Below are 47,973 nucleotides of genomic sequence, written 5' to 3' on the forward strand. Positions count from 1 at the left end.
ATCCGGGGTGATCCCGAATCCCAGCCAGTATCCATTCTGCCCACTCGCCCCCAGCCCGAGGAACAGCGTGAGAAGCGCCCATCCGTACGAGGCTGCAATGCCGAGCGAGACGAGGGTGTCCATGCTGACTGCGCCGTGACGGAGGTTGCGGATCGTGGCGCGGTGGAACGGCCATGCGGCCCAGGTGACGATGGGCAGGGCGAGAAGAGCACAGACCCACTCCCAGCCGGGGAAGCGCCACTCGGGAACAAGCGCGAGAACGATCGTGATGTCCATGAGCGGCACCGTCAGCAGTGCGGACGTCACCAGCCGGCGACGCAGCGAGGAGATGCGCACCTCAGTGGAGCGCGTCGACCACGGGTCATCGTCTCCGGCCCGGAGGTGCGCACCATAGCCGGCCCTCTCCACCTGTGCGATCGCGCGTGGGACGTCTTCGACGCTGATGCCGGAGATCGCAGCGCGTTCAGTGCCGTAGTTGACTGTCGCCGTCGCACCGTCGATCTTGTTTAGGGCTCGTTCGACCCGCCCCGCGCAGGCTGCGCAGGTCATTCCTGAGACATCCAGCTGGATGATCTCGTCAGCAGCCGAGGCGGATTTGTGCTGCATGGTCATTGGGAGGGTTCCTTTGTCGGCACTGTATCTGAGAGAGGCGTGACCTGACGCGCCTCTCGTTCCGCGAGGCGTTGCAGCATCTCGTTGTACACCTCAAACTCATCATCGCGTCTGATATCGAGGTGTCGATCCGTGCGTCGCGCTTCCCTCGCGTCCTGTCGTCCCCACTGGACGGACAGCGCGATGACGACAAGCAGCAGCGGGATCTCTCCGCCTGCCCATGCCACCCCGCCACCGAGATATTGCTGCGCCGGCAGATCGGCCCATGGCATGTCGAAGTATAGGTAGAAGTTCTCCGCGACGATCACCGAGCTCGTCATCAGAACGATGCCAAAGAACGCATGGAAGGGCATCGCGGCGAGCACGTAGCCGAGCTTTCCGATGTGCGGCAGCGGCCGCGGTGGACGGTCGATACCGACGACGAGGCTGTAGTACAGATACCCGATGATGAGGAAATGCAGGTTCATCAACTGATGCGCCCAGTGAAAGCGCATGTACTCACCGAACAGCGGTGTGAGGTACAACGCATAGTACGAACCAACGAAGCCGATGAACACCAGCAGCGGATTATAGAGAAACCGCAGAAGCGGCCAGTTCAGCACCCATCTCAACCAATCGTGAAGACCAGCAGGCTCATCGCGTCGAGATCGACTAACGCGCAGAGCAAGGGTGACCACCCCGCCCAGCACCAATAGTCCAGGAGCAAGCATGTTCAAACTCATGTGAACGATCATGTGCACCCCGAAGTCCGGTGCCGAATACTTCCCGAGACCGGAACTGGTCACGATGACGACGACACTCCACCCGCCGAGCCATGCCACAGTGCGCCCGACAGGCCACAGATCTCCCCTCCGGCGGAGAACGTGCACACCGATCAGATAGGTGATAACCGCAGCTGCTGAGATGCTGACGAACAGCAGGTTCGGTCGCCACTGCGTGATCAGGTTCAACGGCGTGGGGGGTCCAGAGACTTCAAAGCCCATGAATACTTGCTGAATGCTGGTCGGGACGAAATATTGCGGCGGCGGCTGACGGGTCATCGCCACTGTCACACTCATCCAGAGCGCGATTGCCAACATGGAGACGGCGAATGCTGCGGCGATGTGGTTCGCGCGCACTCGCGCCTGCTTCCATAGCCGTCGCAGACAGAAAAGGGTGAGCGCGATGAGAGTGAGTGCGACCCACCGGGCGATGATCAGCCAGCCGGTCAATGAATCGGTGATTCCTGTTCCAGCGAGCTTGAACCATGCTTGTACGAGGTCGGTGACCACGACGACCGGCACCATGAACAACAACAGCGAAAGAAGCCGACGCAAGCTCGCAGGAGGGATCCGCTGACCAGAGGCGACTCCGATCGTCGCGATGAGCAGCGGGCCGAAACCTCCATAGACCGCGAGGGTCTGAAACACCGCGGCGTCGCCGCCGAAATCGTGGTTCGGCCCCACGAGGACCTGTCCCGTGACGACCGGCGCCAACACGCCAACCGCTGATGCCACCAAAGGGACTAGCATGCCGGTCCATGTATCGACGAAAAACGAGGCGAAGAACACCACTCCTGCGGCAACAGCATTGATCAGCCATGCCTTGGTCGTGTCGCTCGCGTCGAGCAGGATCGGGAAGGCTCCAGGCTCCGTTAGCCGAGACAGAATGATGCCGTTCGCGTCGAGCGCTTCGGCGGCGACGAGAAGGATCGCGCTAGCAGCCCACACACCGGACGCGACGCGAAGCATCCGCACTTCCAAGGATTCTCCGATGAAGGATGCTCTGGCAGCACGCTCGGCTCGGAGGAACAGCAGATGAACCAATGCGCCGATGCTGGTGAGCGCTCCGAGGTCGGCAGCCATGGTGAGCACTGTCGTGGCGACAGCGACATCGAAGCCCGGGAAGCTGACGTGAATCTTCTCGTAGGGCACCGCGCCCAGCAGCACCGTTGTGCCGACGGGGATGATGACGCTGACGAGGATGCTTGCAACGACGATGGTAGCCACAGCTGCGCGGCTCCGTGGAGCGCCCTGCCGGTCGGATTGCGCTCCAGCTACCATGACCCTGCTCCTGACCTCACTGCTCACCCGCTGCGTATGAAACGGCGCCTCCTTCGAGACGAACCGGATCTACTATGCTTGATAGATTACTATCTCGCATAGTCGAGCGTTGAATGCGCGCTGAATGCGCCCGGTACACCCCCAGGGCTTTCGGAAGGAACGGAAACATGACGCAGCACACGAACAGTAGGTTGGTAATCCACGTTTCGGAGGCGGTCGAAGACGTCTCACGAGCGATCGCGACTGCGGGGGCACTCCGGGATTCCTTCCCCGGCATCCGCATCCGTATCGTCGTCAATGGTCCAGCCCTGACGGCAGTCCCCGCGATCGACACCGCGGAGATCTCTACCGATGTCGACGTCTCCGTCTGCGCAATAGGCCTACAGCGCCGCGACATCGCCCAAGCGGAGATTCCGGAGGGCGTCGAGGTTGTTCCTGCCGCTTCCGTCGTGATCGTCGAAGAGCAGCTGAACGGCGCAATGTACCTGCGCCTGTGATGTGCTGTCTCGCGATCTGGTTGTGCACATCCGGGTCTGGGCCTTAATCAGGCAGGAGGACTATTCTCGGAGAATACTCATGCGAGTTCTCCGCACGAGATCCTTGCTGTTCACCAGACTTACTCGCTGGTGCCGGCCCGGGTCGCATGGCGCAAAAGCTTGTGTCTGTCCGGAAACTGAACTCGGATTGATACATGCTGGTGTGCGCGTCACCCTCTGGCCTGTCGAGGATTCTATTCACCAGGACGATCTCGTCATCGTGAACCGTGCACTATCGCCTCAGTGGCCCTCCCGCTCGCCGGGAGCAGTTGTCATGAACTCGGCCGCCTCCGGGTGATTGAGGTCGAACGCGGGCCGCTCGCTGCGGATGCGCGGGATCGACGTGAAGTTGTGACGCGGCGGCGGGCAGGACGTCGCCCACTCGAGCGAAGCGCCGTAACCCCACGGGTCGTTCACCGTGACCTTCGGAGCCCTGCGGGCCGTGATCCAGACGTTCAGGAAGAACGGGATCATCGACGCACCGAGGATCATCGCGCCGATGGTCGACACCTGGTTGCCCCAGGTCCAGCCATCAGCCGCCGAGTAGTCCGCGTAGCGACGCACCATGCCGTCGACGCCCAGCCAGTGCTGGATGAGGAACGTCATGTGGAAGCCGATGAACAACATCCAAAAGTGCACGTAACCGAGGCGCTCGTTCAGCATGCGCCCCGTCCACTTCGGCCACCAGAAGTAGAAGCCGGCGAACATCGCGAACACCACGGTGCCGAACACGACGTAGTGGAAGTGCGCGACCACGAAGTAGGTGTCGGAAACGTGGAAGTCGAGTGGCGGTGAGGCAAGGATGACACCGGTCAGGCCTCCGAACACAAACGATACGAGGAAGCCGAGGGCGAACACCATCGGGGTCTCGAAGGTCACCGATCCTCGCCACATCGTTCCGATCCAATTGAAGATCTTCACACCCGTCGGCACCGCAATGAGCATCGACATGAGCGCGAAGAACGGCAGCAGCACAGAACCCGTCACGTACATGTGGTGAGCCCACACGGCCACGGAGAGCGCAGCGATCGCGATCGTCGCGTAGACGAGGGTCTTGTAGCCGAAGATCGGCTTCCGGCTGAACACCGGGAAGATCTCGGACACGACACCGAAGAACGGCAATGCGATGATGTACACCTCAGGGTGGCCGAAGAACCAGAACAGGTGCTGCCAGAGCAGAACACCGCCGGTCGCCGGGTCGAAGATGTGCGCACCGAGCACTCGATCGGCCGCTGCAGCGGAGAGTGCGGCAGCGATCACCGGGAACGCGACCAAGATGAGGAGGCTCGTGATGAGCGTGTTCCAGCTGAAGATAGGCATGCGCCACATCGTCATACCCGGGGCGCGCATCGTGATGATCGTCGTGATGAAGTTCACTGCGCCGAGGATCGTGCCAAAGCCACTTAGCACGAGCCCCAGCATCCAGAGGTTACCTCCCACGCCCGGCGAGAAACTGGCGCCAGCGAGTGGCTGATAGGCGAACCAGCCGAATGAGGCCGCACCCTGCGGGGTGAGAAATCCTGCGACGACCATCGTCCCGCCGAAGATGAACATCCACAACGCGAATGCATTGAGCCGAGGGAAAGCCACATCCGGGGCGCCGATCTGCAGAGGAAGGAGCGCGTTGGCGAAGCCGGCGAACAGAGGTGTCGCGAACAACAGCAACATCACGGTGCCGTGCACGGTGAACAGCTGGTTGTACTGCTCCTTCGTCGGAATGATCTGCATCCCAGGAGCGAATAGCTCAGCGCGGATGACGAGGGCCATCACGCCACCGAGGAGGAAGAACATCATCGACGCGATCAGATACATGTACCCGATCGTCTTGTGATCAGTGGAGGTGATCCACCTCACGAAGACGTTGCCCTTCTGCTCGACACGGGAATGGCTCATCAGAGCCGCCTGGCGAGCGGGAAGCTCATTCGGACGTACGCCCACCGGTGGGATATTCGTCGTGGTCATCTGCCCTGCTCCGAATCCTCATAGGGGCCCACGCCCACTCGACGCTCACCCGAGTCGGCAACATCGACGAACAAGTACATGATGGCCAGCACCACGAAGCTGCCGAAGAACACCACCACACCGGAGACCGCAGAGAGCCCCCACGCCCGCGTGGTCATCAAGGTGACTGCCGCGAAGAACATGCCAGCCAGAGGCGGCAATATCACCAGCGGGCGTAGTAGGCCGTCAGCCGAATGATGGGACATATCCAGAAGAATACCCCTACCCGTATCGATGAATCGAGGGGCTGACATTCCCCGCCCATCCTCGACCGTCGCCGTCGCCGTCGCCGTCGCCGTCGCCGAGCAGTCGATCAGGCCGAGGTGGCGAGCGGTGCAGCGCCTTGGCGACCGCGGAGCTTCCGGCCGGATCGCTGGTACCACTGGGCGCAGAGGATGGTAATGATCGCTATGTCTACGACGTCGCCGGCGTAATACATCAACATCGCGCCTGCCTGCGCGTCCAGCGCGTCCACCCCGACGGGCGGGTGAGCGTAGAGCGTCTTGGCGAGGATCCCGTGGGCGGCGAGGGCGAGGACGACGACGGCGGTTCGGAGTGGGAATCCGGCACGGTGCGGGGCGGGATCGATCGGGATGATCGCTGCAGTGAACAGGTATCCGGCCAGCAGGAAGTGGGTCATCACGACCAAGTGGACGAGAAGACTGTCTTGCATCGCGTCGTAGAGGGGTGTGGAGTACAGCACCCACATCCCGCCGACGTTGAGGATAGCGGCCACGACCGGAGCGGTGAGAAACCGGGCTGGCCAACTGTTCAAGAGGCGAGATAGCCTGCGCGCGGAGCCAACATCAATCGAACCCAGTGCCAGCGTGACGGGAGCGCCGAGAACAAGAAACAGTGGCGCCGCCATGCCGACAAGCAGATGCGCCCACATGTGTGCGACGAAGTCCTGGTGGGCGGCTACCGCAAGTGGCCCCACGAATCCTGCAGCGGCTGTGACAATGCCGACAGTCCACGAGGCACTGCGGTACCAGGGCCACGGACGGCCCCGCCGCCACTGGATGACCGCGCAGCCACCATAGAACGCGAGTACGAACGCGAACGGGAGGGCGATGATGATGTCGGGGCTGATGCCCGGTCCGGAAGCGTGATCGTGCACCGGCTCACCCGGCAGGAATGCCACTGCGCCGGGTGCGGACCGTCAAGATAACCCCGGCGACGATGAGTAGGACGGCAATGATGTTCCATGTCAGGTCATACGGGAGCACATCCTCCACATAACGGATCTGGTGAATACCCCACCACTTGTGCTGGACCGTGCCGTCGTACAGCTGGAAGGCCCCCGCGCCAAGGAGAACTCCGCCCCACCACCTCATCTGCCAGAAGGCGCCGCGCCTCCGCAGATCCGCAAGCAGAAAGAGGCCGCCGATTGTGGCTGCCCAGCTCAGGGCGTGGAAGAACCCATCCGACACCAATCCGATATCCGGAGTTCCCAGATCGTAGAAGTGATGCCAGTGCAGCAACTGGTGAAAGACGGTCTCATCGATGAAGGCCACCAGGCCCACACCGAAGAGGATGCCCGACCATAAGTTGCGCTTCGAAAACGTGGCCCGCGCTCGATAGTCAATTCGCGTCGATGTTGAATCCGTGATGGCAGTCATCGCGTCACTCCCTCGTCCCCGCAGCCGTTCGGTTGACACCACACGATAGAGAGAGAGAGCATCGTCAGCGTGACGGGCTTGACATGTGCGCTCGTCCGTGGAGCAGGGCCGCGACATCGGTAAGGGACGCGCGTCCTCTACCGAAAACGCGCACCGAAACCCAGTTACGGTGCACGGTTCTGGACCCCGACACAGCTCGACTTGGATCGCCGCGCCGGAAACGATCGTTTTCGGCAGGGTCGTGGCTTGGCCGTCGATCAGCGAGCGACAGGTTTCGTGAGAATCCGACAAGTTTCGTGAGGACGGCCAGCTGGTACACCAGCCGGACACAGAGAAGGGGCCTACTGATCCGGGGGGGGGGGGGGGGGGGGGAGAGAGGGGGGGGAAGGGGGTGGGGGGGGGGGGGGGGGAGGGAGAGGGGGGGGGGGGGGGGGGGAGAGAGGGGGGGGAAGGGGGTGGGGGGGGGGGGGGGGGAGGGAGAGGGGGGGGGGGGGGGGGGGGGATCCACTCATGGCACCTCGGGTGCACGGCCACGAGGTCCTCGTGACGCTCGCCCGCGATTGTGCTAGCCCAGCAGATAGGCCGAGAGCGAGCCTAGGTCCTGCGCGAGCGTTGAGCGATCCACGGAGAAGGTGACGTGGCGACCGCGGCGCTTGCCGCGCTCCACGGTCCCTGACACATAGGTCTCCTCAAGCTCTTCCAGAGCCGCCCGGACCGTCTCTTTCGCAAGTTCGCTACCCACCACGATCTCGTTGATGGTGGAGCCCGGATGGTTCAAGAGGTAGTGCAGCACCTCGATGCGAGTCGTGGCCGCTATTGCCCGTTGTGCGCGCGCGGCATTCAGCGGCATGTCTGACGACGCGGCGACGAGTCTGGGCATCTCACCATTGTGCCGTTCGACCCCTTCTGCACGTCGCACTTCCAGTCCCACAGCGCCCCCTCCGGCGATTGCATACGTACCTAAAGTACCGCTTGCGGAGGGGCTCGCACCTGTCCGACGAGCGCGGATCTGGCTCAGGGTGACGGCACCGCGCCTCGCTCAAGAGGCCACTTAGAGGCCTCTGGACTCAGAGAAAATTCCCGCCGCGTGTCGTGGGACCCACGCGGATTTGTCGGTTTCGAAGCCCCCTCGGCACCCCTTGTCAGTGAGGGGGTGTTGCAAAGCCCTCCACCAGTAGTTATATTCGGGAAGACTAAGTTATATTCGGGAAGCTCATTTGTAGGAGGGGCCATGCGGACCAACACTTGCCCGGCCGACCACAAGCACGGCGAGACGCCGACCTGCTACCGGAGCCACAAGTGCGCGTGCTTCGACTGCAAGGACGCCAACCGGATCCGTTGCTACGAGTACAAGAAGCTCGTCGCCTACGGTCGCCCGACGGGAACGCTGATCGACGCCCGCCCCGTGCAGATCCACCTCGGCGACCTAGTCATGGCCGGCATGACGCCTGCCGCGATCGCGGCAGGCGCCGGCATCGACCTGAGCACCGTCCGCAACATCATGAACCGACGGATCCCGCGCAAGCGCAGCACACCCTTCCGCATCTACCAGGCGACCGCCGAAAAGCTGCTCTCCGTCACACCCGACCTGACCACGGTTCCCGACGGACACCGGGTGGATTCACGCGGAGCACGCCGACGCCTGCAGGCGCTCGGGCTGAAAGGCTGGGCAATCCAGTACCTCGCCGATCGCTGCGACCTGGACCGACACAAACTCGACCGAGTCCTGATCTCCCCTCGTGTCTTCAGCTCCACCAATCGTGCGATCACCGCCCTCTTCGAAGAGCTCTGGGACAAAGAGCCCCCGACCGACACCCCGATCCAGCGCGCCGTCAAAACCATCACCATGCGGCGAGCGCAGGCGGAGGGGTGGTTGCCGGCGCTCGCGTGGGACGACATGGATCTTGATGACGCTCCGGCGGATGCGAGTTCTGAGCCGGTTCTTGTCGATGAGGTCGCGGTGGAACTCGCGCTACGTGGCGAGCCCGTGCGTCTCACCCTGTTTGAGCGGCAGATCGTCATCGATCGTGCGTCCGAAGCGGGGATCTACACCAGTGCGATCGCACCCGTGCTCGGCATCACCCCTCGTCACGTTGAGCGGCTGCGTGCACATGCGGAGGCTGCGTGATGAGCAAGATTCTCGACTCTCTGGAGGCTGCCACGCACGGCACGGCCTCGGGGTACAAGAGCGGTTGCAAAAGCAGAGGTGCGTGCCCGAATCGGGGCAGCCGGGTGGATCTCACCTGCGAGCGCGCTTACCGGGCCTACGTGCATTACCGGGCACTGTTCCGGCTCGGCCCGGATGTGCGGATTACTCGAGCGATGCTCCGCGAGGCGAAGGGGTTGAAGCCATGGTCGTAACCACTGCGGATCTCAGTGTGCGGATGAGCGCCGAGTGTGGGACAACCGTCGACGTCTCTTGGAGTTTCCGTCTCTTCCAGCTCGTCTGCCGTCGGGTGGATGGCAAGCCGCTCACGCCATCGATGGAGGCCGCTTTCGATCGCCTCCTGCAGCTCGTCGAGCAGCTCGCCCTTCACGTACACGATTCGAGGATCTGATGCCCTACGTACTTTCCGTCTCTGGCGTTGTCCCCTCGCGGATGCTCGACAACATCTTCCCGATCCTGCAGGTATCCGGGGTGGCACTGGGGGCGTCCGATGATCCCCCCAGGCCGCGCGGTCGCCAGCGAGCAGCCCTCCGCAGTCCCGACCACGCGCCCACACCGACGAAGGGCCCGTGATGACCACCACCGACGTAGAAAGCCAGCTGAGGCCCATCGACACCGTCGCGGCATCCGGGAACCACCACGCCCTCGTGATGCGCAACAACGGCGACGGCACCTCCGGCTGGCAGTCCATCCCCGCAGCCGACCCGTTGCAGACGCTCACCACCGCCGGGCACCAGTCGCTCATCGATCCCGGCGACCTCTCCGACCTCGAGCACGAGCCCACCGACGACGAGATCTGGGCCATGGTCTACGACTCCGAATACCGGATGCTCGAGCCCTTCGAGGTCAAACGCGGCATGGCCTTCCCCGGCGAGTACGTCCTCCTCGGCAACAAGCGCGAACAGGTACGCATAGCCGGCAACGCCGTCACCCCGAACGCTGCCCGCGACCTCATCGCCGCCTGCGTCGAATCCCTCGGCTACACCGTCCGCCGCCACTACAACCTGGTCGCCTGACCACCGACCCCGAACAAGGATCCCCGATGCGCACCACCACCAAGATCAAGAGCATCACCGGCGCCGCCGTCGCCCTGGTCGCACTCACCATCACCGCCTTCACCGCCCTCCCCGAACCCCAGGCCCTTCCCGCAGCCTCCACGCCCGCAGACGCCCCGGCATCACCACCCGCTGCCGTCGAGGGCAGCGCGTTGCCCTACTCCGACACCGCGGCGCTCGCGGCGGCACTCCCGCTCGCCGTCGACGAGTCCGAGATCCCCGCCTACAGCCGAGACACGTTCGGCCCCGCCTGGGCCGACATCGACGGGAACGGGTGCCGACAGCGAGATGACGTGCTGGCGCGAGACCTCATCGACGTCGAGCTGGCGAGGAACCGATGCACGGTCCTGCGCGGAGTACTCGAGGTCGACCCGTACACCGGCAAGCGCATCACCTTCCAGCACGACCGAGTCGCCGAACCCGGCAACCCCGGCAGCCAGGGCGTGCAGGGCGAGCACATCATCAGCCTCAAGGCAGCACACCTCGGAGGAGCGTGGGCCTGGAGCGATCAGCAGCGATTGCAGTTCGCCAACGACCTCGACAACGTCATCGCCGTCGACGGCATCGCCAATCAGTCCAAGCAGGACTCCGGCCCCGCCGACTGGCTCCCCTTAACCACCTACCGGTGCACCTACGTGACGAAGTACACCCAGATCGCCACCGAATGGGGGCTGGCCGTCAGCGTGGCCGATCGCGACGCCCTCGTGACCACCCTCAACGAATGCGCGGTGTCAGAATGACCAATCCCACCACCCTCACCATCACTGACGAGCAGCACGCGATCGCGCGAGCGTACGTCATCGCCAACATCGAAGAGCTGCTGTGCTGGAACGACCTCGCCGAGCTCCTCCAGGAGCCCTTCCTTCGCCCCGAGCACGACCAGCCCACAGAGCGCGAGGTTCACCAGCTCGCGAAGATCGAAGGCATCCCGCTGCAGCACACCCTCCGTCTCGACGACGCCGCCCTGCAGTCTCTGAACCTGGCCACGCTCGCACCCGGCGACGGCACCGCACAGATCCTCGCTCTCCTCAGCCGGTAGCGGGCGTCTAGGGTGAGCCGAGAACTCACTGCACACCCCGAGGAGCGCCATGCCTGTTTGGCACCCGCGATCGTTCGACAACCTGGAAATAGGGAACGAGGTCGAGTTCTTCGAGCTCGGGGAAGACCCGAAATGAAGACCCGACGCTCATCCCACGCTTTCAAGGCCCCGTTGAGGTCAAGTGCTCCCCGCGAAAGCCAACGAAGAACGAGGGCGGGCCGGGCGGGAAAGTCGTCACCGTTGGCACTGAGCATTATCCGGTTCGCTCTGATCAGTACCAGGCATGGTTGCGACAGGGCCAATACGCGTGGGATGAGATTCAGCTGAGACGCAAGTAACCCGCTCTCTCGAGCCGGTTGTCGCCCGCGGTCACCGGTAGTCGGTCACACCTGTGTCGGGCAGCTTCCGCATGAAACCGAAGGGATTTGTCGGTTCGTGGGCGTGAGGGGCACCCCTTATGGATGTGACAGAGAACATCCGCACAGGTGCAATCCACGTGGGGCTAGCGTGCCGCCCGAGCCGCGTTGACGACGTCGTTCGCGTCGGAGACGTCGACGGCCAAGTGCTTGCTGATGAGTTCCAGCTCGGAGTCCTTCCAGCTGGTGCGCCCGCGCATGCGCTGCCCGAAGGTGACGACGTTCAGGCCGAGCATGTCGATCAGCTGCGCCTGAGTCGTGATCTCGGGGGCGCCGGCACCACCGGCGATGCTCTGGCGGAGACGCTCAGCGAAGACGCTGGTATCGACGACGCCGGCCGGAAGCAGCCGCGGCCGGCGTCCACTCGTGGACGGGCCACGGTTCGATCGACGAGTCATGAACTCATCGATGGCCGCGGGGGAGTACAGCGGAGAGCGTCCGCTGTACCGCTCAGGGCGGGGGAACAGATCGTTCTGCGTGCGGAGCTTGTAGACGGCGCCGACGGAGATCCCCAGCCGCGCCGCCACCTGCACGCTGTCGAGGAGGTCGGGTTCGCTCATGTTCACGAATATAACCTCCACGCGGACACGGGGCGACACGCGGCCAGCTGCAGCGGATCAGGAACTCAGTTCCGTAACCTCGTTCCCATGACCCCCACCAATGTCAACGAGATCCGCCAGGAACTCCAGGCAGTCGCCGTGGAGCTCGCAAAGCAGAAGCAGGTGATCGATCGCCGCGATGAACTCATCGAGTTAGCCCGATCGCAGGAACCACCGATGACCCTGCGCGAGGTCGCGCAGCTACTCAAGATGACCGAGCGCGGCGTGACGAAAGCCCTCAACTCCTACCGCGAACGTCACCAGTCGTTGGCCTCCTGATTCCCCGGATGCCACCCGCTCGCGTGAAAAATGCTTGCAATTTTCAATATTTCTTGCCTAATATAACGTCTATGACGAATCGAGAGGAGGCCCAGCTGTGAACGAAATCGACTACCGCCCCAAGCCGTGGACTCCGAAGGAGATCCTCACGATCTGGGTCGACCAGGCCTCTGGCCGTGGCGTCACGCAGGGCGGGGCGCCCGTGCGCCCGGTCATCGGCGATCGCCGCAAGAACCCGAACCTCACGGACCTCCTTGATACCGCGGCGTCCTACGGCGCGAACCGCATCATGCTCACCGGCAAGCGCCCGGAGCCTCAGCCCGGTATCCGGCACTGGCTCTACGTGCAGACGCCCCGATGGAAGCCCGGTTCCCACTGGATCAGCGACCCGCCCACGGGCCGGTTCCAGCACGAGAGCACCGGCTTCAAGATCGAAGTCCGCACCGCCGAGGAATGGTTCGACGACGCCCCCCTGAGCCCCGCACAGGCGCGAGAGGCCTGGGACACGGTCGCCGCCATCATCCGCTCCGCAGACGAGCGCGCACGGCTCTTCAACAGCCCTGCAGCCACCGGTACGAACCTGTGGGCGCTGTCCCTGCCGAAGACCATCAACCCGGTTCCCGTCGACCCGGACATCGCGTCAGAGATCCACGCGACCAGCGGCCAGCACCACTACGACCATCTCGTCGCCGGTGCCAACTTCAGCCGCCACGAGGACTGCATCCCGCTGATCGACCCCAAGCAGCAGAAGAAGATCAACGCCTTCGCCTACGTCGACGGTCGGTTCATGTACGCCGGCGTCGGCCGCGAACTCGGCATCGGCCCCGCCAAGAGGCTCAACCGGGCCGCCGCCTACGAGCTGCTCGAGCAGGATCCCTACGCTCGTGCCCGCTTCCACGTGCGCTTCACCGTCCCCGAGAACTGGAACCACGTCGGCCTGCTCGCCGTGAAGCATCAGAGCGTCGCCGAGGGCTGGTACTACCCGAACCGACCCGACGCCACCGCCGACACCTGGGCGGATGGGTCCGAGATCCACGTCGCTCGCGCGTTCGGCTGGCAGATCGACCCGCTCGAAGCGATCGTCTTCACCAAGGCCCGCCCCCTGGACACCTTCACCGACCGCATGACCCGCGCCCGCGCGAAGGTCGCCGAGAACCGCGAGCTGCACCCCCTGATCCGCCAGGCGGTCATGGCAGCGCTCCGCTCGATCGTGCTGCACTCGATCGGAGCGTTCGCCGCTGGGGGACGGGACGAAACCCGCGTCGCGGAGAACCTCTTCGACATCCCCGCCGAGTTCCAGAGCGCAGCCGTCCGACAGGGCAAGCTCTGGATCTTCAACGTCCCCTCCAACCCCAACTCCCGCACATCGAGCTTCTACCACCCCGAACTCGCTGCACAGGTCTGGGGCCGCGCCCGCGCTCGAGTACTCCACGGCCCCAGCGCCCTCGGCAACGGCACCTCCGGGGCGCTCCGCCTCGACCCCTCCACTCTCATCGGCATCCAGGGTGACGCCGTCTTCACCACCGCGCTGCCCGCCTGGTCTCTCCCGGTGAACAGCGGCGGTGGCGACGATGGCAAGACCGGCCGCCTCCGCCTGCAGGGCTATGCCCGAGGCACCTTCCAGACCCCCGAAACCCTCAAGCAGCGCGCCGCGCTCAAGACCCGCGCCGAACGCGCCGGGCTCTCCGAGGCACTCGCCGACGGTGAGGTGGCCTGATGGCTGACGAGAAGCGCAGCGCACAAGACCTGGTGCGGATCCTCCGCGGCCGCGGCATCACGATGACCGAGCTGGCGGGGGAGCTTCACCGCTCGCCCCGAATGGTGCGCAAGATCCTCAACGGCGAAACCTCCGGTGCCCTGTACCGCGAGACGCTCGAGGAGATCGCCAACACCGGCCGCGCCACCAAGGTGCCGCCGCGTCGACGCCAGAAAGACGGCACGCTGATGCGGATCCGCGGCAAGGCAGCGGACGGCGAAAAGACGATGGTCACCCCGGAAGACCCGGGCGGGAAGTACACCACGGAACGCCAGGGAGGCCGGGCACAGATCTCCACCGCCTTCATGTCCGAGGGCGGCCGGATCATCGAAGCCCGCATCCCGAAGGGGAAGACGGCGAAGGGCCGCACGGTCGCGAACGAGCAGCTGGTGCAGCTGGTCCGCAACGCCGCGAAGGGCCAGGCCGGGAACAAGCAGAAGCAGATCACCGCCCGCGTGACCTTCGCCAACGGTCGACGCATGGAAGTGAACACCTACAACGCTTCCACGATGCTCAAGCGCATCAAGGAAGACGGCGGCGACACCCTCGGCTGGCTCGCGCGAGAAGCCGGAAACCGCTACGTGAACCTCGACACCACCGACGTGCCGATCACCGGCGTCACACTCAACGTCGTCACCGTCCCGAAGACGGAGGCCTACCAGCGCGAGTCCGCTGCCGGTCGCACCCGCCGCACACGAACTCTCACCGAGGCCGAGAAGCAACGCGCCAAGCAGAAAGCACAGCTCGAAGCCTCCAAGCAGCGCCGCCGCGGCGGACGACGAGGGGCCGAATGATGACCATCGCGAGAGGAGGGGATGCACGTGGCTAGCACTGGAGCTGCAGGAGCAGACAAGCCCAAGCGTCGAGCACCCCTCAAGCCCGTCCCTCGTCCCGTAGAAGACGAGGCCGTCGAACCAGTCGACGAGACGACCGAGGACGCCTCCACATCGCCCCGCGTCGGCAAGAAGCGCGGCCCCTACAACGTCCAGCGCATCGAGAAGAAGCCCGTGACCTACCGGCTACCCCCAGACGTCATCGAGTACATCGACCAGGCACGCGACGAAGCAGCAGCCCGCGGCGATCGCCTCACCAAGGACGAAGCGATCACCATGGCAGTGCGCGCGTTCTGGGGCGGAAAACGTCAGCGTCGACGCTGAAAGGATCATGATGACCAGTGAGAGAGACGCGGAGGGCTTGAACGCTTTCGAACGACTAGTAGAGCAGCGGCGAGCCGCGGCACCGCTCCTACCCCGACAAGAGGTGCAGGAGTGGATGAACAGCGACCTCGATCTGCATTCGATGAAGACCCTTGGCCAAAGTGCTCCGCGTGAGAACAGAACGAGATTCGGACAGTTCCTCGATCAGGCCGAGGAGCCCAACGAGATCTCCGCGCACGAGCATGCAGCAGGCCTCGAGCCCCAGTAAGACGATGAGTCAGAATCGGACTCACGTTCCGAAGATCGTCACACCGACCATGTCGTTGAGACCAGGGAAGACGTTCTGATCCACCCGGATCGCAGCCTCGACGAGCGCGTCCAGACCAGCGTCCGCTGCCGCGATCGCGAACTCGTGATCGGGGGCCACGTTCGTCGGCCTCGTGCCGACGGTGATCATGTCGCGGCCGGCGGCGTCCTGCTTCACCATCGAGTGCTTCGGCGTGCCCCCGTCTACGGTCTGCGGCCGCCACTGATGGAAGTTCACGCCACGGATCTGCATCAGCCCATCCCACCGAGGATCCTGCACAAGATCATCGAGCGCAGCCACGATCTCATCCACAGCTGACGGCCCCGCAGCGCTCGCCGCCTTCTTCGCGTTCGTGATGAGTCGGGATCCGAGCGCTTCCCAGGCGTTGCGATCGTCCGAGAACGGAGGGAAGGACTTCGCCTTCGAGTAGGCGTCTTCGATGATCGGTCGCGAGTCGACATGCAGCCACAGCATCCGCAGCAGTACGTTCCCCAGTCCGTGAGCTGCGCCAAGCGCCCAATACGTCACCATCTCGGCATGAGCTCGGACGGCCATCACCTCTTCGGGCGGTGCCGGTACTCCAGATTCCCGCTCCGTCGGCCACCGCCGTGCATCGCGGCTCGCGGCGAGCGCGAGGGCGATCTGTTCGCCGCTGGCGCCCATGCGGCCCATGATCTCGGTGACGCGATCGGTGGCCCAGCGTGCGCCGTTCCATTGGGTGCTGATCGCTGCAGAGGGGGCGTGTACCGCGGTCATCTGCACTTCTCTCGCGACGTCGGCGATATGGGTGTCGCGGGGTGTCTTTGTCACCTTGGAGGGGTCGGGAGTGAGGGAGAAGATCGCCATGGCGGCGAGGGAGCCCTTTTCCTGCTGCGGTTCGCTCATGTCGGAACGGTACTCCCAGGCGTTTGTCGCCGCTGTGATGGGGCGAGGGTGCGCCGATAGGGTGTGCGCATGGCTCGAAGGATCATTCACCAGCTCGTCGACGACCTCGATGGGATGCAGCTCGAAGACGGTCAGGGCGAGACGGTTAGGTTCGGTCTCGATGGCAAGGCTTACGAGATCGACCTGAGTGCAGAGAACGCGGCCGCGCTGCAGGAGGCACTCGCCCCGTTCGTCAAGGCCGGTCGTCGGCAGGGTGGATCTGGGGCTCCTCGTCGACGCAGCTCGAGCAGAGATCTCGATGCGATCCGTGCCTGGGCTCGGGAGAACGGATACGAGGTCGCAGATCGTGGCCGGATCTCCGGCGACGTCGAGAAGGCGTACAACGCCCGCTAGGCCCTCCAGCGAGCCTCTGACGCTCTACCGCGCCTCTTCGCGCACGATGAGCCGTCCAGGGCGCTGATCGCGCCGTGCGGGGCGTCTGTGGCCTGTACTAGCGTGCGAGGCATGTGCGGCCGCTTCGCTCTTTCAGATTAACCGGGAAGTGTCGTCATCGGATGCAACCCGTCAAAAACTGTTGTTCATCAGGTTTTCTCTCTAGTTGAGCTGTCCGAACTGCGACTTTGTGTGAGAACTCTGGGGGGAGGTCGTTCGCCGAATCAGTCAGCGTGGATCGCAGGATGCGTGGCGTCGGCCTCTCTGACGCGATTTGCGTCGCCGTAATGGGAACACCATTACGGACAGATTCTCCATGAGGCCATTCATCTTTAGTTGCATCAATGATGCAACTAGTGCAACATGGATCGCGTGGATTTGGGTTATGGAGGCGGCGTGGAATCGCCGTTGCGGCTGGCTGGCAACGTCGTCGTCCTCGATGAGGAGAAGTTTGTCTTCGAAGCGATGCTGGATGGATGGGCTGATCAACAGGCCAGCCGGGGGCTACAGGCGATTACGATCGAGCGGCGGCGCCAGTTCATCCAACGCTTCACTGACTACTGCTCGGCATATCCGTGGCGGTGGGAGCCGAGAGATCTCGAGGACTATACGAGTCGAGCTCGGTCAGGCTCCGCTCCGCTGAGCAGGTCCACGCTTCGGAGCTATCAGCTCACCGTTCGGTGGTTCTGTGACTTCATCACAGACCCGCGCTACGGCTGGCAGGCGGAGTGCGTCACTCGATTTGGTTTGGCACCTCAGCAGATCTGCCACGAATGGAACACCTTCTCGCATCTGCTGGACTATGAAGGCACGCCTGCCCGAAGGGCTCTCACCTTCGATGAACTGGAGCGGTTCTTCGAAGCCGCTGACGCGCGGGTGGAGACCATTGTCCGGGCAGGTAAGAAGGGGGCGCTCAGTGCGCTCCGTGATGCGCAGATGTTCAAGACCATTTATGCCTTCGGGCTGCGTCGAGCCGAGTGTATCTGGCTCGACGTCCCTGACCTGCGCTCGAACCCGTCCGCCACTCGGTTCGGTTCCTTTGGGGCACTTTACGTTAGGCACGGGAAGGGCACGCGGGGTACAGGCCCCAAGAGGCGGACCGTTTTGACGCTGCCCGAGTTTGACTGGGTCATCGAGGGTCTCACACAGTGGGTGGACCTGGGGCGGCCGCGCCTGCTCGACGACTGGGAGACGAGTGTTCTTTGGCCGACGGAGCGCCGCACGCGGGTCAGCCCTCGCTACTTGAACGTGCGGTTCGCCGAACTTCGCGATGAGGCAGGGCTGCCCGTCGAAATCACCCCGCACGCCCTTCGGCACTCGTATGTGACGAACCTCATCGAGTGGGGGTACAGCGAGAAGTTCGTCCAGGACCAGGTCGGGCATGCGTATGCGTCGACGACAGCCATCTACACATCGGTCGGCGACGACTTCAAGAACCGGGTGCTCGCCGAAGCACTGCAACGGAACACAGGGGGACAGTGATGATGAGCTCAATCGATTGGCACCTGCGTGCACGGATGGCGGAAGCCGGGATGTTCCAGACTACCGAGCTGATCCAGCCTCTACGAGAACAGGGAGTCGACCTGTCGCGTGAGCAGGTTTACCGGTTGGTTACGCGATCTCCGGAGCGGCTAAACGTTGAGGTGCTGGCCGCGCTGTGCCGCATCTTCGGCTGTCAGCCGAATGACCTGATCACGGTGACGGCGCAGCCGGTTATCGGTAGAAAGACAGGATCCGCCCGCGGTCAGACTGACACCGGGATCGGAGACCTGCGGCCGGTTCGCGCGCGACTGCACCGTCCCTCTGAATCCGGTCGATGACCGAGAGAGCCTCAACGAGGCGGTGTGACCGCTGTGGGCGCGCGACGAAGGCGCTCTACTCGCTCCTCGGTGGACGAATTTGCAACGTCTGCTACAGCGCACTCCGTCGGAACCCGTCGGAGTGCCCGTCCTGCGGCGAAATCCGTGTACTTGCATTCGTTGCCAGCAACGGGGTGATCACGTGTGCGACCTGCGCCGGGGAACCGTCGAGATTCGCTTGCAGCACTTGCGGGAGCGAGCAGTTTCTGACTGGCTCGCATTGCGGCCGGTGCCGGCTGCAGCATCGTTTGGATGAGATAGTCGGGCCCGACGCTTCGGCTCCCGAGGAGCTGCAGCGACTACGGCACTATCTCGTTGCTGCCGCTATCGATCCGCGGTCAGTTGTGAAGTGGCTGAGACGCCCCCACGTCGCCAGAACACTGACGGGAATGGCGAACGGCAGCCTCTCCGTCGGGCATGAGGTCATCGACCTGCTTCCTCAGAAGGCATCGACCCGCTACTTTCGTCGGCTGCTCATCACCGCGGGCGTCCTACCCCCGATCCATGTCCTGCAGCATGAACTCACCACGTACGTCTCGAGCGTTGCAGCCACGCTCGAGCAGAACTCCGCTAACACGCTGCGCCGCTTCTACCGCTGGGAACTCTTGCCGAGGCTGCACCGGCGATATCGGGACCGAGGGCGGGATCTGTCCGTCGGGACTTTCACGGTCAACCGGGGCCAGATCCGGGTGATCGCACGATTCCTCATGTGGCTTTACGAGCGAGGTTTGGCAGTCCTAGAACTCGATCAGGCGACACTCAACCACTACACCGCACGCAACTCGGGCCGCGAGACCGTGTACCACTTCGTCCGTTGGGCGATGAGTTCCGGGCTGGCTGGCGGTTTGATCACCTTCGAACGCACACCGACAACACCCTTGGCCGTCGTCACCGAAGACGAGCTCTGGAGTGCCATCGACCTCCTCGTCGAAGGCGACGACATCGAGCGAGAAGTTCGCATTGTCGGGCTCTTCACGCTCCTCTATGCCCAGCCACTCGAACGCTCGGTCAGCCTGACGCGAGATCGCGTGAGCGTCTCCGACCAGCACGTGTCCGTGCGATTCGGCAGCACTCCGATAGAGCTCGAAAGCGGTGTTGGTGAGCTCGTGCGACTGCATCTCACCGCGCCGCCACGTCGAGGCTATGCGGTCGGCGACTCGGAATGGGTGTTCGAGGGGATGTCTCCCGGTGCGCACCTCACCGCGGCGTACATTCGCTTTCGTCTCCGAGAACTGGGGATCAACGCTCGGGTGTCACGCGAGACTCGAATGAACCTACTTGCGATGCGGATGCCGGCCGCTGTGATGGCGGATGTCGTCGGCGTCGTGGGTGCGACCGCCGATCGGCGAAAGGAGCGTGCCGGCGGTGTCTGGTCGCAGTATCCGGACCTGCGGGCATAGGGCAAGGAGGCTTGGAATCTCAAATCTCGTCGTCGTCGAGGATCTCGTCGACGAGGTGGATGCCGCCAGAGGAATTGGCGGAGTTCATGAGCTGGTGGATCCACTCCATGTTGAGTGTGACGGGTTCGGGCTCGTCGAATACGAATCTGAGGGGGATGGAAGGGTGGATCCAGATGGCGGAATATCCATGGTCCCGTCCTTCGGGGTGCTTCCAGGTGAGGGTGAAGCTCTCCTGCCGCCGTAGTTTGGTGGCTATCACGACCTTGAGGTGTGTCAGCGCGCGATCATCGATCAGTATTGGTTCGACCGCGCCGCCGTAGTGGAGGCTTCCCATGCTTTGACAGTACCGCTGTGAGCGAGGAACCGCGGTCGCGTCTCGGTCAGCGCTGTGTCTTCATACTGTTGCGGTGTGTAGTTGGGCGAGGGTGTGTTCAAGTGCTTCTACGAGGAGGGCGCGGGATACCTGGAGCAGTTCGGTGACGTGGGAGGTGGTCGCCCGGTAGAAGACCTGGCTTCCTCGGCGTTCGGAGATGACGAGGTTGTGTCGTCGGAGCACGGCGAGGTGCTGGGACAGGTGCGAGGGTTCGATGTCGACGTCGTTGATGAGGGCGCTGACGGACACCTCGTCGGTCGCGCTGACGATCTCGAGGATACGGACGCGAACAGGGTGGGCGAGCGCTTTGAAGAGGTTGGCCTTGACCTCATAGAGAGGTCTCTCAGCGCCGAGGGGGTTAGGCATGGTGATCCTCATTTGTGTGTGCGGTCGCCGGGGCAGGGGCTGCTGGTCGTCCGTGTTCGGTCGGTGCGGGTGATGTCATCGTCTCATTCTCTCGGGGGTCTCATTCTCTCGGTGTGTCTGACGTTGTGTGGCTGCGTCGGACGTGGCTGCGGGCGTGTTCGACGGCCTCGGAGAGGTGAGTGAAGAGGTGGTTCTGGTGGCGGAGTGCGGCGATGACGCCGACGCGGGTTGCGACGCGCAGATGCCGGTCTTGGACGCCTTTGATGAGGACGGTGATGCCGCGGCGCTCGAGGGAGTGCACGAGTTCGGTGATGACGCGGGCACCGGTGGCGTCGAGGACTTGGAGTTGGGAGAGGCGGAGGATGACGACGGAGACGTTGCTGATCTTGTTGATCTCCTCCGTCATCCGGTCGGCGGCGCCGAAGAAGAGCGCCCCGTCGAGGCGGAACAAGGCGATCTCGTCGTCTTCGGGGGCGGACGGGGCGGGAAGTTCTTCGCGGTGAACGCCTCCGGAGGCGGCGAGTCCTCGGAGGGCGAAGAAGGCGGCGGCGATGATGCCGATTCCGACGGCGATGATGAGATCGAACGACACCGTGACCACGGCGGTGGCGATGAACACCGTGGCGTCGGATTTGCTGGCGGTGATGACGCTGCGGACGGTGGCGAGGGAGATCATCCGGGTCGCGGTGACCATGAGCACCCCGGACAGCGCGGCGAGCGGGATCTGCGCGACTGCCGTCGTGGCCAGGTAGACGACCGTCAACAGGACGAGACCGTGGATGATGGAGGCCGCACGGGTGCGGGCGCCGGATCGGACGTTGACGGCGGTTCGCGCGATCGCACCGGTGGCAGGCATCCCGCCGAAGAATCCGGAAGCGACGGAAGCGAGGCCCTGGCCGACGAGTTCCCGGTCAGCGTCGTAGGGGCCGGTGTCTGAGATCGAGGCTGCTACCCGGGCGGACAGGAGCGATTCGATTGCGGCGAGGGCTGCGATCGTGAACGCGGGTCCGACGAAACTCGTCAGGCTAGCCGCATCGATCTGCGGTAATGCCGGCGCGGGCAGGGAAGACGGCAATGCCCCGATGCGGTCCAGCGGCAGATCGGCGATCACCGCGATCACGGTGACGATGATGATCGCGAGGATGGAGGCGGGAAGTTGCCGGTGAAGCTTGGGGAGGTAGATCATCACGGCAGCGACAGCGATGACGACGCCGAGCGCCCACGCCGCTTCGGTCCAGGTCGTCGTTCCGACTGCTTGGACAGCGGAGACGAAGGCGTTGCTGCTGGGACCGGGCTGTGAACCGATCGCGGCGGGCACTTGTTGGAGGAAGATGATGATCGCGATACCGAAGGTGAACCCCTCGATGACGGGCCAGGGTATGTATGACACCATCCGCCCGAGCCGGAACACCCCCGCGATGAGCACAATGATCCCGCCCAGGACGCTCACGACGGCCACCGCCTCTGGACCATGAACAGCGATGATCGGCCCGAGGACGACGACCATTGCGCCCGTGGGGCCGGAGACCTGCACGTTCGACCCGCCGAAGACGGCGGCGACGATGCCGGCGACGATCGCGGTGATCAGCCCCGCCTCGGCTCCTGCGCCGGAGCTGACTCCGAACGCGAGCGCGAGGGGAAGGGCGACGATGCCGACGGTGATTCCGGCGACGAGATCGCCGCGCCAGGATCTGCGCAGCGATCGATAATCCGATGCGTGCGGAAGCAGCAGCCCGATCGAGCGAGAGAGATTCATCTACGCCCCTTCGGCGTCATCGTGTGCGAACGTACGAGACCGCAAGGGCCTCCTGTCGATTTTCATGAGTTTCTCATGCCATCATTCCACAGGGTTGCGCCGCTCCATTGGTGTTCGGTCTCGGGAGCGGGTGCGGCACTGACTTGGCGCAGGGTGGACAGGACGGCGGAGGGAATGCTCTGGGCGACGCGCGCAGCGATGGGTGTGTGCCGGAGGGCGAGGTACCAGAGGCTGGCGAGATGGAGGTGGCTTTCTCGGGTGTCGATGACGGAGTGTCCGCTGGCGGGGGTGAGGCCCATGTCCAGCAGTTGTTCGGTGGCTTCGGAGAGAGTCTCGCTCAGGATGGCCGCGTTGGCGTTTCCGGTGCGATCGGCGACGAACTGCAGGCTTTCGGCGAGGGCGAGGAGTTCTCCGGTGCTGTCCCAGCCGAAGTGTCCGGTTTCTTCGAATGCGCGCGTAAGTGTGGGGGCGGTGCCGCCGGCGCCGGTTTCGAAGACGCGGCCGCCGCTGAGGAGCGGGACGACGGAGAGCATCCGTGAGGAGGTTCCGAGTTCCATGATCGGGAACAGGTCGGTGAGGTAGTCGCGGAGGAGATTGCCGGTGACGGAGATCGTGTCTTCGCCGCGGCGGATCCGCGCTAGCGAGTAGTCCATTGCTTCCTCCGGCGGCAGGACCTGGATATCCAGTCCGTCCGTGTCCTCGCGTTTCAGGTACGCATGAACGATTTCGCTGAGTGCGGTGTCGTGTGCGCGTGTGGGGTCGAGCCAGAACACGGCGGGTGTACCGCTGGCCCGGGCACGTGTGACGGCCAGGGTCACCCAGTCGCGGATGGCGACATCTGTGGTCTGGCAGGCTCGCCAGATGTCTCCGGTCGCAACGTGATGTTCGAGGAGGATCTCTCCCGCCGCGTTCGTCACCTGAACGGTGCCGGTGCTGGTCATCTCGAAGGTCTTGTTGTGGGAGCCGTACTCTTCGGCCTTCTGTGCCATGAGTCCGACGTTCGCCACGGATCCGAGGGTGGCTGGGTTGAAGGCGCCGTGGGTGCGGCAGTCGTCGATGACCTTCTGGTAGATGCCGGCGTAGCTCGAGTCGGGGATGACGGCGAGGGTGTCGCGCTCGAGGCCATCGGGGCCCCACATGTGCCCGGAGGTGCGGATCATGGCCGGCATCGATGCGTCGATGATCACATCGTTTGGGGCGTGCAGGTTCGTGATTCCTTTGCCCACGTCGACCATTGCCAGGGCGGGTCCGTCATCGATCCCTTCCTGGAAGGCTCGGGGTATCTCGGCACCATTCGGCAGCGCGTCGAGGCCGCTTAGGAGCGAGGCGAGCCCGTGATTGGGTGTGTACCCCGCTGCGGCGAGCTCGGCGCCGTGGCGGTCGAACACTGCCGGGAAGAATGCTCGGATCACGTGCCCGAAGATGATCGGGTCTGAGACCTTCATCATGGTCGCCTTCAGGTGCACAGAGAACAGCAGGTCCTCAGCCTTCGCACGCTGGATCTGATCGTCGAGGAACGCACGTAGTGGACCGGCACGCAGCACGCTCGCGTCGACGACCTCTCCGGTGAGGACAGGAACCGAGCCTCGCAAAACGCGGGCGCGGCCCGTGTCATCGATGAACGTGATGGTGAGCAGATCGTCTGCCGGCGCCACCCAGGTCTTCTCGTTCGCACGGAAGTCGTCACCATTCATGGTGGCGACGCGAGTGCGGGAGTCTGGGCTCCACCTGCCCATGTGATGCGGATGTTTGCGGGCGTAGGACTTCACCGACTGCGGGGCCCGACGATCCGAGTTTCCCTCTCGCAGCACCGGATTCACGGCGCTGCCTTTCGTCTTCCCGTACCGCCGCCGCACGTCGCGGTCCTCGCCCGTGACGATCGAGTCGGGGTAGTCGGGCAGGTTGAAGCCCTGCGCCTGCAGGTCGGCGATCGCAGCCTTGATCTGCGGGACTGACGCCGACATGTTCGGCAGCTTGATGACGTTCGCGCGCGGGGACGACGTGAGCTGTGCGAGTTCGACCATCGCATCAGGGCGATGCTGGGCCGGGCTGAGCCGCTCGGGGAACTGGGCCAGGATCCGTGCCGGGAGCGAGATGTCTCGGGCTTCGACTTTCACGTCCGCGAGGGCTGCGAAGGCCTGTACCAAGGGGAGCAGTGTGAGGGAGGCGAGACGGGGAGACTCGTCCGTCAGCGTCCAGATGATCTTCATGAATTCCCATCACGACCCGACCACGCGCTGCACCAGGCATGTCCAGGTCGCCGTCGTTGGTTTATGATTTGACAAACTCATCATTTCACACTGCGGCCGCCTCATACTCCACGTGGGGCCCGCACACGAGACCCAGGAGCGCAGATGGCCGTCATCATGCAGTTTCTTCTCACCATGATCTTCCTCGTCGGGGGGATCTTCCTCGTCGGGATCGCCCAGGAGGCGCCGGCGTTCAACGCCCTGATCTTCATCGGGGGCATCCTGTCGATCTGCCTGGCGTTCTTCATCCCGTTCACCGTCGCGCGGCGCGGCATGAGGTGAGCGTGACCCGTCGGCGGCGAAAGGACAGCACATGATTCCCCAAGAGACCGCCAACCTCTATGTGTGGCGGATCGTCGTTTTCACGGTGAACGGGCGAACGGAATGGGTACCGACTTTCGTGTTGGAACCACAGGAGTGGCTGACGCTGCAGACACGCGACGGCGAAGCACGCAATACTTGGGTTGCGTCGCTGCTGGGTGCGGGGTTCGGTCTTGTTGTCGACCCGAATCTGGGACGTATCGCCCAGGACGCGCCCCGCGTGGCGTCGACGGCAGCGACCATGGATGTCGCACGCGACGGCACCGCGCGGATCGGTGGCACCCTTCCCGATGCAGTGTGGAAAGTCACCGTGGATGCACCGATCGACTCCCATGACCCGGAAACCGCCGCCATTCGCCGTCTCCTCGCCACCCGCCGGGACATCCTGATGATCACCGGCACCGGACTGCAGATCAACGAATCCACCTGGGCCCTGGAGGGCCTCAACGATGCCGTTGATGCGGGGACAGTGGTCGCTGGCTGGGTACCCCTTTCCGCGCGGCCCCTGCACTGAGGCACGCGTCATTGACGCGAGCCACACCATCGAACATCCCGCCTGTGCCCTGCAGGACTGAGCAAGAGAGGGCCTGCCTATGCGCCGAGCACGCGTGCAGCACGACCACCATGCCCCGGCCCACCCGCCGTTCCGCACCCGGGCGGGCGATCGCGTCCGCGTTGACGGTGACACCGACGACGTGTCGTTTGTGCATGTGAGTACCACCAACGGCAAGGGGCGGATTCCGGTCCGTTACCTGAGCGCCGCGCGACCTGACGCGACGGTTCTGTTCAGCTACGACACGACGGAACTTCCTGTGGTGGCTGGTGAGGTCGTCACCGTGATCATCGACGACCCCGCCAGCAGGCAAAGCTGGTGTCAGGATCGGAGCGGCGCTGCCGGCTGGGTGCCGTATGACGCCTTCGGCGTGACCTGACACGGAACCGCGCGGCCCAGATCGTCACAGCCACGCCTCCGGGTTTACGAAATGATCAATTCATCAAAATAGCTAGTTCTTTCGACCCGATCTGGCCACGCCCCCTACGTGCAGCCGGTAAGTCTGGAAGAAAGCGAAAGGAAGCCCGATGCGTTCTGCCCTTCCCTCCATCCCCACCGGTGCCCACGATTGCGACCTCTGGGTTGCCGAGGTCGCCGCGCTGACACGGCCGGACCGGGTCGTCTGGTACTACGACACCCCGGATGAGCGTGCGGCTCTGCTCGCGCAGAGCGTCGCGGACGGGAAGCTGATCAAGCTCGACCCGAATCGCCGGCCCGGCAGTTACCTGGCCCGCTCCGACGCGGGCGATGTCGCCCGTGTGGAGGCGCGCACGTTCATCTGCTCCGAGTCGGAAGCTGATGCCGGGCCGACGAACAACTGGCGTGACCCCCAAAGCATGCGCACGGAGCTCGCGGCACGATTCGCGGGAGCGATGCGGGGGCGAACCATGTTCGTCGTCCCATTCTCGATGGGCGTCGCTGACAGCTCCTTGGCCCGGTACGGACTCCAGGTCACCGACTCCGCCTACGCGGCACTGTCAATGGGGATGATGACGCGGGTGAGCCGTGACGTGCGCACCCGCATCGACGAGGGCGCGCACTGGGTGCCGACCGTGCACAGCGTGGGCGCACCGCTCGCCGACGACGACACCGACACGACCTGGCCCAGCAACACGGACAAGTACATCGCCCATTTCCCGGAGACCCGCGAAGTGTGGTCCTACGGTTCCGGATACGGCGGCAACGCACTGCTGGCGAAGAAGTGCTTCGCGCTGCGGATCGCGAGCGTCCTCGGCCGGGACGAAGGATGGCTCGCTGAACACATGCTCCTCGTCCGCCTCACCTCACCCGAAGGACGCCCCTTCCACATCGCCGCGGCCTTCCCATCCGCGTGTGGGAAGACGAACTTGTCCATGCTGCAGCCAACACTGCCGGGGTGGAAAGTCGAGACGCTCGGCGATGACATCGTCTGGATGAGGCCCGGCGGAGACGGACGAATGTGGGCGATCAACCCGGAAGCAGGATTCTTCGGCGTCGCCCCAGGAACCGGCCCCGGTACCAACCCCGTCGCGACGCAGATGATCGAACGCGACACCATCTTCACCAACGTCGCCCTCACCCCAGAGCGGGACGTGTGGTGGGAAGGACTCTCCCCGGCCCCCGCCGAGCTCACCGACTGGCAGGGGCAACCGTGGCAGCCCGGTGCAGGCACCCCGGCCGCGCACCCGAACTCCCGTTTCACTGTCTCCGCCAGCGCGTGCCCACTCATCGCAGACGAGTACTTCTCCGGCCGGGCTGTGCCGCTCGACGCGATCCTCTTCGGCGGACGCCGCGCCACAACCACACCTCTCGTGGTCGAGGCATACAACTGGGATCACGGCGTATTCATGGGCGCCACGATGGCGTCAGAGCAGACCGCGGCCGCGGAAGGCACCGTGGGCCGGGTGCGGCGCGACCCGTTCGCGATGCTCCCCTTCTGCGGATACAACATGGCCGACTACTGGGAGCACTGGCTGACGATCAGTGAACAGCTTGACCCGGCACAGGCTCCGCGGATCTTCCAGGTCAACTGGTTCCGCCGCGGCGAGAGCGGGGACTTCCTCTGGCCCGGTTTCGGGGACAACGCCCGCGTGCTGGCGTGGATCTGCCGTCGCGTGGCCGGGCAGGTTTCCGCGAGCTCGTCACCGGTCGGGATGCTGCCGACCCTGGACGACCTCGACGTCGAGGGCCTCGATCTGACCGACGAAGCGCGAGACCAGCTCCTCGCCGTCAACGGCGCGGACTGGGCGGCAGAGACCTCGTCGATCGACAAATGGTTCAACGGATTCGACGGACACGTCCCGACCCGGATCCTCGAGCAGCTCGAGCAACTCGCACAGCGCCTCACCGCGGTTCATGAGTCCGGTGCGAAGACGGTGGCCGGCCGGTGACAAGCTCGCGGCGGGGCGTCAGGTGAGCCTTTTGCGCATCTTCGCGGACACTGTCTCGTAGCCCAACGATTCGTAGAGGATGCGTGCACGGAGATTACTGCCGAACACGTTGAGCCCGAGCGTGTGCGCGCCGTGGGACCGTGCATATTCCTCGCCCAGGAGCATCGCGTTGCGCCCGAAACCGCGACCATACTTATCTGCATCGATCTCGATATCCCACACCCACCATGCGCCCGGATCGTCGCTCGTGTCCGGACCGATCCACAGGTAGCCCACGGCGGCATCGTCCGTGTCCACGACGTCGAAGACCACATGCCCAGGAGCAGGAACGTCAGCGGGGAACGCGCGGTCCATGCTCGCCGCAGCCAGCCGATTGGCCTCTTCTTGCGTGTTTCCCGCCGTGACGAGATCTTCCGCGTAGGCGTTGCGGCTGCGCGCCAACCATGCGGGGAGGAGAGCGCGATCCAGTGGGCGAAGAGTGACAGGCATGGGGTGAACTCCTAGGCGCGGGTGAGGACGAGTGCGGTGTTGTGTCCGCCGAAACCGAACGAGTTCACGACAGCCGTTTCCGCCTGTGTGGGTCGCTTCTCGTTCTGCACGACATCGAGATGAATGTCGGGATCGACCTGCTCCACGTTCGTCGTCGGAGGGATGACCCCGTTGCGCAGCGCGAGTACCGTGACGATCGCGCTCAGGGCGCCCGAGGCGCCGAGCAAGTGACCGGTCATCGACTTCGTGGACGTCACGGGTGCCTCGATCCCCGACGCGATGATTGCTTCGCTCTCGTGCACGTCGCCGGCGGGAGTGGAGGTGGCGTGAGCGTGGACGAATCCCACATCTGCCGGCTTCATGCCTGCCGCCCGTAGCGCGAGGCGGATTGTGCGCGCCTGGTTCGCCGGGTCAGCGCCGACGATGTCGTCGGCATCCGAGGTGGTGGCCGCACCGTCCAGATAGCCGTGGATCATTGCGCCTCGTGCCCGGGCAAAGTCCTCGCGTTCCAGAACGAGCATCGCCGCCCCTTCGCCAAGCACGAACCCGTCACGTGAGGCATCGAACGGACGGGACGCCCGTGTCGGATCCTCGTTGCGTTTGGATAGCGCCCGCATCTGCGAGAACGACGCCATGGTGAGCCCGGTGACGGCAGCCTCGGCACCGCCCACCAGCACGACATCCGCCGTCCCGGAGAGGATCATCTCGCGTCCGGTTCCGATGGCTTCCGACCCGGACGCGCAGGCGCTGACCACAGTGCGGGCCCCCGCCTTCGCCCCGATGTCGATGGACAGCCAGGCCGCGGGGCCGTTGGACATCAGCATCGTGATCGTGTGCGGAGATACCCGACGAGACCCGGACGCCGACAGCACCTGCTCCTGCTCCAAGGTCGCGGTGATCCCGCCCACCCCGGTTCCCACCGCAACGCCCAGGCGATCTCCATCGACGTCGGGACGGCCTGCGTGTTCCCACGCTTCACGTCCCGCAACGAGCGCGAGCTGCTCGACACGGCTCATCCTTCGCGATTCACGGACGGAGAGTCGCTCGGCGAACCGGTCGTCGACGAGGCCTGCGATGCGCACGGGAAGCTCCTGCGCCCACCGCGCCTCCAGGGCTCTCACCCCGGAGGTACCAGCGAGCAGCGCCGACCAGCTCGAGGCGGTCTCGAGCCCGACGGGCGTTACGGCTCCAAAGCCGGTGATTGCGATGCGCATCAGCGTTGTGCTCCTTCGTGGGGTAAGCGGATTCAATTCGCCAGCAGGGGCGGAGTTCTAGGGTCGAATGATGCGCTGAGCGACCGGGCGACGCACCAATCGAGGACGCCCCGGCTCACTCGGACGGCTTGCGCTGGTGCGGACGGGCTACTCACGACCTAGGGCGGTTGCCGTCCGCGGCGTCAGGCGTCGGATGGGGGTGCGGATGAGTTGGCCGGCATACGCGAAGCCGCCGCCGAAGCCGAACAGGAGCGTGAGTGCATCCTCGGGGATCCGTCCGGCATGCCACCATTTCGACAGGCCCAGCGGGATGCTCGCGGCCGAGGTGTTCCCGGACTCCGTGACGTCCGTGAGGACGATCTTGTGTTCCAATCCCAGCTTCTTCGCGAGAGGTTCGATGATGCGCAGATTCGCCTGGTGGGCGGCGAGGACGTCGATGTCGTCGGGTGTGTACCCCGCACGTTCGATGACAGCCCTGGCATGGGTGGCAGCCTCGGAGATCGCCCACCGGAACACGCTCTGACCGTCTTGCTCGAACCGATCGGTGGGTGCTTGGATGCGAACAGTGTCGACCATGCGCGCCGCGGATCCCCAGGAGACCGCGCTGATCCGTGGCGAGTCGCTTGCGGTGACGACCATCGCCCCGGCACCGTCAGCGGTGAGAATGCAGGTGCTGCGGTCCGTCCAATCCGTCACCGCGGACAGCTTCTCCGAGGCGATGACGAGCGCAGCGGTCGCCGTGCCCGTGCGGATGGCGCTGTCCGCAATCGCCAGCGCATGACAAAACCCCGAGCAGGCCGTGTTGATGTCGATGATTGCCGGGGCGCTCGCACCGAGGGCGTGAGCGACTCTCCCGGCCGTATTGGGTGTGCGGTCAGTGGCCGTCGTTGTCGCGACGATGACGAGATCGACCAGGTCGATCTCGACCGTGGCATCAGCGAGCGCGAGCCGGCCGGCCTCAACCGCCATGTCGGCCACCGTTTCCGTCTCGGCGGCGAGGTGTCGAGTGACGATCCCGGTGCGAGCACGAATCCACTCATCGTTGGTGTCCACTAACCGGGCGATGTCATCGTTCGTAACCACGTCCCTAGGCTCGAAATGGCCGAGCCCCACCACTTGTGATCCTGCGGAACCAATCGGCAGCTGCATCGCGACTCCAAGCAAAGATTATGTGTTCGCGCCCGGCATCCGCGGCCGAGCAGCGTGAAGGTCAAGCCTTCTTTACCAAGCTGGACTTCAACAGCATCGCACCGAAGCCATCGACCTTGCAGTCGATGTCATGACCGTTGACCGGATCGATCAGGCGGATACCGCGCACTTTCGTCCCCGCTTTGATCCCCGACGGTGAGCCTTTCACCTTGACCGACGTAGTCACGACGACCGAATCGCCGTCCGCGAGCACGTTGCCCACCGCGTCCTTCACAACACGCGAGGAATCCTCCGGCTCCGCGGCGACGTCCTCAGGGGCCCATTCGTGGCCGCACATCGGGCAGACCATCAGAGCGCCCATCTCGTAGGCGTGCTCACTGGAACACTCGGGACAGACAGGGACGACATCGGACATGCGTCGACTCTACCCTCGATGTGATGATTCCATCACATCGAGATATGAAACGTTCAGGCGCGATAGACTCCAGGTGAGCGGCCGCTCTGACGGTGATCCTTTCCGGTCGGATAGTCGCTGCGTTCACGGAGTTTCACTGGGCTCCTGCGACGCTGGGGGTTGGGTGGCCACGCCCTCGTTACCCAACCCCCACAACGCCACGAGACTGATCTGCACACCACTGTGCAATCGGTGGTGTTTGAAGTCTCCAAGCGAAACAGTCCGCCTGACCTCGGGGCGGCTCAACCGCTGCCTCCGCACGAGACGGTGCACGCCTGTCGCGCAGGCCCACGACCTTTGTCGGCCCGCAACGCACCAATGTTCGTGCACTTGACGACCGTTATACCTCGCCACTGCGCCACATCTGCCGGAAGTCGGCACGGCGACGGATCACGAAAGGACACACCCCGGATGCCGTTCGCGAAGCAAGCAGTCCGAGCGAAACGCCGCTTCGCCGCGCTGCACCCCATCTACGCCGAGTCATTCCATCTCCTCGCAATCGTGGCCGGGGCAGCATGTGTCGCGGTAGGGCTGGAGTTCTTCCTGGTCCCCAACGGACTCCTTGACGGTGGCATCACCGGGGTCGCGATCTTGCTCTCGAACGCGCTCGGCTGGCCGTTGGGCGCGTTGCTGGCCGTCCTCAACACACCGTTCATCGCGCTCGCCTGGAAATACAGCGGATGGAAGAATGCCGCCCGCACGACAGTGGGGGTCGCGGCACTTTCCGGCCTCACGTTTGTGTTTCACCACAGCCAAGCCGTGACCCAAGAATTGGTGCTCGCGCTTGGATACGGCGGCGTGCTCCTAGGTATTGGCGTAGGAATTGCGCTCCGATACGGTGGCGCGTTGGACGGCATCGAGAGTCTCGCCCACGTTCTCTCCGAACACGCATCCATGGACATCGACAAAGTCATCCTCGTCTTCAACTTTGCCCTGTTCGTGGTCGCAGCATTCGTGGTTTCCCCCGACCGAGCCATGGCCTCGTTCCTTCTCTTCTACGTGGTCGTCGCGCCGATGGTCTCCAAAATCACGGGTTCGACGAGCTACAAGACCGTGCAGATCATCACCGCTGAAGGTGTGCAACTCGCACAAGCATTGAAGAGCGAATTCAAACAGCGAGTCCTCATCGGCGAGAAGACCAAGGCAGACGGCAGCACCATCTCCACGGTCACCACATACATCCCAAAACTCGAAGAGAGCCTCCTCCTCGAACGCATCGAAGCCATCGACCCTGACGCCTTCGTCATCGTTAACGACGCAACCACGCTGATCGGCTTCACCAGCGAATAGCGCGGAGAATCTTTGAAGCCATCCTGCCGTGGAGACGCGGCGACGGCATTCATCGTCAACTGCCCCCAGCACGCAGCGGCAGACATCGAAACGTGCCAAATAGTACCCTCACGAATACTTCCCTCCGCCGACACCGTCAACGAGCAGATCACTGAGTTCGTCACGGAAACCGGTCGGCGCCCGGATGAGTGGTCGCCGGATTGGGAATCCAGCTACAACATCGCTCCTACGCAGGACATCCCGATCCTGCTCGATTCGGCGAAATCGGGTGAGCTCCGGTTCGAGCGTGCGCGGTGGTCGCTGGTGCCGTCCTGGTCGAAAGAGCTCAAGGTCAAGTTCGCCACGCATAACGCGAAGGCCGAGGGCATTCTCGAGAAGAACACCTGGCGAAAGCCGGTGCAGTCCCACCGCGCGATCATCCCTGCGCACGGGTTCTTCGAATGGACGGGAGAGCGCGGATCCAAGCAGCCGTGGTTCATCCATCACCCAGAAGGGCAGCTGCTCGGGTTCGCGGGCCTCTACAGCTGGTGGGTCGATCGCACCGCCGCGGAAGACGACCCCGACCGATGGAAGCTCACAGCGACGATCCTCACGTCGGATGCGGTCGAAACGCTCGAGGGGATCCACGATCGCAACCCCGTGATCCTCCCGCAGCACATGTGGCTGCACTGGATGGACCCGACCATCGTGGGAACCCAGGAGCTCGTCGACGAAGCAGTCCGCGCCGGCGTCGCCGAAGCATCCAGCCTCGCCTTCGACCAAGTCGCGCCCTTCAAGGTCAGCGACGACGGGCCGCAGCTCATCACTCCGCTGCCTGCATGACCGGCTCGGCTCCGTCGCTATGGTGAGGGCATCACGCCAGTGAGAGATCGAGGGGGTTCGTGTTGGACGTCGCGAGAAATGATGCTGGAGATCTCGTCACCATCGAGATGATCCGAGGCCAGGCTTCGCCCCCAGCGTTGTGGTGCCCCGGGGAGCTGCCTGGGGGCGACGAGTGCGGCGCGAAGGTCCAGATCAAGGCCCTCAACAGCAAGGTGATGGCGGCGCACTTCGCCGCTCGGCACGCGCCGGGATGCGATAGCAGCTCTGAGCACTTCGAGGATCAGCCCGGCGACGCCGGCCACCAGGTCGACCAGGGCTTGCGGCCTGTCCGCTGGAAGATGCGACTCGGCGAATCAGGGCAGTCCCAAGGCCCTGACGGGCGGCATCGTCCTGACGACAACGCGGCCGGGAACAAGACTCGTCGACGGCGAGCAAATCCCGCGAACGGGCTCGAAGACACCGCCGACGACAAATCGTTCTCCACGCTGTTGCTGAACATCATCGCGAAGAAGATCCCGGCGAGCCTCGAACTCGTCATCGGGACGCGACCGCCGGAGCTTGCATCTTCCCTCATCGTCGAAGCAGCCAACGCGGACAAAGCGACCTACACGGATAGGTGGATCATCCTGTGGGGCCTGGTGAGAGACGTGCGCACCAGCGGATACGGCAGCCTGATCCTGAAGCTGAAGCGTGCAGCGGACGACGTCGCGATCCTCGTCGACAAGACGAACATGAACCGCCTCGGCATCGACAGCAGCACCAACCTCGTGGGACGTCACGTCATCGCCTTCGGCAGATACAACGTTCCGGACACCGACCGCCCCCATTTGCGCGTCGAAGACAGCGCGCTTGCGTTCAATCCGCGACTGCGACGATCGCTGCCGAAGGGTGAGTAGGGCTGGGCGGCGATGGTGTTCCTTGGGGTCGTGGGGGTAGGCGGTACTGTTCGATGGTGAGTTCTCGTCGTCAACGTCTCGTGGCGTGGCCGCCCGATGTTGAAGATGAGGTGCGGTACGGCCGGGACCATACTCATCTGCGATATTTCATCAGCTCGAGGATGAACGGCTCGCTCGATAGCGAGCGCAAGATTGCGGCTGCCACGGTGGAGCGGCTGGTCACTCATCGCGCATGGTGGTGGGAGAGGGATGCCCCTACGGGTGTTCTTCACTCGGAGCGGGAGTGCATCAAGTTTGCGGAAACGAGCGATGGCTTGATTCTCCTGGTAGCCGGCGAGCTGAGTGGGATCGTCTACTCGGAGTATCAGGCGGCGAAGAGGGCTACTGCAGAGCGATATATCTTCATCCGTGAGACAGAGGGTAAGGCGCTCCCAGCGGATGTGCAGAAGTTTGTTGAGCAGGAGCGAGACACCGCGGTCACGCGCAACTTCCAGAATGAAGCCGAGCTGGAGTCGCACTTGTATGCGGCGCTCATTCACACGGCTGTTCGCGCCGGTCGCGAAAGGCAAATCGAGCGGCACCGAGGGGAGGTGAGCAAAGGTGGTCGACCACGAAGATGGCGACGGTGATTGGCAGCTTCGGCCCGGGTGGGGCGAGCACATCGCGAAGGGTCTCGGTGCGGCGATTACGTCAGCGGATGAAGGGGCGTTGGTTCCTTTTCTGGACGAGGTAGAGGATCTGGTCGCTGCGGGCCATGAGGTCATGGCGATGCTGATCGCGCAATCAGGCCTGTATCGGTCGCTTGTCGGCCGAGTGACTGATAAGGATTTCGACGTTGCGTCTCTGAGGGACAGCGCGGTCCTCGAACAACTTCTGGAGCAAGCGTCGACCACGAAAGCTCGATCGAAGCTCCTCGCACGTGCCCTCGGGGCGGTGGCCAGAATTGACGTCGAGGATCGAGCGTTCGAGCGTGCGCTGTCGCTGTTCTTGCTCGCAGCGTCAATCTGGGACGAGGCAGGTGACGAAGAGAAGAGAGCTGTTGCTCTTCTGCGGGCAGGAGCGGCCGCGTACCAGCTCGATGACCCAGCCTCGGGGCTTGAGTACTCGGATGCGGCTCGGGAGATTTTCCTTCGCCTTGGCGATGACGATCGGGTGTTCGCATCAACGCTGAACCTGATCCATATGGCAAGCGCCGTCGGTGACGAGGAACACGCTGAAGCGCTGTTGGAGCAGGCACGCTCATTCGCGCGTGGACGTCGAGATGCTCACATCACCTCGAGCGTGAAATTGGAAGAAGCGATCCTCCGAGGGACGGGCGGAGATCACCGACGAGCTGGCGCTCTCTTCCGTGACGTCTATCGTTCCGCGATCCGTCGGGCCGACATCGGGCAGGCCCTTATTGCAGCCCGGAACCTTGCTGTCGTGGCAAGCGACCAGTCAGCGACGGCTCGTGAGGTTCGTTGGTATCAGGTGGCGGTCGCGCACGCGCAATCATTGGGCGATCTGCGGGAGCAGCAGGAGTTGGAGCGAGCGCTTGGCATCGCCCTGATGCGCTCGGATCGGTTTCGCGAAGGGGTCGAGGCATTTGATCGTGCGATCGCGATCAATGAAGAGGCTGGGTGGGCTGTCGATGAGGCTCAAGCACGAGCAGACAAGGGAGCGGTGCTCCTTCAGAACTCGCTCGTGGAGGGGCTGAGCGAGTCCGAGTTCAATGACCTCACGCGTGCAGCAGCCCAGACACTCGACCAGGCCCGGATAGAACTCGAAGAGGTCGAAAATTTCGAGTGGGCTGCGATTGCCGTCCGAAATCTTCGTATCGCTTGGACGCTGAGGAAGGAAGAATCAGACGGAGCAGCTGTCCTCAGCGACGCGGCCGACACGGTTGCAACAGACGCGGAGTACAACGCCGAGGTGCGCCGTAACGCTGCCTGGCTTCTGCTCGCAGCTGGCGCAACGCAGGAAGGCGACAGCCGAGCTGTCCAATGGATCATCGATGCAGCGTCGACTTCGAACAATGTAGAGACGGCATGGACGCTCGCGAAGGAGGCGGCAGCGCTCGCAGATGATGGATTCACAATCGAGGCGCTCTCTGTCTACGACGCTGCCCTCGCGCTGATCTCCCCTGAGGAGGATCCATCGGCGTACGGGAACATGCTCAATGACTCCGTCGTCGTCATGAGCACGCTCGAAGAATTCGACGACGTTCGCACGCGACTCCTGCAGGTCGAAAGGATCGCACGCAACTCGCGCGACCGCGTCCTCCTCAGTCTCGCCCTCGCGAACCTCGCAGAGACGGCTATCCGAGCTGATGACACAGACAGTGCCAGGGCGTACCTGCTCGAGTGCATTGAACTCGCGACACAACTTGGGGATGATGCTCAAGCGGCTACCGCGCTCAGCAAGCTCTCCCACACCTACCTCGCTGAGGAAACTCAAGCCGAAGCAACACGACTCAGTGGTCAAGCACTCGAGCAGGCTCTCCGATCAGGCTCAAATGACGCCTGGTTGCACGCCAGAAGTGCTGTGGCGAGTGCGCAGTACCTCGTCGGAGATTATGAGGCCGCCTATTCCGGATGGAAGGCGTGTATCGACCGGGAAGACCTCGAGCACAGTGGTGAGCACCAGGCGTTCGCGTTGGACAGCCTCGCAGCCATAGGAAACTGGAGACGGTTCGACGCCGAGTTTACGAAGTTCGCGAGACGCGCTCAAAAGACACACACGCAGTTCGAGTTCGTCGAGAAGTTGCACCTCTCGGCTCTCACCTGGTTGCGGCAGGGGAACCCTCAAGCGGCGGGAAAGGTCATCGCGTACGGGGTCATGCTCGCCTTCGAAGCAGCGTCCGAGAACTACGGTGACAAAGGTCGGGTGCTCTCCTCAGCCGGTCAGGAACAGTCGCTCATCCGCGTGACCACAGCTCTCGGCGCAGCACACGCAGTGTTCGATCTGCTCGAGCTGCCAGAGAACAAGGTCCAATCAGTTCGGAAGGCGTTCGAGCGCACAATCCACCGGGTCGCCGGCGAATATGCCGATGAAGTACTTGAGACCGTCGACAGGATGATCAACGGCCAAGACGAGAGCCAGACCAGCTGACCCTCGGCCCGCTAGCCAGCGAGTTCGTCGACGTGGTCGATGAGTTGTGGCCAGGTGCGGATGGCGCGGATCCGCCCGGCAATGGTGATGACGGCCCACGGGGTGGGGGTGTGGAGTTCGTAGCGGCGTTGGCCGTAGATGGTCACTTCGATGCCGCGGCTGATCCAGGTTGTCGTGTGCCCGGGGGCGGTGTCGGCGATCGCCTCGAGGAGTTCGGCGATGCGCGGGTCGGCGGCGGGTGTGGTCACGCTGGTTCTTCTCGTGAGGAGTGGCTGAGGATGCGGGCTTGGACGAACGGGAGCAGTGCCGCCTTCTGAGTGGCGGTGAGACGGGCGAAGTGGGCGGCGAGGGTGTCGAGGGCCTGTTCGAAGGTATCGGGGATGCCCTGGAGTGCGTTCTGGGCGCGCTGGGCGGTGCGTGCGGCCTGCGCGTCGGCGAGGTCGTCGAGTCGCCAGGCCTCGATGTCGGCCGGGTTCGGCCAGGAGCCGACCACGCGGGGCGCGTTGGGGCCGTTCATGAGGATCTTGGTGGGGTCGCCGGCGGGCTGACGGATCTGGAAGATGGCGCCGACGGGGAGGCCCGCCTGGTACGGCTGGAATGCACCCTTGGCGGCGCCGAGGGTGTCGCTGGCGCCGAGCTCTCGGTACCAGTAGGCGATCTTCTGTCCGGTGAGGAGTCGCCGGCCGATGTAGACGACGCGTGATGCGCTGATGCTCATGGCTGTTTCCATTCACGGGTTGGTACCCGGGAGCCTGGGACGATGCGCCAGGCCCCCGGGGCGCTCAGGCGGAGAGAGGTTCGTGGGCCTTGACGGCCGCGGGGCTGCCGAGATGCTCGGCGCGCTGGATGAGCCAGTAGGCGATGAGCGCGGGGTCGGCGGTGGCCGGGATCCCGGAGTCTTCGGAGATCTCGCCTTCGCCGGTCTCGATCCACCAGGTGGCGCGCAGCACGTGGGGGTTGATGCCGGCACGGTCAGGGGCACCGTCGGGGATGCGGCTGCCCAGGAGGATCTGGAGGGTGAAGAGTCCGCCCATCTCGGCCTCCACCTCGACGGGGAAGGGGAGGAGGGCTGCGACCGCGGTCACGTGGTTATCGATGCGCTCGATCTCCAAGGCATGGGCGGCACGCTCTGCGCTCGCCGCGGTGGCGAAGCCTTGGTACTCCAGCGCGTGGGCGAGGTTGTCACCGGTGTGTGAGGTGGCGAGTTCGGCGAGGAGCTCGGCGGACTCGGCGGGATTCGCTCCCTTGCGGACCCGGGTGGCGATGAGCTTGTCGGCCTGCGGTGTGGTGGTCATGATGACATCCAATCTTATTGTGAACCTGACATTTACAGAGTACGTCTGTGAGGTTCAGAAATCAAGACCCAAAAACCGGGCCGGATTTGGAAGGAAGAGCTGCCGATCATGTGACCGGCGTGGCGCCCCAGGGCTCGAAGCGCCTGGGGCGCAGGCGGGGCCTACTGAGCCGCTGACGGCTTGTGCTTGCGGATCGTGCTCGAGTACCGCGAGGTAGTGCCCGCCCAGCCGCCACAGTGCCCGCAGTAGCCGCCGTTGCCGGAGTATAAGCCGTTGCGGACCTTGCCGTCCTTCCAATCCGACGTGCCCGATCCGGCGCAGTAGGTCGCGGCCTTCCGCTCGGCCTCCTGCTCGTAGAAGTTCGTCCATGCGAGAGGTGCCGAGGGGTAGCACGTCGTGCAGAGGATCGCGCCGTGCGCCGCGACGGCCTCCTCCTCGGTGAGCCCGGAGATTTCAGGGAGCCACGAGAAGGCGGTCGCCTTGCCGTTGCGGTTGCAGGTCGAGCAGTACATCGACGAGTGGATGTGACCGCCGGTGACGAGGAAGAAGCGCGACCACGGGCGGCGGCTGTGCTCGTCGTGCAGTGGCTCCTCCTCGGCAGCGAGCAGCTGCAGCGTCTCGGTGGCCTGGTCGTAGGCCTCCAGGTTGTGGCGCTCGCGGTAGGCGAAGCGCTCATCGTCAGCCACGCGTGCGCGGAACAGCTGGAGTTCGTCATCGGCGAGGATCACGCGTCGACGAGTGCCGGTGAGGCGATGCCCGAGCGCTCGCAGGATCCCACGCTTCGCCCCCTCGAGCGAAGCCAAGGCTGCGCCGCGGCGCGAGTAGATGTCGGCGAGGATCGTGTCGATCTCTACGGGAGTGGCGGTGGTGATGATCATGGTGACCTCCGGGGATCGAGCTTCGACTAGTTGTGAACCTGACATTTACACACTATGTCGACGTCTCGAAGAAAACAAGACCCAAAAATCGGGCCGGATTAGCTACAGTGGTGCACATGACCAATCACCACGACGAGCACGACACCTCAGAAGTGCGGCGAGGACGCCCCCGCGTGGGCGCACCCCGCGGAGAGTCCCCCGTTGCCAAGGGGCGGGTGACCAAAGCGGAGTTCGACGAGCTGACGGCGATCATGGACGAATCCGGCCGCACGCAGTCCGAGCTCGTTCGGCGAGGCGTGCAGCTCGTCATTCAGGAGCACCGGGCGACGGGCGATCGCGCCACCAACCCAGAGCCTGGAGATCCCGCCTGATGGAAGGACCGCCCGAACCGTCGACGCCGGACGGGTCATCGCCCTCCTTGCTGAGCGAGATCGAAAGAGATCTCCTCGACGACGTCCCCATCTCGACTGTGCTGAGAAAGCTCATCATCCTCGGCGGCTACGCAGGCGCGAGTGAGCTGCGTGACTGGGCCTCCCACGAGCTGCAGGGCTACATCGGCGTTCCAGACGATCAGATGCCGAAGTACCGGATCGTGCCGGCCATCATCCAACTCGACGCCGTCGTACCCCAGGGGACCATCAGGCATCAGACCATCGGGGTGCACGATCTCCCCGAGGGGTTCCGCGACGAGATATCGGATGACGTGCACTTCCGCCAGGGCGTCGGCGAGCTCGAGGCGATGGTCATCACGCACGACGATACGAAGACGATCAAGATGATGCTGCCGGCAGCGATGATCCTCGCCAAGGTGATCGACCACGAAAGCGGGCGCCGCGATCAGAAAGTCACCTCGATCTACTGGGCCGTGAGCACCGCGTCGGTCACGGGGATCCTTGACCAGGTGCGAACCCGGATGGCGCAGATGCTCGGAGAGCTCCGCGCCGTCACCCCTGCCGGCGCAGCCCTCCCCGCGCCCGCAGACGCCAGCAGAGCGGTCAGTATCGTCATCCACGGCAAGAACAACCGCGTGAACTTCGCCCAAGCCACGGACGGCGGGGTCGCATCCACGGGTGAAGACAGCGAACCGGAGGGCCGGTTCTGGACGACAGGACGCCGCATCGGCGCAGCGATCGTTGGCGTCGCTACGATCGCCGCCACGGTGATCGGCTGGCTGCAGCTTCAAGCGGCAGGGTAGGCCGGATCCCGTCAGGTCTCGAGGTAGACCCGATTCTCTTCGCCGGCGGTGAACCCCAGGCGCTCGTATCCGTCCCGGAGAGCGTCCGTACGGGCTCCCGCGGCGAGCACCCTGCCCGTCGGGAATGCCCGCAGCGTCCGCGCAGCCAACAGGAATGCTGCCGCTCCATCGGCGGCAGTGCGCGCAGCGAGCGACTCGATAACCCAGCGGTCACCATCGGGAGTCTCGTCGCCGATCGACGTCGTCGCAGACGAGCTCAGCAGAGCAGGCAGGACATGCAGCGCCCCACCGGCGGCAACGCTCACGACGAGCGCCCAGAAGAGCACGTTGCCTACCCACATCACCGCGGTGAGCAGCTCGCCAGATCGCATCGTGATCGCGAGGACGAAGACCAGGATGAACGCCGTGCACACCACGAGGACGATTGCCGTGACAACGAGCAGCAGCGCACCCAGCGCGCGGGCACGAGAGTGACGCACCGCGATGACGAGCGACCGTCGGTCCCGAGCACCGTGCACACCGCGCCTGAGGTGAGCGGTCACCACGAGCAGGAACGACAGCGGCACCATCGCGACCGCCGCGAGGTTGCGCAGAGCCCGCACTCGCTTCGGCACGTCGTCGGTGCGGATCTCCTCGCTCACGCCTCGGAAGAAGTCCACGCTCGCACCGCCATACGCGGCAGCATGTGTCCACACCAGCCCCGGAAGATCTCGCCACCGCGCCCGGGTCGAGTCCCTACCCACGCGCACGTCCGATCACCACGCCAGCGTAACGATGTCCCGCAGCGCATCGAGCTGCGCTGCGGCCGCGCGGGATACGGTCGACATAGATCTCAACGAAGGAGAGCCATGGACCGGTTCGAGATGCCTCGAGTGCAGCCAAAGGAACGCCCGCAGGAATCCGCGCAGTTCACCGGCCCGGAGAGCCGCGACGACGTGATCCTGTTCGTGCGGAAGTATCGCCCGCGGACCAATTCCACGTTCGACGACGTGATGGGAACGCTGGTGTTCGACGGTGACGGTGACGGCGGCAGAGAGCTGAAGCTGAAACTGAACGATCTGGTGGTCTACCAACACGGCGAACTCCACGTGATGCCGGCAAGAATGTTCATGCCTGCAGCTGACGACAACGGCGACTAGGGCGCGCCACTGCGGCGAGCGCGAGCGGGTGGGCAGATCATGCTGCTGCCGCCAGCGGGGCTGCCGCATCGATGGCTGGGAGCCACGTCACCGCGATGGGGCGGTCGAGGGCTGCGTCGTCGAGGCGGTCGGGGCAGATCCAGAGGGTCGGCATGGCGCGGAGTCTAAGAGGCGTCCAGGGCGTTGTGTCCATGTGTACGACGCTATGTGCGATTCGGGGGCTTAATTCTGGGTGAGCTGTCTGCTCTGAGCTCTATTCGGGGATGCGGAGGGCCTTGCGCATCTCGCGGAGAACGGGGGCGAACTCCTCGCCGATCACGTAGGGGTTGCCGGTGGTGGTGCGTGCCGCTTCTTCCCAGCGTCGCGCAGCCTGCGCGACGGGCTCAGGGCCGAGAACGATGAGTGGGGTCATCTCGGCCGCTACGCGGTCTCTGTACTCGTCAGCGCGCGCTGCATAGGGTTCCAGCGTCCGTTGCTGCCGGAGACGCTCCTCCTCGGGGGTATCGGGGCCGATGACGCCGTCGATGCGGCTCTCGATGTCGGCGTAGGCCTGCATCCGTAGCTCGTACTCGGTGAGGAATGCGGCTGCGGGGAGGTAGACCTCGAGGCGCTTCTCGCGCAGCCACTTGCGGTGCTCACGAGCGGCTTGAATCCAGGCACCGAGGAGACCGCCGGCGATGGTGAGCGCAGCGCCCACGGCGACGGGGAAGAGAGAGTCCATGACGCCAGTCTCTCGCGCGAATGCCGCGCCCTAGAGTGTGTGGCATGGCTACTATCCTCCGCACCGTCCGCTGGACTGTTCTCGCCGGTTCCGGCGATCCGATCGCCCTTGTGACGGAGGCCGTCGCGAAAACGGACTTTGCTGTGGCGTCGACCACTCCAACCTCGATCGTGATCGACGTGCCGCGCGCCATCATCAAGAACCGGTGGGGAGCAACGATCACGGGCGCCCTCTCTCAGGGGTCGAAGGGCACCGATATTGAATGGGTTGTCGATGGCCTGGGGAACAAGCACTACGAGCACATGGTGACCATCGGCGAAGGCATGCCGGAGGGGTCGCTGGATGACCACGGGATCCCGGAGGCGGTGTCGAAGATCGCGCTCAAGATGTTCGGCCGGAAGGAGATCCGCCACCTGGCCAACGTGCTCGACTTCGGAGAGTTCGTTCACGCCATCGGCATCGGCAACCTGGGCGGGAAAATGGGCATCGTCACGCTCACCGATCGCCGGCTGATCTTCCTCGAGAAGAGCATCGGCAGCGAGAACCTCGTCGAGTTCGCCCTCGCATCCATTGGCGCCATCTCCCTCGGCAAGAAGATGGGCGGGGAGACTCTGACGATCTCGCACTCGGGAACCTCGGCAACGATCACGACCCTGCAGCACGGCCAGGGAGACGCGATCGCGCGCAAGTTCCGAGAGATCAAGGATCAGCCCACCGCCACGACCACCCCTACAGCGGCCGACCCGATCGAGCAGATCGAACGCCTCGCGGGACTTCGCGACAAGGGCATCCTCAGCGAAGACGAGTTCCAGGCGCAGAAGACCCAGCTCCTCGGCAGCATCTAGAGATCATCGCGCATGCCGCAAACGATGCGGCGAGCGCGCACCTGAGTCAGGAGCGGATATGAGTTCTGTCGGTGATGCGCCCGATGAGGGGGCCGCGGGTGAGATTGCGTTGACTATCGAGCACGTGTCCGAGGCGGCAGCGCCGCTGTTGCTCTTCCTCCTGCAGGAGCTCGATGGATTGAACTCGATGGTGCAGGAGATTCTGGCGGTAGTGCCTGCTGATGCGCGGTGGCGGCTCACTCTGACGGGCGACATGGTTGCAAGCACGGATCGTATTGAAGGGCGTGCGAGCGGGTACTCCACTGACCGCGGAGCTGGCGTTGTGGGCGGCCGGACGCTGAGGAGCAGCGATGGTGTCCTCGACATCGTGATTGATGTGTCCGCCATCTTGATGTTCCCGGAGGACTTGGAGACACCGGAGACGCCGGAGGAGTATCGGCGAGGGTTCGACATGGCGATCGCATCGGCTCGACACCTTGCCCGTCATGAGGCGGGGCATGTGGCGTTGATCTCGCGGGCCGAGCACAGCGACACGTTTGACGCTCTCGAAGGACTCTCTCCGACCGCCTCGCAGTGGCGGGGAACGGTTGGGGCGTACATCGACGATCACCGAATCGAGCGCGATACGGCTATCCATGCTCCGACGCCACTCAGGAAGAGCGAATCGATCGAGTATGAGCTCGAGCATCTCCGGGCCGCACTTGAGGGGTCGCAGCGCAGCTGGCGGTCGGACATCATCATGGCGCGCGATCGCACGATGACTGCGTTGATGGGGTTCGTTCGTCTGATCGCCTACCTCTCGGCTGAACTCGGTGTCGACGCCGACGGCAACGCCATTGCTCCGGATCCCCTTCCGGAGCACTGGAACCGCTATCTGGGAGATGGGTGGTGGGCCAGGTGGTCGGGGGCGTTCAATCGCCTCGAACCCGCCACCACTCTGGCAGCCAGCGAAGACCTCGCGACATCGCTCGCTGAACTCGCCGAGATGCTGGTTGCCTGGCTAGATGCGATCGGCGTCCGCTACCGCATCGACGAGCAAGATCGTGAGTTCATCCATTGGACAGCTGACACCTACTGACGGGCGCTTCTGGCGGGTTAGGCAGTCATGGACGCGTTGAAGAAGATCCGCGCCATGTCGGGGGAGAGTCCCTCTTCCATGAGGATCTGCCCCGCGACGGCGCAGATGACCATCGAGATCGCGTTGAGGTGCCCTGACCAGTCGATCGGCTCGTCAGGGGTGGTGAAGATCCCGAACGCGGACACGGGCGCGTAGGCGTCGGCGAGCGCTGCAGTCGCGTGTGAGAACTGTGTTGTCTTCCACCACATGTCGTAAAAGCCGCCCGCGTCCTTGGTCTGCTTGGAGAAGTTGAGAACGGCGCGAGCTACACCGATGAGGGCTGTGTCGAGAGACCCGAACTGCTCGAGGTCGATCTCGGGCGTGGTCTCGACGATGGTGACAGGCAGGCCCATCTCCTGGAGGTTGAAGAGGTGCTTGTTCGCGTAGCTCGCCTCCACGTCGAACTGGGCGCGGAGCCCTGCTGCTCGGTCGTCGAGGCCGAGCAGCCACATCAGGCGCAGGGAGATTTCCATCACCGTGCGGGTATTCGGCCCGGTGGCGCTCTTTCGTCCGTCTCGCGTCATCTCCCCGACCGCCAGGATCTGGTCGTGAGCGGCGAGCACCCAGCCGATGACGGTACGTCCGACGGGGGTGGTTCGGATGTCCTGGTGGTCGACGGCGAGCACCGCGCGGGCGACCGTGACGACGTACTCCGGGGAGACGGGATCGATCGAGATCTCGTCGGGCTTCTTCGTCATGGGCTCATCCTCGGTCGCGCGCGTGTGGGAGAAAGTAAGGCCCCCGAGCGCGCGGCGTCGGGGGCCTTCAAGATGAGGAGGGATTCGAACCCTCGGCCCCCGCTTCCTCAAAGCGGTGCTCTGCCCCTGAGCTACTCATAGTTGGTGGTGGTCTTCGGCGATGGTAGCGCGGGGACGGTTGCTTACGAGAAATCCGTTCGCGGTGTCAAGCGCCGCCAGCGCTCGCCGCAGAGCCGGCGGATGCGTGAGGGGCCGGGGACTGGCCCCGACCCCGACCCCTCACGGCTCACTCCCCGTCGAGCAGCGTCACGACGTCGCGCGCGCTGGTGATCAGAGCGGCGTTGTACTCGCGGATCAGGCGGTGGCATCCACTCGAGGCGGCAGAGGTCAGTGGGCCGGGGACTGCGCCGAGACTGCGACCGAGAGCGGCGGCGTGGCCAGCCGTATTCAGGGATCCCGACCTCCACCCCGCCTCAGAAACAATGGTCACTCGGGCGAGAGCCGCCAAGACCCTGTTCCGAGAAAGAAACCGCCACTTCGACGGCGGTGTGTCCAGGGGGACTTCGGAGATGACTGCGCCGCTCTCAGCGATCCGTCTGATCAGCTCCGAGTGCCCCGCCGGGTAGGGCCGTCCGACCCCACCGGCGACAACTGCGACGGTGGGGATGCCTGCGGCGAGGGCGGCGCGGTGCGCGGCTCCGTCGATCCCATAGGCCGCGCCACTGAGGATCGTGACCTGGTGCTCTGCGAGGTCGGAGACGATCTCGTTGGTGATGTGCTCGCCGTACCCTGTCGAGGCCCTGGCTCCCACGACAGTGATCGGGCGCGGTGTGGTGAGGAGAGACGCGTTGCCACGGACGTACAGGGCGACGGGGCGCTGCGTGCCGAGGTCGGCGAGCGCCGGGATCGTGTCGGGATCGATGAGGGTCACGTTCGCTCGCTCGAGGGACGCGAGGTTGTGGGCGATCACCGAGGAGCTGATGCGGGGTGTCCAGCGGGAGATGGACTCCTGCGCGGTGCGCTCGCCGACTCCGGCATCCCGCAGAGTGGCCTGGAGACCGTTCCCGGTGATCGCGTCGTAGGCGGCGACCGGGCCGAGTGCGTCGATCAGCGTTCCTGCGACGCCGTCGCCCGGTTCGATGATCGTGCTGATGGCCGCTCGCGCCTGGAGGACGTCTGTCTGGGGGAGTGTGTTCGTCTTCATCGGTGATCCCTTGCTCGTAGTTGTGAACCTGACATTTACAGACTACGAGGGGCCTCCGACATTGGGAGGCCCCGGGTGAATTGCCCCTACGCCGAGCGGAGTTCCTCGCTTCGAGCGGCGAGCTTTGCCGACCATCCGCCCAACGCATGAGCTGCCGTCGACCAGGCGTCGAAATGCTCCAGGGTCAGAGAATTCCGATGGTTCACGACGGCGGGGATCTCCAGCAGCGAGAGCTGGATGTAGCTCATGTGCACCGCGGTGAGGCTGAGATCGTCAGCCGTGACGTGCAGCTGCGTGGCGCAGTCGATGCCCTGGGATGCGAGTTCCTGCGCGACGGCGATCACCATCGCCCCGGCACCGCACGCAGGCTCGTAGACGGTCAGGAAGGGCAGCGTCTTCAGCTGCTCGGCGGCATTCGGAACCTGCATCGCCGCCATCAGCTGGCAGACGCTGTAGGGGGTGAAGAACTGCCCCTGATCGCGGCTCGCGATCTCCAGCTGCATGTAGACCTCGCCGAGCACGTCACGCGGCTCCGTGGCCAATTCGATAGCCACCAGCGCAAGGGCCTCAGCGAACCGCCCCCACTGGGCCTCTGAGTACCGCTCACGGGTCTGTTCGTACGCCTCCTCGCGCGCCTGGTGGCCGCGAGGATCGAAGCGGTTGCGGAGCGCTGCAGCGCTCATCGAGCAGAAGTCGCTGAAGACGCTGTGCATGTCCCTCTCGCCAGTGTTCGCGCGGAGCAGCTTCACGATCTCCTTCGAAGACATCAGGCGCTCACCATCGTGGCGTGCGCCGCCTTCACCTCGCGCACCGACATCGCCCTGCCGGTGACGCCCATCGCGTCCACGGCACAGAGCAAGTCGTACGCGTCGGTCGGGCTGTCACCCCATGACGGGCCACCGCTGACCATCCACCAGGTGTTGTGCAGGAAGAGGCTCGACACATCTCGCCGACCTTCGCCAGCGTCGTCACCGCCAGCTCGAGCAGCGCGCGGAGCGCAGGCTCGGCAGCGATCTCCTCGGCCCCCACCTCGAGCAGGTGCTCCAGGTGCTCGAGATCTGCCTCCGAGATCTCCAGCCGGGACACCCGAGCCAGCAACACGCCCTGCTCGATCTTCACGACCCCCTCAGGCCCGAGCTCGAGGGAGTCGCACCACGCCTTCGCAGCGGGGGTCATCCTCGGCTCTTTCGCAATCGCGATCAGCATGTCCATTCCCATGGTGTGTGTCCTTTCGGTTGTTCCTGTTGTGTGAACCTGACATTTACAAACTAGGGAGGGGGTCGGACGTTGGTGGGGGTGGGGGACTATGGCGGCGAATTGTGCTTGAAA

At 64.3% G+C, this 47,973-nt stretch carries 55 protein-coding genes and 1 tRNA gene (1 of these 56 running past the window's edge); 27 read left to right on the plus strand and 29 right to left on the minus strand.

Annotated elements, in window-relative coordinates:
- Window positions 1-612, minus strand: the 5' portion of a protein-coding gene (locus tag ACQUSX_RS15615; RefSeq protein WP_428907889.1) for a heavy metal translocating P-type ATPase. The gene continues 1,647 nt to the left of window position 1, outside the view; only the first 612 of its 2,259 coding nucleotides appear in the window; the start codon lies at window positions 610-612; the stop codon falls past the left edge of the window.
- The gene (locus ACQUSX_RS15620; RefSeq protein WP_417554754.1) at window positions 609-2,600 is read right to left on the minus strand and encodes a cytochrome c oxidase assembly protein; all 1,992 of its coding nucleotides are present in this window, start codon (window positions 2,598-2,600) and stop codon (window positions 609-611) included. The genes ACQUSX_RS15615 and ACQUSX_RS15620 overlap by 4 nt, the downstream gene beginning before the upstream one ends.
- A 221-nt stretch (window positions 2,601-2,821) precedes the next feature.
- On the opposite strand from ACQUSX_RS15620, the gene ACQUSX_RS15625 reads away from it, so the two are divergent.
- The gene (locus ACQUSX_RS15625) at window positions 2,822-3,151 is read left to right on the plus strand and encodes a DsrE family protein (protein ID WP_428907888.1); all 330 of its coding nucleotides are present in this window, start codon (window positions 2,822-2,824) and stop codon (window positions 3,149-3,151) included.
- 279 nt (window positions 3,152-3,430) lie between these two features.
- Here ACQUSX_RS15625 and ctaD read toward each other — a convergent pair whose 3' ends face one another.
- The 5 genes from ctaD to ACQUSX_RS15650 form a co-directional block, all read right to left on the minus strand.
- On the minus strand, window positions 3,431-5,083 hold the full coding sequence (gene ctaD, locus ACQUSX_RS15630; RefSeq protein WP_428907887.1) for an aa3-type cytochrome oxidase subunit I: 1,653 nt from the start codon (window positions 5,081-5,083) through the stop codon (window positions 3,431-3,433).
- 65 nt (window positions 5,084-5,148) lie between these two features.
- Window positions 5,149-5,397: a hypothetical protein gene (locus tag ACQUSX_RS15635; RefSeq protein WP_428907886.1), complete on the minus strand. Its 249-nt coding sequence runs from the start codon at window positions 5,395-5,397 to the stop codon at window positions 5,149-5,151.
- Between the two features lie 107 nt (window positions 5,398-5,504).
- Window positions 5,505-6,332 carry a cytochrome c oxidase assembly protein gene (locus ACQUSX_RS15640; protein ID WP_428907885.1) on the minus strand — a complete coding sequence of 276 codons (828 nt, stop codon included), beginning with the start codon at window positions 6,330-6,332 and terminating at the stop codon, window positions 5,505-5,507.
- The gene (locus ACQUSX_RS15645) at window positions 6,313-6,810 is read right to left on the minus strand and encodes a DUF2243 domain-containing protein (protein WP_428907884.1); all 498 of its coding nucleotides are present in this window, start codon (window positions 6,808-6,810) and stop codon (window positions 6,313-6,315) included. Before ACQUSX_RS15645 ends, ACQUSX_RS15640 begins: the two co-directional genes overlap by 20 nt.
- A gap of 565 nt (window positions 6,811-7,375) precedes the next feature.
- Window positions 7,376-7,690, minus strand: a complete 315-nt coding sequence (locus ACQUSX_RS15650) for a hypothetical protein (RefSeq protein ID WP_131493834.1) — start codon at window positions 7,688-7,690, stop codon at window positions 7,376-7,378.
- Window positions 7,691-8,041: 351 nt separating this feature from the next.
- On the opposite strand from ACQUSX_RS15650, the gene ACQUSX_RS15655 reads away from it, so the two are divergent.
- The gene (locus tag ACQUSX_RS15655) at window positions 8,042-8,938 is read left to right on the plus strand and encodes a hypothetical protein (RefSeq protein WP_428907883.1); all 897 of its coding nucleotides are present in this window, start codon (window positions 8,042-8,044) and stop codon (window positions 8,936-8,938) included.
- 145 nt (window positions 8,939-9,083) lie between these two features.
- Here ACQUSX_RS15655 and ACQUSX_RS15660 read toward each other — a convergent pair whose 3' ends face one another.
- Window positions 9,084-9,353 (minus strand): hypothetical protein, encoded by a 270-nt coding sequence (locus ACQUSX_RS15660; RefSeq protein WP_428907882.1) that lies wholly within the window; start codon window positions 9,351-9,353, stop codon window positions 9,084-9,086.
- Between the two features lie 196 nt (window positions 9,354-9,549).
- Here ACQUSX_RS15660 and ACQUSX_RS15665 point away from each other — a divergent pair, with 196 nt between their 5' ends.
- The 3 genes from ACQUSX_RS15665 to ACQUSX_RS15675 are packed head-to-tail and all read left to right on the plus strand — an operon-like array spanning window position 9,550 to window position 11,071.
- Window positions 9,550-9,993: a DNA cytosine methyltransferase gene (locus ACQUSX_RS15665; RefSeq protein WP_428907881.1), complete on the plus strand. Its 444-nt coding sequence runs from the start codon at window positions 9,550-9,552 to the stop codon at window positions 9,991-9,993.
- Window positions 9,994-10,019: 26 nt separating this feature from the next.
- The gene (locus ACQUSX_RS15670; protein WP_428907880.1) at window positions 10,020-10,772 is read left to right on the plus strand and encodes an HNH endonuclease family protein; all 753 of its coding nucleotides are present in this window, start codon (window positions 10,020-10,022) and stop codon (window positions 10,770-10,772) included.
- Window positions 10,769-11,071, plus strand: a complete 303-nt coding sequence (locus tag ACQUSX_RS15675) for a hypothetical protein (RefSeq protein ID WP_428907879.1) — start codon at window positions 10,769-10,771, stop codon at window positions 11,069-11,071. The genes ACQUSX_RS15670 and ACQUSX_RS15675 overlap by 4 nt, the downstream gene beginning before the upstream one ends.
- Window positions 11,072-11,573: 502 nt before the next feature.
- Here ACQUSX_RS15675 and ACQUSX_RS15680 read toward each other — a convergent pair.
- On the minus strand, window positions 11,574-12,047 hold the full coding sequence (locus ACQUSX_RS15680; protein ID WP_428907878.1) for a helix-turn-helix transcriptional regulator: 474 nt from the start codon (window positions 12,045-12,047) through the stop codon (window positions 11,574-11,576).
- A gap of 87 nt (window positions 12,048-12,134) precedes the next feature.
- Between ACQUSX_RS15680 and ACQUSX_RS15685 the strand changes: the two genes are divergently transcribed.
- The 4 genes from ACQUSX_RS15685 (at window position 12,135) to ACQUSX_RS15700 (ending at window position 15,278) form a co-directional block, all read left to right on the plus strand.
- Window positions 12,135-12,365, plus strand: coding sequence for a hypothetical protein (locus ACQUSX_RS15685; protein ID WP_017831574.1), 231 nt, complete (start codon window positions 12,135-12,137; stop codon window positions 12,363-12,365).
- A 97-nt stretch (window positions 12,366-12,462) separates the two neighbouring features.
- On the plus strand, window positions 12,463-14,082 hold the full coding sequence (locus ACQUSX_RS15690) for a hypothetical protein (RefSeq protein WP_428907877.1): 1,620 nt from the start codon (window positions 12,463-12,465) through the stop codon (window positions 14,080-14,082).
- On the plus strand, window positions 14,082-14,915 hold the full coding sequence (locus ACQUSX_RS15695) for a hypothetical protein (RefSeq protein WP_428907876.1): 834 nt from the start codon (window positions 14,082-14,084) through the stop codon (window positions 14,913-14,915). The genes ACQUSX_RS15690 and ACQUSX_RS15695 overlap by 1 nt, the downstream gene beginning before the upstream one ends.
- A 27-nt stretch (window positions 14,916-14,942) precedes the next feature.
- Window positions 14,943-15,278: a hypothetical protein gene (locus ACQUSX_RS15700; RefSeq protein ID WP_144053129.1), complete on the plus strand. Its 336-nt coding sequence runs from the start codon at window positions 14,943-14,945 to the stop codon at window positions 15,276-15,278.
- A 289-nt stretch (window positions 15,279-15,567) separates the two neighbouring features.
- Here ACQUSX_RS15700 and ACQUSX_RS15705 read toward each other — a convergent pair whose 3' ends face one another.
- On the minus strand, window positions 15,568-16,470 hold the full coding sequence (locus ACQUSX_RS15705) for a hypothetical protein (RefSeq protein WP_428907875.1): 903 nt from the start codon (window positions 16,468-16,470) through the stop codon (window positions 15,568-15,570).
- 69 nt (window positions 16,471-16,539) lie between these two features.
- Here ACQUSX_RS15705 and ACQUSX_RS15710 point away from each other — a divergent pair, with 69 nt between their 5' ends.
- The 4 genes from ACQUSX_RS15710 to ACQUSX_RS15725 all read left to right on the plus strand — a co-directional run bounded on the left by ACQUSX_RS15710 (window position 16,540) and on the right by ACQUSX_RS15725 (window position 20,161).
- Window positions 16,540-16,863, plus strand: a complete 324-nt coding sequence (locus ACQUSX_RS15710) for a histone-like nucleoid-structuring protein Lsr2 (protein ID WP_428907874.1) — start codon at window positions 16,540-16,542, stop codon at window positions 16,861-16,863.
- Between the two features lie 402 nt (window positions 16,864-17,265).
- Window positions 17,266-18,384, plus strand: a complete 1,119-nt coding sequence (locus ACQUSX_RS15715; protein WP_428907873.1) for a tyrosine-type recombinase/integrase — start codon at window positions 17,266-17,268, stop codon at window positions 18,382-18,384.
- Window positions 18,384-18,722: a helix-turn-helix domain-containing protein gene (locus ACQUSX_RS15720; RefSeq protein WP_428907872.1), complete on the plus strand. Its 339-nt coding sequence runs from the start codon at window positions 18,384-18,386 to the stop codon at window positions 18,720-18,722. Before ACQUSX_RS15715 ends, ACQUSX_RS15720 begins: the two co-directional genes overlap by 1 nt.
- Before the next feature lie 428 nt (window positions 18,723-19,150).
- Window positions 19,151-20,161, plus strand: coding sequence for a hypothetical protein (locus tag ACQUSX_RS15725; protein WP_428907871.1), 1,011 nt, complete (start codon window positions 19,151-19,153; stop codon window positions 20,159-20,161).
- 19 nt (window positions 20,162-20,180) lie between these two features.
- Here ACQUSX_RS15725 and ACQUSX_RS15730 read toward each other — a convergent pair whose 3' ends face one another.
- The 4 genes from ACQUSX_RS15730 to ACQUSX_RS15745 all read right to left on the minus strand — a co-directional run bounded on the left by ACQUSX_RS15730 (window position 20,181) and on the right by ACQUSX_RS15745 (window position 24,866).
- Entirely contained in the window at window positions 20,181-20,495 is a 315-nt protein-coding gene (locus tag ACQUSX_RS15730) for a DUF7882 family protein (protein WP_428907870.1), read from the minus strand.
- Between the two features lie 60 nt (window positions 20,496-20,555).
- Window positions 20,556-20,900 carry an ArsR/SmtB family transcription factor gene (locus ACQUSX_RS15735; RefSeq protein ID WP_428907869.1) on the minus strand — a complete coding sequence of 115 codons (345 nt, stop codon included), beginning with the start codon at window positions 20,898-20,900 and terminating at the stop codon, window positions 20,556-20,558.
- A 100-nt stretch (window positions 20,901-21,000) separates the two neighbouring features.
- Window positions 21,001-22,656, minus strand: a complete 1,656-nt coding sequence (locus tag ACQUSX_RS15740) for a SulP family inorganic anion transporter (protein ID WP_428907868.1) — start codon at window positions 22,654-22,656, stop codon at window positions 21,001-21,003.
- A gap of 62 nt (window positions 22,657-22,718) precedes the next feature.
- Window positions 22,719-24,866: an NADP-dependent isocitrate dehydrogenase gene (locus ACQUSX_RS15745; RefSeq protein WP_428907867.1), complete on the minus strand. Its 2,148-nt coding sequence runs from the start codon at window positions 24,864-24,866 to the stop codon at window positions 22,719-22,721.
- A 144-nt stretch (window positions 24,867-25,010) separates the two neighbouring features.
- Here ACQUSX_RS15745 and ACQUSX_RS15750 point away from each other — a divergent pair, with 144 nt between their 5' ends.
- The 4 genes from ACQUSX_RS15750 (at window position 25,011) to ACQUSX_RS15765 (ending at window position 28,148) form a co-directional block, all read left to right on the plus strand.
- Window positions 25,011-25,187 carry a hypothetical protein gene (locus tag ACQUSX_RS15750; protein WP_428907866.1) on the plus strand — a complete coding sequence of 59 codons (177 nt, stop codon included), beginning with the start codon at window positions 25,011-25,013 and terminating at the stop codon, window positions 25,185-25,187.
- 31 nt (window positions 25,188-25,218) lie between these two features.
- Window positions 25,219-25,740 (plus strand): hypothetical protein, encoded by a 522-nt coding sequence (locus ACQUSX_RS15755; RefSeq protein ID WP_428907865.1) that lies wholly within the window; start codon window positions 25,219-25,221, stop codon window positions 25,738-25,740.
- A gap of 79 nt (window positions 25,741-25,819) precedes the next feature.
- Entirely contained in the window at window positions 25,820-26,158 is a 339-nt protein-coding gene (locus ACQUSX_RS15760) for an SH3 domain-containing protein (RefSeq protein ID WP_428907864.1), read from the plus strand.
- 148 nt (window positions 26,159-26,306) lie between these two features.
- Window positions 26,307-28,148, plus strand: coding sequence for a phosphoenolpyruvate carboxykinase (GTP) (locus tag ACQUSX_RS15765; RefSeq protein ID WP_428907863.1), 1,842 nt, complete (start codon window positions 26,307-26,309; stop codon window positions 28,146-28,148).
- Between the two features lie 18 nt (window positions 28,149-28,166).
- Here ACQUSX_RS15765 and ACQUSX_RS15770 read toward each other — a convergent pair whose 3' ends face one another.
- The 4 genes from ACQUSX_RS15770 to ACQUSX_RS15785 all read right to left on the minus strand — a co-directional run bounded on the left by ACQUSX_RS15770 (window position 28,167) and on the right by ACQUSX_RS15785 (window position 31,415).
- Window positions 28,167-28,637 carry a GNAT family N-acetyltransferase gene (locus tag ACQUSX_RS15770; protein WP_428907862.1) on the minus strand — a complete coding sequence of 157 codons (471 nt, stop codon included), beginning with the start codon at window positions 28,635-28,637 and terminating at the stop codon, window positions 28,167-28,169.
- A gap of 11 nt (window positions 28,638-28,648) precedes the next feature.
- Window positions 28,649-29,851 carry a beta-ketoacyl-[acyl-carrier-protein] synthase family protein gene (locus ACQUSX_RS15775; RefSeq protein WP_428907861.1) on the minus strand — a complete coding sequence of 401 codons (1,203 nt, stop codon included), beginning with the start codon at window positions 29,849-29,851 and terminating at the stop codon, window positions 28,649-28,651.
- A 147-nt stretch (window positions 29,852-29,998) separates the two neighbouring features.
- Window positions 29,999-31,000 (minus strand): beta-ketoacyl-ACP synthase 3, encoded by a 1,002-nt coding sequence (locus ACQUSX_RS15780; protein WP_428907860.1) that lies wholly within the window; start codon window positions 30,998-31,000, stop codon window positions 29,999-30,001.
- Between the two features lie 61 nt (window positions 31,001-31,061).
- Window positions 31,062-31,415 (minus strand): zinc ribbon domain-containing protein YjdM, encoded by a 354-nt coding sequence (locus tag ACQUSX_RS15785; protein WP_428907859.1) that lies wholly within the window; start codon window positions 31,413-31,415, stop codon window positions 31,062-31,064.
- A 450-nt stretch (window positions 31,416-31,865) separates the two neighbouring features.
- Here ACQUSX_RS15785 and ACQUSX_RS15790 point away from each other — a divergent pair, with 450 nt between their 5' ends.
- From ACQUSX_RS15790 to ACQUSX_RS15810, 5 genes are all read left to right on the plus strand, one after another.
- Window positions 31,866-32,744: a YitT family protein gene (locus ACQUSX_RS15790; RefSeq protein ID WP_428907858.1), complete on the plus strand. Its 879-nt coding sequence runs from the start codon at window positions 31,866-31,868 to the stop codon at window positions 32,742-32,744.
- A gap of 12 nt (window positions 32,745-32,756) precedes the next feature.
- Window positions 32,757-33,566 carry an SOS response-associated peptidase gene (locus ACQUSX_RS15795; RefSeq protein WP_428907857.1) on the plus strand — a complete coding sequence of 270 codons (810 nt, stop codon included), beginning with the start codon at window positions 32,757-32,759 and terminating at the stop codon, window positions 33,564-33,566.
- Window positions 33,567-33,628: 62 nt separating this feature from the next.
- Complete coding sequence (locus tag ACQUSX_RS15800) at window positions 33,629-34,462, plus strand: hypothetical protein (RefSeq protein WP_428907856.1); 834 nt, start codon at window positions 33,629-33,631, stop codon at window positions 34,460-34,462.
- A 161-nt stretch (window positions 34,463-34,623) separates the two neighbouring features.
- Window positions 34,624-35,091, plus strand: coding sequence for a hypothetical protein (locus ACQUSX_RS15805; RefSeq protein WP_428907855.1), 468 nt, complete (start codon window positions 34,624-34,626; stop codon window positions 35,089-35,091).
- On the plus strand, window positions 35,063-37,552 hold the full coding sequence (locus ACQUSX_RS15810; RefSeq protein WP_428907854.1) for an ATP-binding protein: 2,490 nt from the start codon (window positions 35,063-35,065) through the stop codon (window positions 37,550-37,552). The genes ACQUSX_RS15805 and ACQUSX_RS15810 overlap by 29 nt, the downstream gene beginning before the upstream one ends.
- 11 nt (window positions 37,553-37,563) lie before the next feature.
- On the opposite strand, the gene ACQUSX_RS15815 is transcribed toward ACQUSX_RS15810, so the two are convergent.
- The 4 genes from ACQUSX_RS15815 to ACQUSX_RS15830 all read right to left on the minus strand — a co-directional run bounded on the left by ACQUSX_RS15815 (window position 37,564) and on the right by ACQUSX_RS15830 (window position 39,725).
- Window positions 37,564-37,800: a hypothetical protein gene (locus ACQUSX_RS15815; protein WP_428907853.1), complete on the minus strand. Its 237-nt coding sequence runs from the start codon at window positions 37,798-37,800 to the stop codon at window positions 37,564-37,566.
- Window positions 37,797-38,270, minus strand: a complete 474-nt coding sequence (locus ACQUSX_RS15820; RefSeq protein WP_428907852.1) for a hypothetical protein — start codon at window positions 38,268-38,270, stop codon at window positions 37,797-37,799. The genes ACQUSX_RS15815 and ACQUSX_RS15820 overlap by 4 nt, the downstream gene beginning before the upstream one ends.
- 64 nt (window positions 38,271-38,334) lie before the next feature.
- Window positions 38,335-38,847, minus strand: a complete 513-nt coding sequence (locus ACQUSX_RS15825; RefSeq protein WP_428907851.1) for a hypothetical protein — start codon at window positions 38,845-38,847, stop codon at window positions 38,335-38,337.
- 161 nt (window positions 38,848-39,008) lie between these two features.
- Entirely contained in the window at window positions 39,009-39,725 is a 717-nt protein-coding gene (locus ACQUSX_RS15830; protein WP_428907850.1) for a hypothetical protein, read from the minus strand.
- Between the two features lie 116 nt (window positions 39,726-39,841).
- On the opposite strand from ACQUSX_RS15830, the gene ACQUSX_RS15835 reads away from it, so the two are divergent.
- Together ACQUSX_RS15835 and ACQUSX_RS15840 are read left to right on the plus strand one after the other, a co-directional pair.
- Window positions 39,842-40,096 (plus strand): ribbon-helix-helix domain-containing protein, encoded by a 255-nt coding sequence (locus tag ACQUSX_RS15835; protein ID WP_144053127.1) that lies wholly within the window; start codon window positions 39,842-39,844, stop codon window positions 40,094-40,096.
- On the plus strand, window positions 40,096-40,920 hold the full coding sequence (locus ACQUSX_RS15840) for an AbiTii domain-containing protein (protein WP_428907849.1): 825 nt from the start codon (window positions 40,096-40,098) through the stop codon (window positions 40,918-40,920). Before ACQUSX_RS15835 ends, ACQUSX_RS15840 begins: the two co-directional genes overlap by 1 nt.
- Window positions 40,921-40,931: 11 nt before the next feature.
- Here the strand turns inward: ACQUSX_RS15840 and ACQUSX_RS15845 are convergent, their stop codons facing one another.
- Window positions 40,932-41,579 carry a hypothetical protein gene (locus ACQUSX_RS15845; RefSeq protein WP_428907848.1) on the minus strand — a complete coding sequence of 216 codons (648 nt, stop codon included), beginning with the start codon at window positions 41,577-41,579 and terminating at the stop codon, window positions 40,932-40,934.
- 189 nt (window positions 41,580-41,768) lie between these two features.
- On the opposite strand from ACQUSX_RS15845, the gene ACQUSX_RS15850 reads away from it, so the two are divergent.
- Window positions 41,769-42,059, plus strand: coding sequence for a hypothetical protein (locus tag ACQUSX_RS15850; protein WP_428907847.1), 291 nt, complete (start codon window positions 41,769-41,771; stop codon window positions 42,057-42,059).
- 253 nt (window positions 42,060-42,312) lie between these two features.
- Here the strand turns inward: ACQUSX_RS15850 and ACQUSX_RS15855 are convergent, their stop codons facing one another.
- Window positions 42,313-42,780, minus strand: a complete 468-nt coding sequence (locus ACQUSX_RS15855; RefSeq protein ID WP_428929993.1) for a hypothetical protein — start codon at window positions 42,778-42,780, stop codon at window positions 42,313-42,315.
- Between the two features lie 44 nt (window positions 42,781-42,824).
- Between ACQUSX_RS15855 and ACQUSX_RS15860 the strand changes: the two genes are divergently transcribed.
- Both ACQUSX_RS15860 and ACQUSX_RS15865 read left to right on the plus strand, forming a co-directional pair.
- Window positions 42,825-43,625 (plus strand): SHOCT domain-containing protein, encoded by an 801-nt coding sequence (locus tag ACQUSX_RS15860; RefSeq protein WP_428929994.1) that lies wholly within the window; start codon window positions 42,825-42,827, stop codon window positions 43,623-43,625.
- A gap of 58 nt (window positions 43,626-43,683) precedes the next feature.
- Complete coding sequence (locus tag ACQUSX_RS15865) at window positions 43,684-44,703, plus strand: hypothetical protein (RefSeq protein ID WP_428929995.1); 1,020 nt, start codon at window positions 43,684-43,686, stop codon at window positions 44,701-44,703.
- A gap of 17 nt (window positions 44,704-44,720) precedes the next feature.
- Here the strand turns inward: ACQUSX_RS15865 and ACQUSX_RS15870 are convergent, their stop codons facing one another.
- The 5 genes from ACQUSX_RS15870 to ACQUSX_RS15890 all read right to left on the minus strand — a co-directional run bounded on the left by ACQUSX_RS15870 (window position 44,721) and on the right by ACQUSX_RS15890 (window position 47,587).
- Window positions 44,721-45,440 (minus strand): hypothetical protein, encoded by a 720-nt coding sequence (locus ACQUSX_RS15870; RefSeq protein ID WP_428929996.1) that lies wholly within the window; start codon window positions 45,438-45,440, stop codon window positions 44,721-44,723.
- A 69-nt stretch (window positions 45,441-45,509) separates the two neighbouring features.
- Window positions 45,510-45,581: transfer RNA gene (locus tag ACQUSX_RS15875), tRNA-Leu, on the minus strand.
- Window positions 45,582-45,726: 145 nt separating this feature from the next.
- Entirely contained in the window at window positions 45,727-46,644 is a 918-nt protein-coding gene (gene dprA / locus ACQUSX_RS15880; RefSeq protein WP_428929997.1) for a DNA-processing protein DprA, read from the minus strand.
- An 86-nt stretch (window positions 46,645-46,730) separates the two neighbouring features.
- Window positions 46,731-47,411 carry an N-6 DNA methylase gene (locus tag ACQUSX_RS15885; protein ID WP_428929998.1) on the minus strand — a complete coding sequence of 227 codons (681 nt, stop codon included), beginning with the start codon at window positions 47,409-47,411 and terminating at the stop codon, window positions 46,731-46,733.
- The gene (locus ACQUSX_RS15890) at window positions 47,411-47,587 is read right to left on the minus strand and encodes a hypothetical protein (RefSeq protein WP_428929999.1); all 177 of its coding nucleotides are present in this window, start codon (window positions 47,585-47,587) and stop codon (window positions 47,411-47,413) included. The genes ACQUSX_RS15885 and ACQUSX_RS15890 overlap by 1 nt, the downstream gene beginning before the upstream one ends.
- Window positions 47,588-47,973: the final 386 nt, after the last annotated feature.

Source organism: Microbacterium alcoholitolerans, from assembly GCF_050408615.1.
GTDB lineage: Bacteria > Actinomycetota > Actinomycetes > Actinomycetales > Microbacteriaceae > Microbacterium.

Bases quoted from the DNA above. Each gene is read 5' to 3' on its own strand.
- ACQUSX_RS15835 (WP_144053127.1), top strand. From the start codon at position 39,842: ATGACCAATCACCACGACGAGCACGACACCTCAGAAGTGCGGCGAGGA.
- ACQUSX_RS15685 (WP_017831574.1), top strand. From the start codon at position 12,135: ATGACCCCCACCAATGTCAACGAGATCCGCCAGGAACTCCAGGCAGTC.
- ACQUSX_RS15780 (WP_428907860.1), bottom strand. From the start codon at position 31,000: ATGCAGCTGCCGATTGGTTCCGCAGGATCACAAGTGGTGGGGCTCGGC.
- ACQUSX_RS15785 (WP_428907859.1), bottom strand. From the start codon at position 31,415: ATGTCCGATGTCGTCCCTGTCTGTCCCGAGTGTTCCAGTGAGCACGCC.
- ctaD (WP_428907887.1), bottom strand. From the start codon at position 5,083: ATGAGCCATTCCCGTGTCGAGCAGAAGGGCAACGTCTTCGTGAGGTGG.
- ACQUSX_RS15625 (WP_428907888.1), top strand. From the start codon at position 2,822: ATGACGCAGCACACGAACAGTAGGTTGGTAATCCACGTTTCGGAGGCG.
- ACQUSX_RS15870 (WP_428929996.1), bottom strand. From the start codon at position 45,440: ATGACGAAGAAGCCCGACGAGATCTCGATCGATCCCGTCTCCCCGGAG.
- ACQUSX_RS15775 (WP_428907861.1), bottom strand. From the start codon at position 29,851: ATGCGCATCGCAATCACCGGCTTTGGAGCCGTAACGCCCGTCGGGCTC.
- ACQUSX_RS15655 (WP_428907883.1), top strand. From the start codon at position 8,042: ATGCGGACCAACACTTGCCCGGCCGACCACAAGCACGGCGAGACGCCG.
- ACQUSX_RS15670 (WP_428907880.1), top strand. From the start codon at position 10,020: ATGCGCACCACCACCAAGATCAAGAGCATCACCGGCGCCGCCGTCGCC.
- ACQUSX_RS15710 (WP_428907874.1), top strand. From the start codon at position 16,540: ATGGCTCGAAGGATCATTCACCAGCTCGTCGACGACCTCGATGGGATG.
- ACQUSX_RS15745 (WP_428907867.1), bottom strand. From the start codon at position 24,866: ATGAAGATCATCTGGACGCTGACGGACGAGTCTCCCCGTCTCGCCTCC.
- dprA (WP_428929997.1), bottom strand. From the start codon at position 46,644: ATGAAGACGAACACACTCCCCCAGACAGACGTCCTCCAGGCGCGAGCG.
- ACQUSX_RS15790 (WP_428907858.1), top strand. From the start codon at position 31,866: ATGCCGTTCGCGAAGCAAGCAGTCCGAGCGAAACGCCGCTTCGCCGCG.
- ACQUSX_RS15765 (WP_428907863.1), top strand. From the start codon at position 26,307: ATGCGTTCTGCCCTTCCCTCCATCCCCACCGGTGCCCACGATTGCGAC.
- ACQUSX_RS15730 (WP_428907870.1), bottom strand. From the start codon at position 20,495: ATGGGAAGCCTCCACTACGGCGGCGCGGTCGAACCAATACTGATCGAT.
- ACQUSX_RS15860 (WP_428929994.1), top strand. From the start codon at position 42,825: ATGGCTACTATCCTCCGCACCGTCCGCTGGACTGTTCTCGCCGGTTCC.
- ACQUSX_RS15680 (WP_428907878.1), bottom strand. From the start codon at position 12,047: ATGAGCGAACCCGACCTCCTCGACAGCGTGCAGGTGGCGGCGCGGCTG.
- ACQUSX_RS15825 (WP_428907851.1), bottom strand. From the start codon at position 38,847: ATGACCACCACACCGCAGGCCGACAAGCTCATCGCCACCCGGGTCCGC.
- ACQUSX_RS15725 (WP_428907871.1), top strand. From the start codon at position 19,151: ATGGCGAACGGCAGCCTCTCCGTCGGGCATGAGGTCATCGACCTGCTT.
- ACQUSX_RS15675 (WP_428907879.1), top strand. From the start codon at position 10,769: ATGACCAATCCCACCACCCTCACCATCACTGACGAGCAGCACGCGATC.
- ACQUSX_RS15855 (WP_428929993.1), bottom strand. From the start codon at position 42,780: ATGGACTCTCTCTTCCCCGTCGCCGTGGGCGCTGCGCTCACCATCGCC.
- ACQUSX_RS15830 (WP_428907850.1), bottom strand. From the start codon at position 39,725: ATGATCATCACCACCGCCACTCCCGTAGAGATCGACACGATCCTCGCC.
- ACQUSX_RS15750 (WP_428907866.1), top strand. From the start codon at position 25,011: ATGGCCGTCATCATGCAGTTTCTTCTCACCATGATCTTCCTCGTCGGG.
- ACQUSX_RS15885 (WP_428929998.1), bottom strand. From the start codon at position 47,411: ATGTCTTCGAAGGAGATCGTGAAGCTGCTCCGCGCGAACACTGGCGAG.
- ACQUSX_RS15820 (WP_428907852.1), bottom strand. From the start codon at position 38,270: ATGAGCATCAGCGCATCACGCGTCGTCTACATCGGCCGGCGACTCCTC.
- ACQUSX_RS15720 (WP_428907872.1), top strand. From the start codon at position 18,384: ATGATGAGCTCAATCGATTGGCACCTGCGTGCACGGATGGCGGAAGCC.
- ACQUSX_RS15840 (WP_428907849.1), top strand. From the start codon at position 40,096: ATGGAAGGACCGCCCGAACCGTCGACGCCGGACGGGTCATCGCCCTCC.
- ACQUSX_RS15665 (WP_428907881.1), top strand. From the start codon at position 9,550: ATGACCACCACCGACGTAGAAAGCCAGCTGAGGCCCATCGACACCGTC.
- ACQUSX_RS15735 (WP_428907869.1), bottom strand. From the start codon at position 20,900: ATGCCTAACCCCCTCGGCGCTGAGAGACCTCTCTATGAGGTCAAGGCC.
- ACQUSX_RS15715 (WP_428907873.1), top strand. From the start codon at position 17,266: ATGGATCGCGTGGATTTGGGTTATGGAGGCGGCGTGGAATCGCCGTTG.
- ACQUSX_RS15850 (WP_428907847.1), top strand. From the start codon at position 41,769: ATGGACCGGTTCGAGATGCCTCGAGTGCAGCCAAAGGAACGCCCGCAG.
- ACQUSX_RS15635 (WP_428907886.1), bottom strand. From the start codon at position 5,397: ATGTCCCATCATTCGGCTGACGGCCTACTACGCCCGCTGGTGATATTG.
- ACQUSX_RS15760 (WP_428907864.1), top strand. From the start codon at position 25,820: ATGCGCCGAGCACGCGTGCAGCACGACCACCATGCCCCGGCCCACCCG.
- ACQUSX_RS15805 (WP_428907855.1), top strand. From the start codon at position 34,624: ATGAACGGCTCGCTCGATAGCGAGCGCAAGATTGCGGCTGCCACGGTG.
- ACQUSX_RS15705 (WP_428907875.1), bottom strand. From the start codon at position 16,470: ATGAGCGAACCGCAGCAGGAAAAGGGCTCCCTCGCCGCCATGGCGATC.
- ACQUSX_RS15755 (WP_428907865.1), top strand. From the start codon at position 25,219: ATGATTCCCCAAGAGACCGCCAACCTCTATGTGTGGCGGATCGTCGTT.
- ACQUSX_RS15650 (WP_131493834.1), bottom strand. From the start codon at position 7,690: ATGCCCAGACTCGTCGCCGCGTCGTCAGACATGCCGCTGAATGCCGCG.
- ACQUSX_RS15740 (WP_428907868.1), bottom strand. From the start codon at position 22,656: ATGAATCTCTCTCGCTCGATCGGGCTGCTGCTTCCGCACGCATCGGAT.
- ACQUSX_RS15865 (WP_428929995.1), top strand. From the start codon at position 43,684: ATGAGTTCTGTCGGTGATGCGCCCGATGAGGGGGCCGCGGGTGAGATT.
- ACQUSX_RS15645 (WP_428907884.1), bottom strand. From the start codon at position 6,810: ATGACTGCCATCACGGATTCAACATCGACGCGAATTGACTATCGAGCG.
- ACQUSX_RS15770 (WP_428907862.1), bottom strand. From the start codon at position 28,637: ATGCCTGTCACTCTTCGCCCACTGGATCGCGCTCTCCTCCCCGCATGG.
- ACQUSX_RS15695 (WP_428907876.1), top strand. From the start codon at position 14,082: ATGGCTGACGAGAAGCGCAGCGCACAAGACCTGGTGCGGATCCTCCGC.